At 56.6% G+C, this 57,671-nt stretch carries 47 protein-coding genes (1 of these 47 running past the window's edge); 39 read left to right on the top strand and 8 right to left on the bottom strand.

What is annotated here, in order from left to right; translation table 11 throughout:
* From AC01ZF_RS00235 to AC01ZF_RS00215, 5 genes are all read left to right on the top strand, one after another.
* Window positions 1-2,441, top strand: the 3' portion of a protein-coding gene (locus tag AC01ZF_RS00235) for a tetratricopeptide repeat protein (RefSeq protein ID WP_476575008.1). The gene continues 277 nt to the left of window position 1, outside the view; only the last 2,441 of its 2,718 coding nucleotides appear in the window; the start codon falls outside the window, past its left edge; its stop codon occupies window positions 2,439-2,441.
* A 63-nt stretch (window positions 2,442-2,504) separates the two neighbouring features.
* A complete protein-coding gene (locus AC01ZF_RS00230; RefSeq protein ID WP_015941531.1) occupies window positions 2,505-2,852 on the top strand; it encodes a roadblock/LC7 domain-containing protein in 348 nt (115 codons plus the stop codon).
* 167 nt (window positions 2,853-3,019) lie between these two features.
* The gene (gene ndk / locus AC01ZF_RS00225; protein WP_424674827.1) at window positions 3,020-3,475 is read left to right on the top strand and encodes a nucleoside-diphosphate kinase; all 456 of its coding nucleotides are present in this window, start codon (window positions 3,020-3,022) and stop codon (window positions 3,473-3,475) included.
* 85 nt (window positions 3,476-3,560) lie between these two features.
* Window positions 3,561-4,619 carry a 3-deoxy-7-phosphoheptulonate synthase gene (aroF, locus tag AC01ZF_RS00220; RefSeq protein WP_476575007.1) on the top strand — a complete coding sequence of 353 codons (1,059 nt, stop codon included), beginning with the start codon at window positions 3,561-3,563 and terminating at the stop codon, window positions 4,617-4,619.
* Window positions 4,597-5,721: an FtsW/RodA/SpoVE family cell cycle protein gene (locus AC01ZF_RS00215; protein WP_424674825.1), complete on the top strand. Its 1,125-nt coding sequence runs from the start codon at window positions 4,597-4,599 to the stop codon at window positions 5,719-5,721. Before aroF ends, AC01ZF_RS00215 begins: the two co-directional genes overlap by 23 nt.
* Here the strand turns inward: AC01ZF_RS00215 and AC01ZF_RS00210 are convergent.
* Window positions 5,718-6,605: a sugar kinase gene (locus AC01ZF_RS00210; RefSeq protein ID WP_424674824.1), complete on the bottom strand. Its 888-nt coding sequence runs from the start codon at window positions 6,603-6,605 to the stop codon at window positions 5,718-5,720. The genes AC01ZF_RS00215 and AC01ZF_RS00210 overlap by 4 nt on opposite strands.
* 121 nt (window positions 6,606-6,726) lie before the next feature.
* Between AC01ZF_RS00210 and deoC the strand changes: the two genes are divergently transcribed.
* Both deoC and sucD read left to right on the top strand, forming a co-directional pair.
* Window positions 6,727-7,515 (top strand): 2-deoxyribose-5-phosphate aldolase, encoded by a 789-nt coding sequence (gene deoC / locus AC01ZF_RS00205; RefSeq protein WP_476575006.1) that lies wholly within the window; start codon window positions 6,727-6,729, stop codon window positions 7,513-7,515.
* A gap of 144 nt (window positions 7,516-7,659) precedes the next feature.
* Window positions 7,660-8,550, top strand: a complete 891-nt coding sequence (gene sucD / locus AC01ZF_RS00200) for a succinate--CoA ligase subunit alpha (protein ID WP_476575005.1) — start codon at window positions 7,660-7,662, stop codon at window positions 8,548-8,550.
* Between the two features lie 56 nt (window positions 8,551-8,606).
* On the opposite strand, the gene AC01ZF_RS00195 is transcribed toward sucD, so the two are convergent.
* Window positions 8,607-10,244, bottom strand: a complete 1,638-nt coding sequence (locus tag AC01ZF_RS00195; RefSeq protein ID WP_424674822.1) for a GAF domain-containing sensor histidine kinase — start codon at window positions 10,242-10,244, stop codon at window positions 8,607-8,609.
* A 117-nt stretch (window positions 10,245-10,361) separates the two neighbouring features.
* On the opposite strand from AC01ZF_RS00195, the gene AC01ZF_RS00190 reads away from it, so the two are divergent.
* Together AC01ZF_RS00190 and AC01ZF_RS00185 are read left to right on the top strand one after the other, a co-directional pair.
* Window positions 10,362-10,682: a Rieske (2Fe-2S) protein gene (locus AC01ZF_RS00190; protein WP_424674821.1), complete on the top strand. Its 321-nt coding sequence runs from the start codon at window positions 10,362-10,364 to the stop codon at window positions 10,680-10,682.
* A gap of 291 nt (window positions 10,683-10,973) precedes the next feature.
* The gene (locus AC01ZF_RS00185; RefSeq protein ID WP_424674820.1) at window positions 10,974-11,267 is read left to right on the top strand and encodes a PspC domain-containing protein; all 294 of its coding nucleotides are present in this window, start codon (window positions 10,974-10,976) and stop codon (window positions 11,265-11,267) included.
* 31 nt (window positions 11,268-11,298) lie between these two features.
* On the opposite strand, the gene AC01ZF_RS00180 is transcribed toward AC01ZF_RS00185, so the two are convergent.
* Both AC01ZF_RS00180 and AC01ZF_RS00175 read right to left on the bottom strand, forming a co-directional pair.
* The gene (locus tag AC01ZF_RS00180) at window positions 11,299-12,003 is read right to left on the bottom strand and encodes a metallophosphoesterase (protein ID WP_424674819.1); all 705 of its coding nucleotides are present in this window, start codon (window positions 12,001-12,003) and stop codon (window positions 11,299-11,301) included.
* Between the two features lie 62 nt (window positions 12,004-12,065).
* Window positions 12,066-13,085 carry a hypothetical protein gene (locus AC01ZF_RS00175; RefSeq protein WP_424674818.1) on the bottom strand — a complete coding sequence of 340 codons (1,020 nt, stop codon included), beginning with the start codon at window positions 13,083-13,085 and terminating at the stop codon, window positions 12,066-12,068.
* A gap of 164 nt (window positions 13,086-13,249) precedes the next feature.
* Here AC01ZF_RS00175 and AC01ZF_RS00170 point away from each other — a divergent pair, with 164 nt between their 5' ends.
* The 6 genes from AC01ZF_RS00170 to AC01ZF_RS00145 all read left to right on the top strand — a co-directional run bounded on the left by AC01ZF_RS00170 (window position 13,250) and on the right by AC01ZF_RS00145 (window position 26,183).
* Window positions 13,250-16,078, top strand: a complete 2,829-nt coding sequence (locus tag AC01ZF_RS00170; RefSeq protein ID WP_476575004.1) for a glycosyltransferase family 39 protein — start codon at window positions 13,250-13,252, stop codon at window positions 16,076-16,078.
* 12 nt (window positions 16,079-16,090) lie between these two features.
* On the top strand, window positions 16,091-17,335 hold the full coding sequence (locus AC01ZF_RS00165) for a glycosyltransferase (protein ID WP_424674816.1): 1,245 nt from the start codon (window positions 16,091-16,093) through the stop codon (window positions 17,333-17,335).
* Window positions 17,336-17,423: 88 nt separating this feature from the next.
* A complete protein-coding gene (locus AC01ZF_RS00160) occupies window positions 17,424-19,496 on the top strand; it encodes a glycosyltransferase family 39 protein (protein WP_424674815.1) in 2,073 nt (690 codons plus the stop codon).
* A 24-nt stretch (window positions 19,497-19,520) separates the two neighbouring features.
* Window positions 19,521-21,815, top strand: coding sequence for an ArnT family glycosyltransferase (locus AC01ZF_RS00155; RefSeq protein WP_424674814.1), 2,295 nt, complete (start codon window positions 19,521-19,523; stop codon window positions 21,813-21,815).
* A 147-nt stretch (window positions 21,816-21,962) separates the two neighbouring features.
* Window positions 21,963-24,095, top strand: a complete 2,133-nt coding sequence (locus tag AC01ZF_RS00150; RefSeq protein WP_424674813.1) for a hypothetical protein — start codon at window positions 21,963-21,965, stop codon at window positions 24,093-24,095.
* Between the two features lie 45 nt (window positions 24,096-24,140).
* On the top strand, window positions 24,141-26,183 hold the full coding sequence (locus tag AC01ZF_RS00145; RefSeq protein WP_476575003.1) for a tetratricopeptide repeat protein: 2,043 nt from the start codon (window positions 24,141-24,143) through the stop codon (window positions 26,181-26,183).
* Window positions 26,184-26,415: 232 nt separating this feature from the next.
* On the opposite strand, the gene AC01ZF_RS00140 is transcribed toward AC01ZF_RS00145, so the two are convergent.
* Entirely contained in the window at window positions 26,416-29,820 is a 3,405-nt protein-coding gene (locus AC01ZF_RS00140; protein ID WP_476575002.1) for an AfsR/SARP family transcriptional regulator, read from the bottom strand.
* Window positions 29,821-30,145: 325 nt separating this feature from the next.
* Here AC01ZF_RS00140 and AC01ZF_RS00135 point away from each other — a divergent pair, with 325 nt between their 5' ends.
* Both AC01ZF_RS00135 and AC01ZF_RS00130 read left to right on the top strand, forming a co-directional pair.
* Window positions 30,146-31,363: a vWA domain-containing protein gene (locus AC01ZF_RS00135; protein WP_424674810.1), complete on the top strand. Its 1,218-nt coding sequence runs from the start codon at window positions 30,146-30,148 to the stop codon at window positions 31,361-31,363.
* Window positions 31,360-32,088 carry a tetratricopeptide repeat protein gene (locus tag AC01ZF_RS00130; RefSeq protein WP_424674809.1) on the top strand — a complete coding sequence of 243 codons (729 nt, stop codon included), beginning with the start codon at window positions 31,360-31,362 and terminating at the stop codon, window positions 32,086-32,088. The genes AC01ZF_RS00135 and AC01ZF_RS00130 overlap by 4 nt, the downstream gene beginning before the upstream one ends.
* A gap of 20 nt (window positions 32,089-32,108) precedes the next feature.
* Here AC01ZF_RS00130 and AC01ZF_RS00125 read toward each other — a convergent pair whose 3' ends face one another.
* A complete protein-coding gene (locus AC01ZF_RS00125) occupies window positions 32,109-32,996 on the bottom strand; it encodes an alpha/beta fold hydrolase (RefSeq protein ID WP_428113332.1) in 888 nt (295 codons plus the stop codon).
* Between the two features lie 113 nt (window positions 32,997-33,109).
* On the opposite strand from AC01ZF_RS00125, the gene AC01ZF_RS00120 reads away from it, so the two are divergent.
* From AC01ZF_RS00120 to AC01ZF_RS00100, 5 genes are all read left to right on the top strand, one after another.
* Window positions 33,110-34,156: a TAXI family TRAP transporter solute-binding subunit gene (locus AC01ZF_RS00120; RefSeq protein WP_424674807.1), complete on the top strand. Its 1,047-nt coding sequence runs from the start codon at window positions 33,110-33,112 to the stop codon at window positions 34,154-34,156.
* Between the two features lie 88 nt (window positions 34,157-34,244).
* Window positions 34,245-36,398 (top strand): TRAP transporter permease, encoded by a 2,154-nt coding sequence (locus AC01ZF_RS00115; RefSeq protein WP_476575001.1) that lies wholly within the window; start codon window positions 34,245-34,247, stop codon window positions 36,396-36,398.
* Window positions 36,399-36,418: 20 nt separating this feature from the next.
* Complete coding sequence (locus AC01ZF_RS00110; protein ID WP_424674805.1) at window positions 36,419-36,730, top strand: XdhC family protein; 312 nt, start codon at window positions 36,419-36,421, stop codon at window positions 36,728-36,730.
* A 38-nt stretch (window positions 36,731-36,768) separates the two neighbouring features.
* Complete coding sequence (locus tag AC01ZF_RS00105) at window positions 36,769-37,494, top strand: XdhC family protein (RefSeq protein ID WP_428113337.1); 726 nt, start codon at window positions 36,769-36,771, stop codon at window positions 37,492-37,494.
* Between the two features lie 65 nt (window positions 37,495-37,559).
* Window positions 37,560-37,823 carry a hypothetical protein gene (locus tag AC01ZF_RS00100; RefSeq protein ID WP_424674803.1) on the top strand — a complete coding sequence of 88 codons (264 nt, stop codon included), beginning with the start codon at window positions 37,560-37,562 and terminating at the stop codon, window positions 37,821-37,823.
* A 142-nt stretch (window positions 37,824-37,965) separates the two neighbouring features.
* Here the strand turns inward: AC01ZF_RS00100 and AC01ZF_RS00095 are convergent, their stop codons facing one another.
* Entirely contained in the window at window positions 37,966-38,277 is a 312-nt protein-coding gene (locus AC01ZF_RS00095; protein ID WP_424674802.1) for a hypothetical protein, read from the bottom strand.
* A gap of 131 nt (window positions 38,278-38,408) precedes the next feature.
* Window positions 38,409-38,906, bottom strand: coding sequence for a cyclic pyranopterin monophosphate synthase MoaC (gene moaC / locus AC01ZF_RS00090; RefSeq protein WP_424674801.1), 498 nt, complete (start codon window positions 38,904-38,906; stop codon window positions 38,409-38,411).
* A gap of 197 nt (window positions 38,907-39,103) precedes the next feature.
* On the opposite strand from moaC, the gene mraZ reads away from it, so the two are divergent.
* From mraZ to ftsZ, 17 genes are all read left to right on the top strand, one after another.
* Window positions 39,104-39,535, top strand: coding sequence for a division/cell wall cluster transcriptional repressor MraZ (gene mraZ / locus AC01ZF_RS00085; protein ID WP_424674800.1), 432 nt, complete (start codon window positions 39,104-39,106; stop codon window positions 39,533-39,535).
* Window positions 39,535-40,440, top strand: a complete 906-nt coding sequence (rsmH, locus tag AC01ZF_RS00080; protein ID WP_424674799.1) for a 16S rRNA (cytosine(1402)-N(4))-methyltransferase RsmH — start codon at window positions 39,535-39,537, stop codon at window positions 40,438-40,440. Before mraZ ends, rsmH begins: the two co-directional genes overlap by 1 nt.
* A gap of 28 nt (window positions 40,441-40,468) precedes the next feature.
* The gene (locus tag AC01ZF_RS00075) at window positions 40,469-40,837 is read left to right on the top strand and encodes a hypothetical protein (protein ID WP_424674798.1); all 369 of its coding nucleotides are present in this window, start codon (window positions 40,469-40,471) and stop codon (window positions 40,835-40,837) included.
* A 6-nt stretch (window positions 40,838-40,843) separates the two neighbouring features.
* Window positions 40,844-42,652: a peptidoglycan D,D-transpeptidase FtsI family protein gene (locus AC01ZF_RS00070; protein ID WP_424674797.1), complete on the top strand. Its 1,809-nt coding sequence runs from the start codon at window positions 40,844-40,846 to the stop codon at window positions 42,650-42,652.
* A gap of 136 nt (window positions 42,653-42,788) precedes the next feature.
* Window positions 42,789-44,255 carry a UDP-N-acetylmuramoyl-tripeptide--D-alanyl-D-alanine ligase gene (locus AC01ZF_RS00065; protein ID WP_424674796.1) on the top strand — a complete coding sequence of 489 codons (1,467 nt, stop codon included), beginning with the start codon at window positions 42,789-42,791 and terminating at the stop codon, window positions 44,253-44,255.
* A 69-nt stretch (window positions 44,256-44,324) separates the two neighbouring features.
* Entirely contained in the window at window positions 44,325-45,428 is a 1,104-nt protein-coding gene (gene mraY, locus AC01ZF_RS00060; RefSeq protein WP_476575000.1) for a phospho-N-acetylmuramoyl-pentapeptide-transferase, read from the top strand.
* Entirely contained in the window at window positions 45,428-46,816 is a 1,389-nt protein-coding gene (gene murD / locus AC01ZF_RS00055) for a UDP-N-acetylmuramoyl-L-alanine--D-glutamate ligase (protein WP_424674794.1), read from the top strand. The genes mraY and murD overlap by 1 nt, the downstream gene beginning before the upstream one ends.
* A gap of 3 nt (window positions 46,817-46,819) precedes the next feature.
* Entirely contained in the window at window positions 46,820-47,635 is an 816-nt protein-coding gene (locus AC01ZF_RS00050) for a rhomboid family intramembrane serine protease (protein ID WP_424674793.1), read from the top strand.
* 30 nt (window positions 47,636-47,665) lie between these two features.
* The gene (gene ftsW, locus AC01ZF_RS00045) at window positions 47,666-48,940 is read left to right on the top strand and encodes an FtsW/RodA/SpoVE family cell cycle protein (RefSeq protein WP_476574999.1); all 1,275 of its coding nucleotides are present in this window, start codon (window positions 47,666-47,668) and stop codon (window positions 48,938-48,940) included.
* Window positions 48,861-50,000: a UDP-N-acetylglucosamine--N-acetylmuramyl-(pentapeptide) pyrophosphoryl-undecaprenol N-acetylglucosamine transferase gene (locus AC01ZF_RS00040; RefSeq protein ID WP_424674791.1), complete on the top strand. Its 1,140-nt coding sequence runs from the start codon at window positions 48,861-48,863 to the stop codon at window positions 49,998-50,000. Before ftsW ends, AC01ZF_RS00040 begins: the two co-directional genes overlap by 80 nt.
* The gene (locus tag AC01ZF_RS00035; RefSeq protein WP_424674790.1) at window positions 49,997-50,641 is read left to right on the top strand and encodes a hypothetical protein; all 645 of its coding nucleotides are present in this window, start codon (window positions 49,997-49,999) and stop codon (window positions 50,639-50,641) included. The genes AC01ZF_RS00040 and AC01ZF_RS00035 overlap by 4 nt, the downstream gene beginning before the upstream one ends.
* On the top strand, window positions 50,638-52,062 hold the full coding sequence (gene murC / locus AC01ZF_RS00030) for a UDP-N-acetylmuramate--L-alanine ligase (RefSeq protein ID WP_424674789.1): 1,425 nt from the start codon (window positions 50,638-50,640) through the stop codon (window positions 52,060-52,062). Before AC01ZF_RS00035 ends, murC begins: the two co-directional genes overlap by 4 nt.
* Window positions 52,063-52,956, top strand: a complete 894-nt coding sequence (murB, locus tag AC01ZF_RS00025; RefSeq protein WP_424674788.1) for a UDP-N-acetylmuramate dehydrogenase — start codon at window positions 52,063-52,065, stop codon at window positions 52,954-52,956.
* Window positions 52,957-53,098: 142 nt separating this feature from the next.
* Window positions 53,099-54,187 (top strand): D-alanine--D-alanine ligase family protein, encoded by a 1,089-nt coding sequence (locus AC01ZF_RS00020; RefSeq protein WP_424674787.1) that lies wholly within the window; start codon window positions 53,099-53,101, stop codon window positions 54,185-54,187.
* A gap of 2 nt (window positions 54,188-54,189) precedes the next feature.
* Window positions 54,190-55,008 carry a cell division protein FtsQ/DivIB gene (locus AC01ZF_RS00015; protein ID WP_424674786.1) on the top strand — a complete coding sequence of 273 codons (819 nt, stop codon included), beginning with the start codon at window positions 54,190-54,192 and terminating at the stop codon, window positions 55,006-55,008.
* A gap of 30 nt (window positions 55,009-55,038) precedes the next feature.
* Entirely contained in the window at window positions 55,039-56,283 is a 1,245-nt protein-coding gene (ftsA, locus tag AC01ZF_RS00010) for a cell division protein FtsA (protein WP_424674785.1), read from the top strand.
* Between the two features lie 22 nt (window positions 56,284-56,305).
* A complete protein-coding gene (gene ftsZ, locus AC01ZF_RS00005; RefSeq protein WP_424674784.1) occupies window positions 56,306-57,490 on the top strand; it encodes a cell division protein FtsZ in 1,185 nt (394 codons plus the stop codon).
* Window positions 57,491-57,671 lie beyond the last annotated feature (181 nt).

Genomic DNA, 57,671 nt, shown 5'->3' with positions numbered 1-57,671 from the left:
CAATTGCTGAATTCGAGCAAGCGCTAGAAATTCGGCCTGACATGCCCGAATTACGCGCTCAGTTGGTGCGCCTCTACACCGAGGCTTGGGGTAGCGAGCACGCCGCGTTGCGCCTCAGCCGCTCTGGTTTGGCACGCCTGTATGCGCGTGGTTATATGCTGCCACAGGCGATCAATGAATTTAAGCACTTTATCGCTGAACATCCTGAACGCCTTGATGCCTGGGTTGGTTTGATCGAGGCCCTGTGGCGTCATAGTCAACTCGATGAAGCTGCCGAAACGTGTCGTAAAGCGTTGCAGCTTAGTCCTCATTTGCTGAAAGCCCATCTTGTCCTCGGTACAATCTTGCTTCAGAAGGGCGACCAAAGGGGGATCGAACATTGGCGAGCTGCGCAACGACTCGATCCCTATCAGACGGTCGCTAGTGTGTTGTTTGAGAAGTTGCCGGTCGGTGTGCCGATTCCCGATGTGTCACTACCGGCATGGGATGAAGCAGAGTGGCGGGCGAAGCGGGCTGCCGCTGCTTCGCCGGCAGCAACCGCACCGGTTGATGATTTCTTTGCTGACGAGAGTTGGCTGACACCGGCGGTACAGCCGGCTCCGGTTGCTGCCGGTGTTTCAGATGATGATTTATTGGCGATGCTACTCTTCTCACCTCCGACTACCCAGGTTGTGGAGTCGCGACCCGCGGTCGTGGGGGGAGATGAATTTGATGCTTTTAATTTGTCCGGTGCAAAGGTGACCCCTACCGGCTTGACTCTCGATGAGATTGGTGTGCAAGTTTCAGAGCCATCTGCCGAGCCAGAGCTTCAGCCGTTCTCGCTGGCGGATTTGGGGTTGTCGGCGGAGGAGATCGCGCAGTTCGAGGGGACGGCGGCGCCAAGCGCGTCCGCTGAGCCGGAACTAAAGCCGTTCTCGCTGGCGGATTTGGGGTTGTCGGCGGAGGAGATCGCGCAGTTCGAGGGGACGGCGGCGCCAAGCGCGTCCGCTGAGCCGGAACTAAAGCCGTTCTCGCTGGCGGATTTGGGGTTGTCGGCGGAGGAGATCGCGCAGCTTGAGGGGACGGCAGCGCCAAGCACAGGTGGTACATTAATTACCGATGAGTTTGGTGATCTGCAACCCTTCTCGTTGGATGATCTGGATTTTGGTGCAGGCTCAACCGGTGAAGATTTGCCACCTTCGCTCCAGCCTTTCTCGCTTGACGATTTGGCGCTCGATGAGACAGCGACTGCTCCACCACTAGCTGAGTCGATTGAACCGGGTATTTACAGTTGGCAAGCGCCGTCAGCGCGTAGTGGCGGTATCCAATTGCCGAAAGAACCGGAACCGAGTGGACCGTCGATCTTTAGCAAGTTGGTTGAGCGTGCTGCTTCATTGCCACGCGCAGAAGAGCCTTCGCTGAGTTCGGTGGAGTTAACCGAGGCCGATATCAATGCCTATTTCTCAAGCGATGATGTGTCGTTGCGGGAAGATGATGGTTCACCGGAACGGTTGACCGGTACGTTCCGTCTGCCTAAGGTGGGTCTTGATGAGAGTTTGGTGCCATCCGGTGCAGTAAGTGCGCTGACCGGTAAGGCTGAAGGGTCGGAAACTGCGGAGAGTGAAGAGTTACTGCCATTCTCGCTGGCTGAGCCGGAGCTGCAACCGTTCTCGCTGGAAGAGCTGGGGTTATCGCCGGAGGAGATTGCACAGCTTGAGGCGGCGCAGCGCAGCACACAATCCGAGCAGCCTGCTGAGACTACGGCTGAAGATGACTTGTTCGATTTCAGTATTGCGGAAACTGTTTCGGTCGCAAAGGCTGTACGTACAGCGCCACGGGTTGAGGAGCCGCAGCCAGTGCCAAAACCGGAAGATATGGGCTTTGTCCCTGAGCCACTCGATGCGCTTGACGATATTTGGCAGGCGCCACCTGAGCCGACGATGCCGGAGCCGGCACGAGTAGTGTTGCCGCCCTTAAGTGAACGTCCCAAGCCACAGCCGGTTGCACGTGCGGTGTCGGCTGAAGAGCGTCGCAGTGTTACTCCAACCCGTGATGATCTCCGCTTTGCGCGCCGTGAAGCAGCCAGTAGTGGTCGGGGACGCTCAGCGCGCGCACCACTTCGGCCCCGCGCGCCCGAAGACTTCATCCCAACGGGGAATGCAAAACTCGATGAATATTTACGGCAGTTAAGTGCGAATCCGACTAATCATGCGTTAGCCTTCACTATTGCGCGACTCTGTGCGCAGACCGGACAGGCCGAATTGATGGCAGTAGTCTATCGTCGCTTACTCAAGCAGCATACCCTGCTTGAGCGGATGGCCGAGGAGTTGGAGGATCTGATCAACACTGTTGACGATACGACCGTCCTCCGTCACCTACACCGGTTGCTTGGCGATGTCTACTCGCGGCAAGGTCGGTTGGATGAGGCAATTGCCGCGTACAGTGTAACTTTTGCTGAATAACAGGGATCCGTCTCTTTCTAGACGAAAGTAGTCTCTAAGATGGCACCACAAGAAAGGTTTAGCATGCGCCGTATCGTAGAAGATCTCATTCGGGTCGATGGGGTCATCGGTAGCCTATTGGTTGGCAAAGATGGTCTGGTTGTCGCCAGTACGCTGCTCGATGAAGAAGATGCTGAGATACTAGGCGCAATGTCGGCGGCTGTCTTCGGCGAAATCGACAAAGCGACCCGGCGGCTTGGTGTCGGTAATCTCGTCGACTCGATTATCGATGCGAAAGATGGTTCAATCTTACTGCTTGAAGCAAAAGATTTGATCCTTGTCGTGATCACGCAGCGTACCGTCAATCTCGGGTTGGTGAAGATGGAGATGCGTCGTGCAGCAAAGCGAATTAGTGAAGCAGTGCCGATCTAAATAAGTGTGAAGGCTGGATGATTTGGGGCAAAGGCAACGCTGTGCGTTGCCTTTATATTTTGCGTCTCAGGCGGCTTACGTAGTAGCGGCAATTGTTGGGAAATATCCGGCATATGGTATACTGACCAACGGAAACGGAATTCATTGTTTGATGCCATGAGGTATGCATGGAACGCGTATTACTGATTTTAAAACCTGATGCTGTCCAGCGCGGGCTGATCGGAACGATCATCAGCCGATTTGAACAGCGCGGGCTGAAGTTTCAAGGTCTCAAGCTGATGCAAGTTGATGAAGCGCTCGCTCGCCGTCACTATGCCGAGCACGAGGGCAAGAGCTTCTTTGAAGGTTTGGTGAAATACATCACGTCGGCGCCGGTGGTGGTAGCTGTTGTAGCCGGGAAGCCGGGCACAGTCGAGTTGGTGCGAACAATGGTTGGCGCAACTAATCCGGCGAAGGCAGCACCGGGTACGATCCGTGGCGATTTTGGTGTGGATATTGGTCGAAATCTGATCCATGCCTCTGATTCGCCGGAGAGTGGAGAACGAGAAACGGCCATTTTCTTTCAACCCCACGAACTCATCGGTGATTGGAACCGTACCCTTGATGGTTGGATCTACGAGTAATCGCGTTGTATACGGTGAACGGACCTTTAGGTCCGGCAATGCGGTTGGCACGGTCACGTGATTACTGCCAACCGCCAGCTTGTCTATGCTTGTCGTAATGGAAGCACACGCGACGGCGGAGCAGATCGAAGCTGTTTGCGCCGAGATTCGGGCGATGGGGTTTACGCCACACCCAATGCCCGGCCCGACCCGAACTGCCATCGGGATTACCGGTAACCAAGGCCCAATCGAGCAGGCCGGGCGGTTGCAGCGGTTGCCCGGTGTGAGTCAGTTGATACGGGTAACCGCACCCTACAAGCGCGTCAGTCGTGAGTTTAAAGAACTCGATACGGTGGTGGAGGTCAGTGGTGTACCGATCGGTGGGGCCGGTATTGCGGTAATCGCCGGTCCATGTACGGTAGAAAGTCGAGAACAGACCCTCAACGTTGCACGGGCAGTACGTGCGGCCGGTGCGATCATGCTACGCGGTGGAGCGTACAAGTCGCGCACCTCACCGTATTCTTTTCAGGGCTTAGGCGAAGCCGGCTTACGCATATTAGCCGAAGCGCGTGAACTGACCGGTCTGCCGGTGGTGACCGAGGTCATGGATACCGAGACGTTGCCGTTGGTGGTTGAATATGCCGACATGTTGCAGATCGGTGCGCGCAATATGCAAAATTATTCGCTGTTGCGGGCAGTTGGACGCACTCAGCGACCTGTCTTGCTGAAGCGTGGATTTGCCGCCACGGTGAAAGATTTGCTCTTAGCGGCAGAATACATTTTGGCCGAGGGGAATTCAAACGTCGTGCTGTGCGAGCGAGGCATTCGTACCTTCGACGACAGTTTGCGCTTTACCCTTGATTTGGGGGTCGTACCACTGATCAAACAGCTCTCGCATCTACCGGTGATCGTCGATCCATCACACGCGAGTGGGCGGGCCGATCTTGTCATTCCTATGGCGCGCGCCGCAATAGCAGCCGGCGCCGATGGATTGATCGTCGAAGTACACGATAATCCGGCCTACGCAGTCTGTGATGGGATACAGGCGCTTATACCGGACAGCTTTGCTGCGATGATGCATCAGCTTGCACGCATAGCGGCGGCGGTAGAACGTCCGCTGCTGAGTCGGGTTGAGGTGAACGGTGGACACACGACGTTGGCGTGATGTTGATTGGGCAATTATCGGTAGTGTCGTCGTCTTGCTGGTGTTCGGTGGTTTGGCTCTACATAGCGCCACCTTGAATGCCGTCGCCGGTAATGGCTTACCGTTGCGCCCTATCTTTGAACGTCAGCTCATTTACATCGTCGTCGGGTTAATCGCGATGGTCGCAATGATGGTATTCGACTATCGCCTGCTGTCGAGCCTTGCTCGTCCACTCTACATCGGCATCGTGTGCTTGCTGGCAGCAGTATTGGTCATCGGTCGGGTGAGTGAAGGTGCGCGAAGTTGGATCGCGATCGGCGAACGAACGTTTCAACCGGCAGAGCTAAGCAAATTGGTGTTGATCCTCGCGTTGGCTACCTACTGGCAACGCTACGCCGACCGCGGTGGTAGTTGGTTGGTGCAAGCCGGTGGGTTGGTGATAGCCGCTGTACCGATGGCACTGGTGTTTGTGCAGCCCGATTTGGGAACTTCCCTCGTGATGGCGAGTATTTGGTTGGCCATCGCTTGGGGTGGTGGGATGCGTCTGAGCCAACTGGGATTATTGTTTGCAGCGTTTATTCCGTTCGCATGGGTAGCCTGGCACTACGTTCTCGATGACTATCAGCAGATCCGGCTTAGCACCTTCTACTACCTGCTGACCAATCCGGCGGCGGTTGATTTTAATGCTGCCTACAACGTCATTCAAGCGCTCAATGCGATCGGCGCCGGGGGGCTAACCGGAGCTGGTCTGACACGTGGCCTCTTTAGTCAAGGCAATTATGTACCGGTACAGCATACCGACTTCATTTTTGCCGTCGTCGGTGAAGAATTAGGCTTTATCGGTGGAACTGTCTTGATCGTCTTTTTCGCCATCTTGCTTTGGCAGACGTTAACAGTCGCTGCTAAGGCACGTGATCAGTTTGGGCGTTTGATCGCCTTGGGCGTTTTTGGCATGCTCTTCAGTCATACGTTGATCAACCTCGGCATGAATATGAGTCTGCTACCGGTGACCGGTCTGCCGTTGCCGTTTGTCTCGGCTGGTGGTAGTTTTATGGTCACGACACTTGCCGCCGTCGGTTTGGTGCAAAGTATTCATATGCGTCACCGGCAAATAGCATTCTAACTTCGCACCAATGCCTCAATTTCAGCCAGGGTTGGCAAAGCGCTGCGACCACCAAGACCGCGCGTCTTGAGGGCTGCAGCCGCACTGGCAAATCGCAATGCTATCGGTAATGGATCACCGCGGAGCAGTGCAAACAGCAATGCACCGTGAAATACGTCGCCACAGCCGGTCGTATCGATCGGTTGAGTTGGAAATGCCGGCGTGTATATCACTTCACCATCGTTACACGCCCAACTGCCCGCTTCACCGGCAGTGACGACAACGAGCCGTGCGTACCGTTCGGCCAACGCGCGAGTTGCCATCTCCAAATCTGACAAACCGGTCAACGCACGAGCAAAATTGGCCGAGACAACAATATCATCACACAGCGGGAGGAGTTCGATAACGGTAGGATTAACCCGTTCGGCGTCGATCATAATGCGCCCACCGGCGGCACGCACGTGTTGGGCTGCGGTCAGGGCTGCCGGCAGATGGCTATCAACCAGTAAGGCACGGGTCTGGGTGGCAAGTTCGATGGGAAATTCAAGATTGGCGAGGACTGTCGATTCGTTGTACCACCAGACCGTGCGGCGGTCGCTACCCGGTTCGGCCAGCACAATGGCCGCGTGTGATGAGCCGTGTCGGGTCGCCATCAGTGACGTGTTAACTCCGAAGTGGTGGAGTTCGGTGCGAATGGCAGTGCCGTAATGATCATCTCCGACAGCGCTAAACAATGCTACCCGTAATCCTAGGCGGGCGAGGGTAACTAGGGCTGTAGCGACCGGACCACCTCCCATCTCGGCCCATCCGGCTAACGGTTGCTTCTGCCCGATCACCGGTGGGGTAGCCGTAACTCCAATAATATCCCAACTTGCGACACCTACCCCTATCACATCAAACTGCATATTACCCGCTCCATGGTATATGCCTATCATCGCGATTTAGCGAATACCTTGACCGGCTGTGCTACAATAGCAACGTGAATAATGCCGGATCAATGAGTTATCCGTCAAGAGGAGCCTTGTCGTGGAAGACCTGATCGCGCAGGTGCGTGCGCAAGTCGATGCACTCGTCGGCTTACCAACCGGTACGCCGTTGCCGTACCAGCCACCACCTGCTTCAGACATACCTATTGCCAGCTTCATCGATCATACACTCTTAAAGCCTGAAGCAACGGTCGATCAGATTGATCGCCTCTGTAATGAAGCCGAACGGTATCGTTTTGCCAGTGTCTGCGTTAATCCGCGTTACGTCGAACGTTGTGCGCGCGCGTTGGCAGGGTCACCGGTGCGGGTAGGTACCGTCATCGGCTTTCCGTTGGGCGCTACCACCACGAAGGTGAAAGTGTTTGAGACGGTGCAAGCAATTGGGCATGGTGCGCGCGAAGTTGATATGGTGATGGCAATCGGTGCATTACGTGGGCGGGAATATCATGTCGTAGCTGACGATATTCGGGCGGTCACCGATGCAGCTCACGCGAGTGGAGTCCTGGTTAAGGTGATCATCGAAACCGGCCTCCTTACCGATCGCGAAAAAGTGATGGCTTGTCTGTTGGCAGTACGGGCCGGGGCCGATTTCGTCAAGACCAGTACCGGCTTTGGACCGGGTGGCGCAACCGTAGCTGATATTGCGCTGATGCGGGCGACGGTAGGGCCGACGATTGGCGTCAAGGCGTCGGGAGGAGTGCGCTCGCTAGCCGCAGCACAGGCACTGATTGCTGCCGGAGCAAACCGAATCGGGACCTCAGCAGGAGTGACAATTGTCCAAGAAGCGGAAGGGACGCCCTCAGACCGCTCAGCGCAAGATGCGTACTGAAGGTTAGTGACATGGTACAATGCGCGCCATAGCGAGGCAACGTCTTTTGCGACGGTAGCGATTGTTTGCATAGTAGTGATGATATAGTTGCATAGTGACGTACATGTGACCTAGCTCGTGTTCAGCTTTACCAAGGAGGCGTGCGTGAGCATCTTGATCGATGCCAACACCCGGTTGTTGGTACAAGGCATTACCGGCAAAGAGGGCGAATTTCACACCCGTCAAATGCTTGACTACGGCACGAACGTAGTAGCCGGAGTAGTACCGGGGCGAGGCGGCCAGATGGCGATTGATGGGCGAGTGCCGGTGTTTAATACGGTGTCGGAAGCCGTTGCGGCGACCGGAGCCAACACAGCGGTGATTTACGTTCCGGCCCCGTTTGCCCCTGATGCAATTCGGGAATCGGCGGCAGCGCGGATTCCCCTCATTGTCTGCATTACCGAAGGGATACCGGCGCTTGATATGGTCAGCACCTATGCGTTTGTCCAAGAGTGTGGTGTGCGGCTGATCGGGCCGAATTGTCCTGGGCTACTCACGCCGGGCGCAGCCAAAGTTGGGATCATTCCGGGGAACATCGCAATGCCGGGGCCGGTGGGTATTGTCAGCAAATCGGGCACCTTGACATACGAGGCCGTTGATGCACTTACCCGGATTGGAATCGGTCAGAGCACTATCGTCGGTATTGGAGGTGATCCGATTATCGGAACCAACTTTATCGATGTACTGGCGATGTTTGAAGCCGATCCGCAGACCGAGGCGATTGTGCTGATCGGTGAGATTGGTGGTACGGCCGAGCAAGAGGCTGCCGCGTATATCAAAGCACACGTAACTAAGCCGGTCGTTGGCTTCATTGCCGGGCAGACGGCCCCGTCCGGGAAGCGGATGGGTCATGCCGGCGCGATTATCAGCGGTGGCGAAGGCACTGCACAAGAGAAGATTGCAGCGCTGGAAAGCGTTGGGGTACGGGTTGCCCGCATGCCCACCGATATTGCCGGCCTGGTGAAGGATGCATTAGCTACCCGCGCCGTACAATAACGCAGGAGGACAGGTTGAAAACGCGGGGCAGGTATCAAACCTGCTCCGTCGTCGTTTTACGGAGTTTGATTGAGCGGGATCCGCAGCTCTACCGTCGTTCCTTGCCCAATCTCGCTCCGAATGCGGAGATCGGCGCCGATGAGGCGAGCACGCTCTTTCATATTGAGCAGACCGAGGCTACCGCGGTTGGTATAGCCACTCTCCACTGCAGCGACGTTAAATCCGCACCCACGGTCACGCACACTCGCCACAAGATGATCCTCTTCGACATACAGATAAATCGTGATCGAATCGCTGCGCGCATGCTTGCGGGCGTTATTAATAGCTTCCTGCAAAATGATAAAGATGGCACCCTCAATTTCAGGAGGGAGCCGTGGCACGTGAGCCGGCGCTTCGAGCCGCAGTTTCGTATCGTGACCCGAGGGATCACGCCAACGTTCAACGTACTGTTGGAGGGTTACTAACAAACCTTGTGTTTCGAGGCCAAGTGGTCGCAACTCAAAGAGCAAGTTACGAATATCGTGGGTCGTCTTTTGGACTAACTCGGCGAGCGTATCGAGTTCGGCGGGGACACGTTCCGGCATTGCCTTAAACAGACGCTTAATAAACTCGATATTCATCGCAATTGCGGCAATGCTCTGAGTCGGGCCATCGTGGAGATCGCGAGCGATTGCGTGCCGTACCTCGGCTTCTTTTTGCAGTAACCGGTCACGTTCTTCCTTTAACCGTTGGTACAGGCGTGCATTTTCGATGGCAATAGCCGCTTGGGCAGCAAGTGTAGTGAGCAGTTGCAAATCCTGCTCGCTAAACGGTTGACCATTAATCTTGTTGAGCAACTGCATTGCGCCGATGATCCGATCTTTCACCCGCATCGGCACACACACGATAGAACGGGTCACAAAATCGGCTTCACGGCTGATCGCATCATACCAGCGTGGATCATGCTCAACATCGTTGACGATCTGCCCGACCCCATGGGTCACGACCCAACCGGCGATCCCGCGGTCGGCCGGCATACGATACTGGCGCTGCTCACCGGGTATTTCCAGTACCAGCTCGTTGGTCTCTTCATCGAGAATGAAAATCGAACATCGTTCGGCTCCGACCACCTTCGGCGCCCGCAGTTTGATATCGTTGAGCAGGCTGTTCAGATCAAGGTTCACGGCGAGCGACTGCCCGATCTCGTAGAGTAAATGCAGTTCCCGCAGATCTCGCTCGGCACGCCGCAACATCGCAATCTTATCGGCTTCGCCACCGATGGCGCGCACCAGCAGCACGAGGAGTTCTTCGTCGAGTGGCTGTTGGTTGCCGGATTGTTGATCGGTGCGACTTACCACGAGATGGAGCAACCCAACCCCCTGACCACCACTCTGTAATGGCAACTCGATCAGATCGCGACTATCGTCAATCGAGTACGAACCAACAATCGGTTCGCCGTTATCATCGCGTCGAGCAAACCCTTCACGTGCCTGTTCGATCAACGAATTCGTTTCGGCGTCGAGCTGACCGCGGGTGACCTTAATCGTCTCACCGTAGGGAGAGATATAGAGCAAGGCGCCGGCTTGAGCCGGCCAGAAGGCAATCAAGCGGTCGAGCGATGACTGAAGCAAATCGGCCACTTCGTGATGACCGCCGGCAATAAGGAGCTGACTCAGCGTTTCCAGTTGGCGTTGATTAATTGCAAGCGGCGGCATAGGATCACCTCGAACTGTGGCAACAGGCGAAAAGCCAAACGTGTTAATAAGGGTTATTATAGCGTGTTGTTTGTACTGTACCGGATCGAGAAGATGACTGTCAATGGAAGAATGGTTATGGAACGGTTCAAAGTTTGTCATCGCAGTGAGCTGCTCCCCGGTCAGATGCGTTACGTTGAGATCGATGGCTTACCAATTGGGTTAGCGAATGTCGCCGGGACGATTTACGCTTTTAGCGACAGTTGCCGACACGAGGGTGGGCCACTGTCGGCAGGTGTGTTGATCGGTCATACGGTCACGTGTCCATGGCACGGTTGGACATACGACGTGCGTACCGGTAAGAGTCTTGTGCCGCCGGTTGGATTGCGGATCGCCACATATCCGGTTGAAGTGATCGATGATGATGTGTTTGTCATTATTGATTGGTCGTCAACGTAAATTCAGATATGCGATCATCATACTGATATTGTAATCGATTTGTAATAATGATCAAATACTACAATTTATCGTATTACTATTGATAATTTTACTGAAAAGAACACAAAGATACCTATACATATATGTACTAAACGGCAGCTATATTGTTTGGTATACAATGGTTCTATTGATTTAGATTGCCGGAACGCCGCTCCGAGATGTTGCAGCACAGTACACCAGAAAGCCGCAACCGGCACCGTACCGCTATCGTCATATACCCAGGTCAGAGTTGATAGAATATGAGGAGGTACTATGACCACGCAAACGCAACGGCTCTTACGTGTGCGGACCGAGCGTATGGTGGCCGGAGTAGCCGGTGGGTTAGCGCGTTATTTTGGGATTGATCCGATTATTGTGCGGTTGATCTTTGTCGGGTTGGGGTTGGTGAACGGAATTGGCGTGATCATCTACCTGGTGTTGTGGTTACTGATGCCGAACGAAGATGCGGCCCCAACCGACAACAATCTCGACGTAGCCATTGGTGAAATGCGGGCTATTGTTGAGCGGTTGTTAACCGAAATCCGTGACGTGTTTCACCGCCTATAAGCTCTATCGTAACGCTGCTCGAGTGGCGGCGTTACGAATCAAGCCCGCGGACGGCTACCGGTCCAAACCCCAGATAATCACATGCCGTCAATTGATAGTACACCCCATCGACTCGGCCTTGCACCGCGTTATCCCAATCGTACCGCCGGTGCAAATGACCGTAAATGCATGTCGTCGCATCGCTGGCAGCGATCATACGGGCGAACTCGGTCGGCTGGCGATTCACAAACGGTGGGAAGTGGATCATCACGATCAGCGGCTTGCCGATGGCAAGATGGCGTCCGGCGGTGAGGGCGCGAGCTAATAGCCCCAGTTCACGCTGATAGATCGGTTGATCCTTCTCACTGAAGCCGGGAGTTTCGGGGGTAATCCAACCGCGCGTACCACAGACCACGGCCTCGCCGATATCGAGAGCATCGGCGCCGATCAGGCGCAGGCTCGGCGGTAGATGGCGGCGGATCGAGTTGACACTGCGTGGGCACCAGTAGTCGTGATTCCCGCGGATCAATACCTTTGTGCCGGGCAAGGCGTCGATCCACTGTAAATCGATCAGTGCATCCGGTAATTTCATTGCCCACGAGATGTCACCGGCAATCAGAATCCAGTCGTCGGCGGCGACCCGATTGCGCCACGCTTGGGCGATCCGTTCGGGATGATCTTTCCAACCGGGACCGAAAATGTCCATCGGCTTAGGACGGGCAAACGAAAGATGGAGGTCAGAGATTGTCCAGATCATAGCGCCTGATGATAACAGGCTTGGCGGTGCAATGCAACTGCCGATATACTGAACGGTTCACTTCAACCCGACGGAGGCGTGAGCGGGCGATGGGTCAGTTTGCCAGAACCGAGATTAAACGTGACTTGCTCGGAACTTTGAACAACATTTGCCGCAATAACGTTGCCGTTTGGCGTGGCCAGCGTATATTCAACCGTACAGCCACCGACAAAGATCAGGAAGCCTGAGTTGAAAAAGTTTTTCTTCGCGATCAGATCACAACCCGATTGTGTCACTCGTGCGGCAAGTTGGTGAAAGCGTGGCTGACCGTTTTGGGTACTGTTCAAGAGGCGTTCGGCAAGGAGAACGCGGAAGAGAAGTGATTCGGTTGAGGTGTCTGCCGGTGGTGTAGTGACCGATTGCGAAGTGATCAGGAGATTGAAGAGCTGCTTCAGAATATGAGCATCGTTCTCTTTGGAATCATCGGGTGTTGATTTGTTTAGTAGTTCTAACAAAATTTCGCGCAGTGTATGTTCAATAGGAAACTGCTGGGTATCTGCCTCAAGCGGTGGGAAGGTATAGACACGCTGCTGCTGAGCGAGGAGGCTGTGGGCGAGCGCGGCATAGAGGGTCGCTTGGTCGATGGTAGTGTTGGTCGGGTAGAGTGTGTAATCGCTGCGCAAAAGAGCGACAAGTTTGGCCGTGTTCTCGGCAACGGCAGCGAGCGCCTGAATACTATTGCTAATACTGTCAAGCATCGCTGGAACCGGACTCATCATTGCCGCGAGCGAATTAGTCCCTAGAACCGGCACGTCTGGTTGGCGGGTTACCGGTTCTCTCGATCTGGGTTGTCTTGAAACGAATTGTCGCACCGTTTCGATCAACAATCGGTCATGTTCATCGATAAGGTGATGAACCAAGACAATTTCAAAACTTTTCTGACCGATACATGTGGCAATGTCGGAGGCTACCGTTTGAACACAGCGTTGTAAAGCTCGTAACACGGCAAGCTGGGCAATATGACTCAGATGGCTTTTTTGGTCTTCCACTAGGTTGATTGTCCTAGCAGTGGTCTTTGGATCAAGTATATTCTGATCGCTCATAACTGTCTCCTGTAACAATGAATATATTGTAGCACGGACAAGTAGAAATCTGCATTCGTGTAATCGGTGCATCCCATCGGTGCATCATTTTGCTGTGAGCTATAGCTCAGCATAATTGGCGGTATAATAGCCGTCGGCATTAGGCCAACCGGGTAAGGTGTATTATGGCCGTTAGCGATCGTTCAGTTATTGAGAAGCTGCACGTAACCGGAGACCGATACGTAGTCTGGGCGACGGTGCGCGCGCTGGTGTTGATTCTGACGCTCACCCTGTTGGCCGGGGCGATGGCCTATCAAGCGCCACCACAAGGCCGCGTGGCAATCGGTTGGCTCGGTGATCGGCTCTTTTTCGGCGTGAGTCCGGGGTTGGGAGCAGCTCCGGTGCAGCGCGGTGAGTTGTTCGCCGATGAGCTAACCCCCGATTCGCCAACCGGACGGTCACGTTGGACACGCGAACGAGCGGTGTTGGTGTTGCCGAATGTTGGCGCCGGTTCACCGCTGCAAGTCACACTGACCGCACAGGGTTGGCCGGCGGAGATCGGTTGGCAACCGACGGTGACGGTCTGGATCGATGAGACGCCGGTCGGTGAGTTTACGCCGTCGGTACGTTGGGAGACGTACACGTTCACCGTGCCGGGCATTGCGCACCGCGCCGGTGATCTGACGATTACATTGCAAACCTCGGCGACGTTGGCCGATAGTCGTGATCCACGTCAGAAGGGGGTACGGCTGGCCGAGGTGCGGATTGAGCCGGCGAGCGAGCCGGCGCTATTCTTGCCGCCTGCATGGCCGGCAGTCGCCTTGCTCGGTTGGAATGCTGTGCTGCTCTACATCCTGTTAGCGCGGTTGCGGCTGAGTCCGCCGCTGGTCTATGGTGGTGCCGCGCTGGGTATCGGTGCGGCAGCAATCGGTTTGGCGTTGGCACGCATCTGGATGGCAGCGATCTTGCAGGTGGCGATGACCGGTTTGTTCGTATTGCTGGTGATTGCCTATCGTCAACCGTTAGTGTCCTTAATCCAGATGTTGGTACGGCGCTATAACCAGGGTCAGGCGCTTGGGTATGGGCTGGTCGGTGTTGCCTTGCTCTGTTTTGGCTATGTGCTCCTGCACGCCATCAATTGGTCAGCAGTGATCGGCGTGCGGTTATTCTGGCAGACCTTTCCTGATTCGCTCCTACTGGCGCTCTTGGGGACAGCATTGGTGGCGTTAGGGTTAACCTATGGCCGGGCCGGGTTGCCGCGTCTGAGCGATGCAATTGTCGATTGGTTTGCGGCCCGACGAGGTGCGTGGGTGGTGTTGGTAGGCTTTACCCTGCTCTGGTTGGGCTTTGAGGTAGTGGTCGCCGCTACGTTGCCCTACGTCGGACACGCCGATTACAGCGATAATGCCATCGTGGCCCGTAATTTAGTGCGTGGGCGGGGGTGGGTGGTCGATTACGTCAGCCAATTCTACACCGTGTACGAAGGTTTGACGCGCCCGCAAGAGACGTGGCCGTTGTTGCAGCCGGTCTGGATCGTGCCCTTCTTTGCGCTGTTCGGTCCAACGGCATGGGCGGCGAAGATTCCCAATTTTATCTTCGATCTCATCCTGGTGGGGCTGATGTACGCGGTTGGGAGCTGGCTCTGGGATCGGCGGGTCGGGGTAACGGCGGTCATTCTCGTGCTGACCAACTATCTCTTTTTTCGCCTGTCGATCTACGTGACCAACGATTTAGGCTTTGTCGTATTCAATATGGCAGCGCTGGCCGCTCTGTTGCGTAGCCATACCGATCAGGGGCGTCGGTGGCGTTGGTTGCTCATTTCAGCCGTTTCCACCGGGCTAATGATGTTGCAAAAACCGAGTGGTGCTATGTTTGCGCTGGGTATGGGTCTGTGGCAACTATCGTTGCTCACCCACGAGCTACGAACTCTCCCAACTTGGCCGCAACGCTGGCAACAGCTTCGCACACGGTTGACCCCGGTGGTGGTCTGGTCAGCGCTGGCGCTCCTTGTCCTCTCGCCCTATTTGGTGCGGAACATGATCCTGTTCGGCAAACCGGTCTACAGCACCGAAAGCCACGATGCGTGGGTGCTGGATTACCGTGGTGTGAGTGGCGATGCGTGGTCGGAAATTTACCGCGTCTTTGCCCCGGCATGGGGAGGACCGGGAGTGCCTGACCGCAGTTGGATCTTGCGCTGGGGGTTCGATGCCACGCTGACCAAGTTTATGACGCAGGTGCGCGAGTTACGGGCGTATCTGATGCCGGCGTGGCCGGGGTTGCCGGAACCGTTGGCGGTACTGTTTAGTCATGACGCGCGCAAAAATATTCTCACCCCGCTAGGTGCGTGGTTAGCGCTGGCCGGTGTGTTTGCTGCGGTGGTCTTCCGACGGCAATGGTTGAGCCTCATGCTCTTTGCCTACACACCGTACATTGCCTTCATGCTCACCTACTGGCGTACCAACGAGGAACGGTACTGGGTGATGATCATTCCGTGGCTGGCACTTTTGGCGGCGTGGATGATCTGGGCCGGTTACGACCGGTTGGCGGCAATCGGCGATCGGCGTTGGGCACCGCTGGGGCTGGTGTTGGCGTTGGTAGCGATTGGAACCATTGTGGCCGGATCGCAGGCCGATATTGACGACAAAATACGGAACGAACCGCGTATTTGGCAGCAAGACCTCGCTGCCTACGAATGGGTGCAGGCCAATACGCCGCCTGATGCGGTGATTATGACCCGCTTGCCGTGGCAGGTTAATTGGCATACCGAGCGGCCGGCAGTCATGATTCCGAATACCGATGATCGGGCTTTGTTGCTCCAGATTGCTCGTCATTACGGTGCGCGCTATTTGGTACTCGAAAATCAGATGCGGGTAAAGGGTGATGCCGGACGCTTGCTGGCACCGTTGATGGATCATAGCAACCAGCCTGGCATGGTGATTGATGGGTTTGAATTGCTCTATGCTAGCCCGACGCCCGATTTTCGCGCCTTTATCTATCGCATTCCCGATTCATAAACAGATTGTCGTATGCGTATCCTCATGTTGGCTTCTTCATTACCGAAATACCCGCGCGAGACTACCGCTCCGTTTATCGAAGAGATTGCAGCCGGTATCGTGGCTCGTGGTCATCAGGTGACGCTGATTGCGCCGTGGCATCCCGATCTGCGGCGCAATGCGCGTGAGCGGGGGATTGAGCTACGCTTTTTTCGTTATGCTCCGCATCCAGCATTGAATATCTGGGGGTATGCGCAATCGTTGCAGAGCGATACGCAGGTGCGTGAACGGGCATGGTTGGCCGCACCCTTTGCCTTGACGGCGTCGTGGTGGGCGTTGCGACGGGAATTGCGGCGAGCACAGGCTGTTGGTCAGCCGTTTGATCTGGTACAAGCGCATTGGGTGTTGCCCAACGGTCCACCGGCAGCCTTGGCAGCGCTGTCAGCCCAATTGCCGCTGGTGGTGAGCTTACACGGCAGCGACATCTATCTGGCCGAGACGCAGCCGGTGATGGGGAAGTTTGCCGGCTTGGTGTTCCGACAGGCGGCAGTGGTAACGGCGTGTAGCGCCGATCTGAGTATGCGCGGGGTACGTTTGGGGGCCAATCCCGCGCGCACGTTTGTCATTCCGTATGGTGTTGACCCCATACAGTTTCGGCCCGATCCAGCGGCCGCACAGCGTTTTCGGGATGTGTGGCACATTCCTGCCGATGCGCCGCTCGTGTTGGGTTTGGGCCGGTTGGTGGCGAAAAAGGGGTTTAGCGTTCTACTCGATGCGTGGCCGGCAGTGTTACGTATGCATCCAACAGCGCGGTTAGTGATTGCCGGTTACGGCGATCTGCGTCCGGCGCTCGAAGCACAAGCCGCTCGCTTGGGTATTGCACCGATGGTTATCTTTACCGGCCAGCTCGATCGGGCATGGGCAGCGATGGCGATGGCAGCGGCCGATGTGTTTGCGCTCCCGATTATCCGTGATGGGGTGGATGGGCTGCCCAACGTCTTGCTGGAAGCGATGGGTGCAGCGCGACCGATTGTGGCTGCGCGGGTGGCCGGTGTACCTGATGTGATCAGCGATGGGGTACATGGCTTGATCGTTCCTGAACGTGATCCGGCAGCGCTCGCCGCTGCGATTGGCCGATTGATCGCCGATCGGGCGCTGGCCGAGCGGTTAGGTGCCGCAGCACGCCAGCGGATTATCGAAGAATTGACGTGGGCGAATACCGCGGCTCGCTACGAAGCAGCCTTTGTGGCGGCAGTACGCGGTAGGAGTTGGGCATGACGATAGTACAGTTGGAGATCGATTGTCTCGCCTATCGATGCACATACGCCGACTATGCGTTGCTCCACCATCAGCAGGAGGTTGGGTAATGAGATGGAGCTGGTCGGTGTTCTTTATCCTCAGTGGTTTGGCTGCGCTAGTTCTCCGCCTCTACCGGCTTGATGCTCAGAGCCTCTGGCTTGATGAGGGCAACAGTTGGGCTATGGCGATGCAGCCGTGGTCGGTACTGTTGCTTGATTTGGTGCGACCCAATGCGGCCTATCCGCTCTACCACCTCTTACTCAAGGCGTGGATGGTTGTAGCCGGGACAAGCGAATGGGCATTACGGCTGCCCTCGGCGCTGGCCGGTGCGCTCAGTGTGCCGCTGCTGGCGTTGGCAGCACGGGCAGCGGTGCCCACCGACCGGCGGCGCGCTATTGTCACTGTGGCGGCAATGCTGATCAGTATGTGGTCGCCTTTTGCCCTATGGTACGCACAAGAGGCAAAGGTCTATGCGCTCGTTTTGTTGGTCAGCGCGGCAATGCTCTGGTTGACATTGCGTGCGGTGCAGCACGATCGGACCGCAGATTGGGGATGGCTGTTCGGATTGGCGATTGTTGCCTTCTTTATCCACCGTTTAACGGCACTATTGACCTTGAGTGCGGCACTGATATGGCTGTTCAGCCGTCCACGCCGTTACGCATGGCTTATCGCGGCCGGTCTTCTGCTCATTGGGGTGGGGATGATTGCGGCAATGGTAGCCGGGATCGGTAGTGACCGTGCTACCAGCGGTGCGTCAATTGCGGCCGATCCGCTACGAGCGTTGTGGCTGACCTTTACCCGCTTTAGCCTCGACCGTTGGCCGGGCGATGTGCCGTGGGTGTGGTTCGTTCCGTGGCTGGTGCTGATGGTCTTGGGCTTGATTGTAGTATGTACTATCTCGCATCGGACGGCACTAGTCTTGGGGATAATGGGTGGGGTACCGTTGTTGCTCTTCGCACTTCAGTTGGTACTCACCCGTCTCTACGAAGCGCGCTATCTGATGATCATCTTTCCGGTGTGGGTGGTGGTGTTGGCGCTAGGGTTGGCGCCACAGCGTGACGGTGGGTCGGGTTGGCGGTTAGCGACGGTGATCGGGTCATTGACTCTCGGCGGAGTGCTGATCACCGGTGGTTGGTCGCTCTTTCAGCCGCGGTTCGGTCTCTTCTCAGGCGACCCGGTCAAAGAACAGTACCGTGAAGCCATCACCGAATTGGCCCGTCGGCTCCATCCCGATGATGCAGTCGTCGTCCATCCCGGCTATCTACGACCGTTGTACGACTACTACATGGCGCGCTTGAGTGCCGATCCTGCCCCGTCGCCCCTAACCTTCGCCAATTTCTGGATGGGCGAAACCAGCTATAGTCAGCGTGATTGGGATGCCGAGCGACGGGTCGCGTTAGCCGGCTATACCCGCAGCTTTTTGGTGATTGCGCCAGACCATGCTCGTACTGTTGATCCGCCATTGCCCGGCGATGAGTACGGACTCGTCGGCAATTTCTGGGCTTTTAGCCGTGAGCAGCGGACATGGCCGTGCGGGATTTGGCGTTTTCAAGGCGTCCACCTCTTTTGCCAGGAAGCACCGGAAGCCTATATCACCGGTGCGGTGATTGAGCCGGCCACGCCCGTGACGGCGACATTTGGCGATGATCTGATCCTGTTGGGGTATACGCTGAAGGCCACCACACTGGCCGGGCCGGGGGTATACCGTGCCGGCGGCAACATCCCGTTGAGTCTGTTCTGGGATGTCCGCCGGCCGTTGGCGGAAGACTACAGTCTGTTCATTCATCTCTGCCGCGATTGCGAACAGCCACCGGTAGCGGGTGATGATGGGCAACCGTTAGCCGGCTACCTACCGACGAGCACATGGTTGCCGGGCAAGCCGGCTCGTGACGACCGTGCCGTTCATGTGCCGCACGATCTACCGCCGGGCGAGTATCAGCTTCTGATCGGCTGGTACCGACCGACCGATCCATCACCGGAAGGACGTTTGTCGGTGCGCGGTGATGGTGCGCTTGGGGTGGGTCGGCTTTGGTTGGCAACGATTGAGATTATCGGCGATGATGAGGGGGGACGGGGTGATACCGACGCGCTTTCCGAACTTCCCTATCGCAGCTCGGAGTTTCATCTCGGTACAAGATAGTTGCAGACGTGTGGCATCATCAACGTGCGTATCTTTCACGATAATCGCTATACTCGACACTGGCCGTTGCTGGTGGCAATCCTGATTGGTATTGCCCTCCGGGTAGCACTGTGGGGCAATCTGCCACGGCTCGGTTTGATCTCCGACGAAGCTGAGTATCTGGCTGCTGCCGATTGGCTGGCCCACGGACGTGGTTTTGCGTGGCATAGCGGCTATCTCTGGACGCGGGCACCGCTCTATCCACTGTTTTTAGCAGCACATATCGTACTGTTCGGTCGGAACCTTGCGCCGATCTTTGTCAGTCAAACCTTGCTAAGCCTCCTGAACGTGGGGTTGGTCTATGTCCTCTCCCGGAAGCTCGGCGCTACACCGCTCGTGGCCGGTGGTGCCGCGTTCTTCAGCGCAATCGCGTTACCGCTGGTGATGTACCCGCAGTTTTTATTGAGTGAGACGCTGTTTATCAGTTTGTTGCTGATAGCGTTCTCCTTCTTAGCCGATCCACAGCGTCGACAGCGTGTGCTCATTGGTGGACTATTGCTGGGCTTGGCGACCCTAACGCGCGGCCTCCTACTCGGCTTTTTGCCACTGGCTGCGCTCTGGATCGGCTGGCGTGCCGGCGGCAACTGGCGTGAACGATTCATAGGAGCGCTACTGCCACTGCTAGCAGCAAGTATCCTCATTGGGCCGTGGGCACTCTACGCCTCGCGCACGTATGGCGGCTTGATCGTGATCGATACTACCGGTGCGTACAATCTGGCACTGGGTGGACGTACCGCTTACGACGGTGGTCGGAGCGATGCGCCCACGCGCAACTTTACCTTGGCCCTGCTCGATCCGTCACTCGATGACGCAACGCGCGCCACGCTGAGCGCCGGTTCGTGTCTCGCCCAAACCGGCGATCCACGCCTCAGCGCCGCATTGGCGAGACCGGTCACCGCGATCACGCAAGCCGAACGGCAACAACTGCTCAGTGCCGAAGGGTGGTGTCTGATCCGGGCAAAGCCGGCAGCATTTGTTAGAAAGACCCTGATCGAATTAGTTGATCTGTTTCAAATCAACTTTAGTGGCGATGAACGCCTCGCCGAAGGCTTTGCGTTAGGGCGGTTACCACGCTGGTATACGCTAGCGATGCTGTTGCTCGATGACACGCTCTACATCATCACTCTGCCACTGGCAGTGTTGGGATGGGCGGTGGTACGCCGGACCAATACCGGCGGGCCATTACTGGGCTTAATCGGGCTGTGGCTACTCTATAATCTGGCTGCTGCCCCGCTGTTATTTGCAATCAACCGCTTTCGCACCCCCTTGCTCCCATTCCTCTTTATCTTGGCCGCATTCGCGTGGGCGGCGCTCCCGCAGTGGCGACAATGGTTAAAAAGCCGGCAAACGCAATTGTACGCGGTGTTAGCGCTTGTCTTGTGGTTGGTTGCCGCTACGCCGTATGCCTACCTTGAACCTCGGTTACCGGACGCACCCTCACGCTGGGCGTCGTATTTTGGCCCATACCCATCGGCGATAGCAGCGGCGCAGATCGCGTGGCAACGCCGTCCACAGTATGAAGCAGTATCCCGCTTGGAGGCAGCGGTTGCTCACAATGATCTAACGGCGTGGACGCAAGCGCTGACCGATCCGGCGGTGCCGGCGTATGCACGAGCCGTAGCCGAGCCGTTGTTGGCGGCTCGCCTTGGGCAGCCTGAGCGGGGATTGGAACTCTTAGATCGGCGTCAGCCACTCTACCCATGGCAAGCTGCGATTATACGCGGCGAGTTATTGCGCCAGATGGGTGATTTGGCCGGCGCACGGCAGTGGCTCGGCCTGACTTTGGTCGATGACTGGAACCCGACGGCGTGGGCGTGGCGCTGGTTGCATCCACCCCGCTTGCCCGGCGACCGGATCGATCTGGCCGATGATAACGATCTTGGCTACATCGATGGTTTCTTTCTAGGTGAATACGATCCGGTGCTCGGTGCAACGGTGCGGTGGGCGAGCGAGACGAGCCGATTACGCTTTCCGGCAGCGGCTACCGGTCAGCCCCGCCAACTTTGCTTACGCGCAGCGGCGAACTGGCCACTCGATCTGCCGTTACCAACCGTGCAGGTGATGATCGGTGAGATGACAGTGGGTACGTTCATACCCAATCGTTCCTTGTACGAGTATTGTCTGCCGCTACCGGCGTTGCCGGCCGGTGACGAGTACGTAATCACGCTACTCAGCCCCGGCTTTGTGCCCGATGCGCTCGATCTGGTGCGCCGGCAAGGGCCGCAAGTGGGTCAGGTGCGGATTCTAGCTTTTCAGCTTGATTGGGCCGAGGTGCGGTGAGGTGCGGTGAGGGTACATTTGCAGGCCGCGATAGATTGCTCTTGGCTGTGGACGAGCAGATAGATTGCCCGTCATCATTGCCGGCGACTATAGGCAACGTCTTCGGATGAGTCACAGCCGATTATCAAGAGAAATGGTAATCCTTGCATGGACATCGACCGACAACCTGATCGTCGCTGGTGGGTAGCGGTAGCCTCACTCACAGCGCTGGCGCTGGTGATACGCCTGTTCGTTTGGCGCTGGCGCGAATTCTACCCATTGGGCGGCGATGAAGCTGAATACCTGGCGCAGGCCATCACCTTGTTGCAAGAGCGGCGCTACGTCGAGTTGCGTCTGATGCGGCCACCACTCTACCCGCTCTTCCTCGCCGCAACGATTGTGGTCGTCGACTCGTTGGTGCAAAACTTGCGGTTAGTACAGGCGCTGATCAGTACATTGACTGTGCCCCTGATCGCGCTGCTAGCGCGGACGCTCGCTCAGCGTAGTGCGCCGCAGATGCCACCCGCGTTTGCCCGCCGGGCCGGGCTGCTGGCCGGATTGCTGGCCGCCTTCAACTATACGCTGGCGGCCAACGCCACCGAATTATTGACCGAGACCCTCTTTTTGGCCGGCTTGAGTCTCCTATTCTGGCTAGTGCTCCGGCCAGCTCTGTCTTACCGTTTGGCGCTGATCGCCGGTCTGATCCTCGGTGCGCTCTGCCTGCTTCGCTCGGTAGCGTTGCCGCTGTTGCCACTAACAATGGGCTGGTGGTTGGTCAACGCCATACGTGCCGAGCACGTGCGCCGTGGATTTGGTCAAGCAGCACTGCTTTTGCTCGGATGTGCGCTGATGATCGGGCCTTGGACGGTACGCAACACGCTGACGTATGGCGGCGTGATCCTCATCGATACCACCGGAGCAGAAAATCTGTGGCTCGATAACGACCCTGCTGGGCGTGAAGCGGTAAAAGCACAGCTCTACGCACTCGGCGAAGACCGACTACTGCGGCAGCGTCTTGCCACCGAGCGCGGGATCGCGGTCATTACCGCCGATCCAGGCCGGTTCATCGCCAAAATGAGCCGCGAGCTGCGCCTCTTCTTTGCACTCGAACAGGTTGACGACATGCGGGCGCGTCCGGCAATTTGGGTATCGCCCGGAGAGATGGTGGCGCGGTTGGTGTTGGGGGATGGAATATGGGTACTCATGCTACTGACCGGCAGCTACGGGTTGGTGCGATGCTGGCAACCTACTTCGGCCACTCCAGAGGGTTTCTGGCGCTCACTGTGGCGCATCTTCGCCGATCCGCGTTGGCTGCTGGGCACGTGGGCAGCATATGTCCTGCTCACCACCTTAATCTTTCATGTCGAACTGCGTTATCGCTTACCGCTCTATCCGGTATTGCTGGCTTACAGTGGGATGGTCGGGGCGGCGCAATGGCCGATACCGTCGCGCATGTTGCCCCGATCACAGCCGGTAGCCTTGCTGATGCCCATACTGGCGCTGGCAATCACCCTCTGGCATGCCCCCTACCCCTGGCTCGGATGGCAGTTAGCCGCCAAGCATTGGTTACTCCGACAGGCGGAACAAGCGTTAGAACGGGGTGACTCGCGGACTGCGATTGCTGCGGCGCAACAGGCACTCTATCGCGATCAGCAGTCGGTCTTGGCGAGAGTAGCCCTCGCGCGGGCCGCTCTGCTTGACGGCGACCAACCAACCGCTTTACGCTGGCTCGATGAGGCAATCGCGGTGTTACCATCCCATCCCTATCCACACTTACTCCGCGGCGATCTCTTGCGGCAACAAGGTGATCTGATCACGGCTCGTGCTGAGTTAACTGCCTTTGCCACCACTTCACGCGAGGATTTGGCGACATGGCTCTGGGAACGGAGTGTCACGCCGCCACCGACAGTCTTGAATCTTGGTGACGGGCTTGATCTCGGTTTCATCCGCGGTATGCACCAACCCGCTGCCAATGAACACGGTTGGCGCTGGACAGGCGGGTGGGCACAGGTTCGGTTGACAGTACCGACCGGCGCGGAGACCATCGCCCTGACGGTGCGCAGTGGCCGACCTGACGGCAAGCCGGTGCGGATGTGGATCACCTTCACCAACGGCGCACAATATCCGTTTGTGGTAGGAGCGGATTGGCAGACGGTCACCATACCGCTCGTTTCGCGCGATCAACCTCGCACGGTCGTGGTATCGATCACATCACCAACCTTCTGGCCGCGCACCTACGATCCGGCAAGTCCTGATGGTCGTCGGCTAGGCGTGCAGGTGCGGCAGGTTGTAGTGCGTTAGACCGCGATAAGGGACGTTCGATTATACAACCTTCTCAGTTACCCTATGAAACGTGACACTCGGTGGATTATCGGGATTCTGGTACTGGCGGCGCTGATTCGCATCGCGCTCTGGTTGCAACCACTTCACTTGCCGGCTAACGATGAGGTCGAGTATCTCACCGTGGCTCGTGATCTGTTAAGCGGGAAGGGATGGAGCTTCTACGAACGTTACCACTGGTTACGGGCACCGCTCTACCCGCTCTGGCTAGCCGGATCGCTCTGGCTGGCCGGTGGTGACGTATGGTTAGCCGCACTTCCCAACATTGCGCTAAGTGTGCTCAACGTCTACCTCGTCTACCGTCTCTCCCAGGCAATTGGTGATACCCTCAACCCAGTCGTTCATCGTCTGGCCGCTTTCATTACCGCGATCCTGCTCACGAATGCCACCTTTGCCGCGCTATACATGAGCGAAACCCTCTTCACCACTCTCTTCAGCGCAGCGCTGTGGCTCCTCTTAGCGTGGCGACAGCGTGGCGCACGGTGGCCCGACTGGCGCATCTTCGTCGCCGGTGGGCTGTGGGGTTTAGCCCTCCTGACCCGCTCAATGCCGCTCTACTTCTCACTCGTCGTCGTTGGATGGATTGGGGTAGTCGCTGCCGGGCATTGGCATACCCTATTGCGTCGCCCGGCCACCATCCTGATCGGGGTCATCTTTGCCATCACCGCCCTTACCGTGGTTGCGCCGTGGACAATCCGCAACTGCCTCAGTTACCGTAGTTGCATTCTGATCGAGACCGGTCTCTCGTACAACCTGTGGGCATTCAACGAGCCACGTGAGGATATGGCAACCATCTTTCGGGTCCTCGAACAGATTCCCGACCCATCAGAGCGGGCAGCTTATGCGACTGCGCATGGGCTTGAGCGGTTACGCGAAGACCCGGCGATTATGCTGCGTAAGCTGTGGCCGAATTGGCTGGCGATTTGGCGTGTCAAAGCTATTCAAGACCGCTTTCTGCTCACAGACTACCGCGCCGATCCACCACCATTGCTCTTCCTCACTGCCCTGATGTTCGATGATCTGCTCTACGGATGTATCGCAGTGGGGGGAGTTGCGGCGATGGTCTATGCGGCAATCCGTAAACGAGCACCGGCCATCTTGTTCGTGCTTTGGCTTAGCTATTTCATTGCGGTATCGTTGGTCACCCACGGCGAAGGAAGGTACCGCCACTTCATCTTTTGCGCGCTCATTCCCTACGCGGCACGGGCGTGGCTGGTACTGCCCAACCTGCGCCGCTTGTCCCGGCCTGCATTGGCTGGAAGCTTGGTCGTTGTCGCTATCGTTAGTCTGTCGATCCTCATCGCTTATCACTGGGAATACGCTTGGCACGGTGCCGGGCGCAGCGTATGGCGTCTCCAAGGCGATCTCGCCCGTGCCACCGGTGATCTGTCACGGGCGATTGCGGCGTACCGGCAAGCATTAGCAGTGCAACCAACCCCCGACGGCTATCTAGCTCTTGGGCATGTCTTACGTGCGCAGGGTGACAGTGATGGCGCTATCGCTGCCTATCGAGCCGCCGTGCGCAGCAACATCCTCTATCCGTTGCCCTACGTCCATCTCGGCGACATCTTGCGTGAACGGGGTGATGAGAGTGCAGCACGGCAAAGCTACCGTCCGCAATACGTCAGTGAACAAACCTTACTCGATCTCGCATGGCGCGAGACTAGCCCGGTGGCGCAACCGGTGATTGATGTCGGCGGCGGGCTGGACTTCGGCTACCTGCATGGCTTCTATCCAGCCGAATCGTTAGCCGGTTCATCAGCACGCTGGACGGGAGCGGTCGCGCGCATCCGGCTCCCGGCGACTGTGCGGATGGTGCGGCTACGGGTGGCGGCCCTACGCCCCGATGCGCCGGTGAAGGGTCACATCTGTGTCGAAGGCAACTGTCAGGTGTTTCGGCTCGGTATTGAATGGCGCTGGCTGATCGTCTCCTTGCCGCCAGTGACAATGGGCGAAGGGTTGCGCGAAATTGAGCTACGAGTAGTGCCTTGGTCGGCCCCTGATGGGCGTGCGTTGGGAATGGTGGTGGATGTGGTGGAGACACGGTAACGCAAAGGACGGTAACGCAAAGACGCAGAGGGCGCAAAGACGCAGAGGGCGCAAAGACGCAGAGGGCGCAAAGACGCAGAGGGCGCAAAGACGCAATTGCACGGCGGTGCGACCCCGAACGCATATTCCTTGATCGGTCAAGCCGGCTCATACCGATGAGTACAAACGAGCTAGATGTCAAGGCGGTGATATGTTCTGATCAGGCTGCCGTCGGATGATGTGCCGTCGCTATTTAGCCGGCAGTCATGATCAGACGGTTGAACTCAGCGTTCAAAAAGATTGTACGGTTGGTCTGATCGCTTAACCGGTTGGCCCGTTCACGCACCACGTTGCGTGCTAGCTCGAGAACAGCCTCAGCCCGCGGGTCGTGATTAGCCACGAGCGCCTGATACGCCGTCCAATAGATCCGGAGTGTCTCTTCAGCACCGTAGAGATGGCCGCCGGCCAGCAGGTGTTCGACAATCGGTGTAGCGCGGCGTAATGCCTCTGCGGCATCGTTGCGGGTTAGCGCGACACGGGTCAGACCCGCCTGCGATTCGAGCACGAGTACAGGGTAGTTGATCTGTTGGCGAATCGTTTTGGCTTGATGGTAGGCCTGCTCAGCCTCATCGAGACGGCCCAGCGCAAGTAAGGCATGGCCTTGAAAATCGTACCCGTAAGCTCGCAGATCGGGAAGATGTACGGCTTGTTCGGTGGCGCTGCGTGCGTAGGCAAGAGCTAGCTCATGGCGATGGTTGTGGTGCGCGTGCAAGCTTAAATTGGCCAGTATCACCGTGTGATGTTTGGTATTACCCACTTTGTCGCAAAGCGCCATTGCAATCTGCGTGTGGGTGAGTGCTTGTTCGTAGTGTCCCATCTGGTCGTAAGAAATACCGAGATTGATGTGCGCTACTAATTCAGCATCAAGATTACCGCATTCACGTGCCAGCACCAATTCTTGCCAATAGTAGCGTTGAGCTTGTTCATAATCGCCACGTGCATCAGCGTTTTGCGCCAGTAAATCAAGCACATTGGTTTGATGATACGTCAAACGAAGCTGCTGATAGATGGTCAGTGCCTGTTGTAGATAGTGCTCGGAGTCGGCAAAATTGCCTATCGTACTGAAGACCGCGCTGAGGGACTCGTAGCAATGAGCGATCATGACGTACTGATGAGCTTGTTCGGCCAGTTCCCGCGCCTGCTGGGCATACGCGATGGCCATCTCGTTCCGGCCAGCGTGAAGTTCAAGCCAACTCATCAGCCGCCAGTATGCGCTTTCCATCACGTACAGTTCGTTCAGCGGCATAGTAATCTGCTGATCGAGCACTTTACGGAGGCGGTCGAGTGTGGCACGACCGCTGGCGTTATATCTTCCGGTGCTCTGGAGCGTGCCAAGCCGTAAGAGTGCGTTCGCCAGGAGTTGTCGGTCGGCCAATTGCTCGGCCAGGGTAACTGCTTCCTGAAGCATCGCCTCGCTAGCCTGTCCACTGGTGCGTAAGCGTTGCAAAGTCGCTTGACCGATCAGCAATCTCACTCGTAGCCACTTGGTTTCCGGTTGGTCAGGCTGACTGACATAAGCCAGACTCTGCTGAAATCGCTCAAGACCATCAAAGAACCGTCCACTGAGGTAAAACAGAGCTTCGTAGGCGGGCACGGCAGCGCTGACTCGATCCCACGCCCCATGGGTTAACGCCCAGTACCATGCGGCTTCAATGTCCTTCGAGCTGGCGAGGAGTCGCTCACGGATGACAAAGCTATCGGCGCCTTGCATAGCGTGATATGCACCGGCCAGCCAATCCAGAAACCATTCAGCGTGGCGATGGTGGGCTATATCTGCAATGGTGGGATCAAAATTGCTCAGCAGCCGTTCGCCGGCCCATTGGCGCACATGCTCGTGGAGCCACACCGTTCCATCATCGAGCCGACGGGCCAAGGCAAGATCGAATAGTTCGACTAATGCCTCCTCGCTACCGATAATCGCTTGTGCTGCTGCCAGCGGGCATGGCGCATGCACTACACTCAACATCGCCAGTGCCTGCCGACTGGTTGCCGTCAAGGTTTGCCATGTCGAAGCCAGGATTGCAGAGAGGCTGCGGTGACGCGCCGCTGCATCGGCGAGAGGGTTGTGCAGCATCTTGATGCGCTGCTGCATTGTTTGCCGCAATTCGGGCAAATTCATGGTGTGCAGCGCAGCCGCGGCTAGCTCAATTCCCAACGGCATCCCATCGAGATCGGCGCAGATATGTTCAATATCGGCTAGCGCCAACTGACCTTCGCCGGTGACGCCGCTGCGTTGGGCTAATGCGATAAACATCTGCGCACTCAGACTCGGTTCTGCCGTAGTAGTTTTGGTAGAAAGTGGCCCGAGCTTAAGTATCTGCTCGCGGCGTAGGTGCAGCGGCTGGCGGGATGTCACCAACACGACGCAGTCGGGTGCGGCAGTGAGCAGTTCGTTGATAAATAAATTGGCAGCGGCGACGTGCTCGAAACTGTCGCAGACCAGCAGATAGGCGCGTGATTGTAATGCAGCAATGATCTGCACCGGCAGCGGATAATGGTCATTGACTTCGATATGACAGGCAGTGGCGATAGCGCGGGCCAATGACGCGGTTGCATCGTTGTTGGTCATCTCCGCACCATCCTCTGGATGCAAAAAGATATATCGTGCGCCATCGCGAAATGCATACTGCATCAGATGGGCGGCCCGCAGTGCCAGTCGGGTTTTGCCGATCCCACCGGCCCCAATAATGGTGATCAGTTGGAGACCGGCTTGATTCAGCCAGTCGATCAGGGTGGCGACCTCCCGTTCTCGTCCGATGAGTGGCAATCGATTGATAGCATCGGCTTGGTGTTGTGACGGTAGAATCGGCTCAATAAAATGAGCGAGTTGGCCGGTACGAATGGATTCCGCGAGCTGTTTGGTCTCGTCCTCTGGTTCGATGCCGAATTCGTGTTGCAAAAGATTGTAGCAGTTCTGATACTGTGCTAGCGCCGCCGTGCGCTTCCCTTGACGGGCGAGGGCAACCATCAGTTGACGATGTGCCGCTTCACACCATGGTTCAAGCTGTAATTGCCGGCCAGCGTAGTCCTGCGCAGCCCTCCAATCACCTACACGTAGGGCATATTCGGCCAGATGTCCATCCACCTCGATGGCGGCTCGATGCATCGTTTCACTTTGATGGGTTATCCATGCGAGCAACGGTTCACTTTCAGGGGGCATTCCGGCCAGTAATGCACCTCGGTAGAGCATAGCAGCTCGGTGCAGATGCGCTTGACAGATTGGGCAGCCGGCGGCAGAGCGGTGAGGATGGTTGCGAACCGTTGTGACGGTCTGGAGAAACTCTAGTGCATCAATGTGCCAGTCGCTGGAGAGGTTGAGAGTGACGGTAGCAGGATCGGTAATCAGCGTGTTTAGGGTTGAACCTATGGCCTGCCGGATGCGGCTGAGCGTAACGCGCAACGCATTTTGCGCAGCGCTCTGCGGCTTGTCTGACCAGAGCAACGTAGCGAGGGTTTCACGGCGAACGGCTTGCTTTTGGTGAAAACACAGCCACGCAAAGAGAATTCGTGCACTGTCGGTTTGGAATGCCCCATTGAGTGAGACACCATTGCGCCGAACGTCGAAACCGCCAAGAAGTTGAACGTGCCATGTTGTCATGACGGTAACGGGATAGATCTTATCAACATAGCTTGATTATACAATCTATCGGTACGTATCGCCAATAGTTCCGCCTGTGTGGATGGGTCACCACCCGCCGGCCCCACCTTGGCGCTCTTTGCGTCTTTGCGTCTTTGCGTCTTTGCGTCTTTGCGTCTTTGCGTCTTTGCGTCTTTGCGTTACAGAAACACGACAAGCACCAACGGCGCCACGCTGGGGCCGGCCCCACCTTGGTGATCTTTGCGTCTTTGCGTTAGCATCCGACGCTGTTGGGTCTGTGCTACAATTACTCACGCAGGCTATTGGCTAACCAAGAACAACGGCTATGATCCAAACGTCCTCTACCTCCGGCGGTAACCTACTCGGACACATTGTCAGCTTTGGCTATCTGCTGCGTGAAATGGGCATCCCGGTCAGCCCCGGCCAGATCGTCGAGCTAATCGAAGCTATCGAGCACGTCGGTTTGCTCCATCGCGAAGATTTGCGGGCTACAATGCGCTGCATGCTGGTGCTGCGCCGCGAAGATTTGCCGCTATTCGACGCAGCCTTCGAGTTTTTTTGGAAAAAAGCGCTCGGCATCGATCTCGAACGAGAGATGATGCAGATGCTGCTCCCGCAGGTTAAGATTCCGCGTCGTCAGCTTCGTTTACCACGCCGCCAACCCGTCGCCGATGATGCCGATGCAGCGGAGGGTCAAGAACGGGAAGAGATCGAGATCCAACTTACCTTTAGTCGGGATGAGGCGTTGCGTACCAAAGACTTTGCGCAGTGTACGTGGGAAGAGGTACAAGCCTGCAAAGAGCTGATCCGGCGAATGGAATGGCGGATTCAACCGCGCCGTACCCGGCGTCGTCGCCCAGCCCGCGCTGGTCGCTTGCTTGACATGCGCCGTACCCTGCGTCAGAGCTGGCGCTTTGGCGGTGAGCCGCTGACATTATCGTGGCATGATATTCGTACTGAGCCGCGTCCACTGGTGTTGATCTGCGACATCTCGGGCAGTATGGAACGCTACTCGCGCATTCTACTTCAGTTCGCGCATGCCATCTCGGCCGGTTTAGGCGATGTTGAAACGTTCGTGTTCGGGACACGGCTGACTCGCATTACTCGTCAGTTACGCCACAAGGATATTGATGATGCGATCGATGCGGTGAGCAAGCACGTGGTCGATTGGAGCGGTGGTACACGCATTGGCGAAGCTATTAAGGAGTTCAATTTTCGCTGGGGCCGACGGGTACTTGGACGTAGCCCGGTGGTGGTGTTGATCAGCGATGGCTGGGATCGTGGCGATCCTGAGCTGCTGGCACGTGAGATGGATCGGTTACAACGCTCGTGCCATCGGCTGATCTGGCTGAATCCACTCCTCGGGGCACCCGGCTATGAACCGTTGACGGTGGGGATGCAGGCTGCCCTCCCGTTCGTTGATGATTTTCTGCCGGTGCATAATTTGGTCAGTTTAGAGCAGCTCGGTGCGAAACTAGCGACGCTGGGTGCGCAGCGTCCACCGCGCCGACAGCGCATAACCACGACGCGAGGAGTGCAATGAGTGATCCTGATCAATTGAAGGCTGAAGCCGATGCTTTGATTGCTCGTGGCAAGGCTCTTATCGCTACCGACTTGCCACAAGCAACCGATTTGCTTAATCAGGCGGTCAGGCTCTATTGGGCGGCAGGCGAGTACTATAGTGCGGCAGCCCAGACCGGCAACTACGGTTGGGCCTTGCGGCGCATGGGTCGTCCCGATCTGGCCCGCCCCTACCTTGCGCGCGCCGCCGAGATCTTTGCCGATTTGGGATTGGCCGATTTCGCCGAGCGTCATCGTGCTGCGGCCGAAGATATCGCCGCCGATCTGACACCGGAGTTTCTTGCTAGTCTGCCCCTGGCAGTGCGCCAGGCGCTCGAGCAAGGAGATGGCGCACTGCTGCAATTTGCCATTAATACGCTGCCACCCGATCAGCAACAAATGATCATCGACCGTTTGTCTGCCATTGGCCTGATCAGTCTCGCCGAGAGTGCAGAAGATGCAACCCACGCTGTGCAACAGTTTGAACCATTGTTACAAGCAATTGTGGCGGTGGCACGCGGTGATGAGAGCGAGCGACCTGATGTCGAGCGTGCGTTGGATGATCTTGAACGTAAGGGCTGGCGCATTCGTAAAGCTGTGCGTCAGATCTGGCAGGGTGAGCGTCGCCGGCAGCGCTTGACCTATGGCCTCGATGAGGTTGATACAGCGATTGTGCACCGAATACTTGATTTGCTGAATGTTCCGTAATCGTTCGCTACTGCTGATTGCTACTCGGCCAAAAATGACTGGAGCGCGGCGAGGGTTTCTGCCGGTGCCTCTTCAGGCAGAAAATGCCCACCGGGGACACTGTGACCCTGCACATCGACGGCATATTGGCGCCATACCTCAAGCACATTGTATTTTCGATCGACAAAGCCATCGGCTCCCCAGAGCACCAACAACGGACACCTCACCTTGCGTCCGGCGCGGACATCTTCGTCATCGTGCGTGAGATCGATGCTGGCTGCCGCCCGGTAATCGGCACAACTGGCAGCGATGGTGGCCGGATTACGAAAACAGCGCAGGTATTCAGCGACAGCCGTCGCAGTGAAGGCAGTCGGTGCGCGGCCCCAGTGTGCCAGCTTACTCCGCAACCAGAACTCGGGATCGGCACCGATCAGCCGTTCGGGGAGCGGTGCAGGTTGGATGAGAAAGAACCAATGGTAGTAGGCAGTGGCAAATTCGCGGTCGGCAGTCAGGTACATATGATGCGTCGGTACAATATCGAGCACGGCAGCGCGCATAATGCGATCGGGATGATCGAGACACATCCGATGCGTTACTCGTGCCCCGCGGTCGTGACCAACGACGGCAAAGTGGAGAAAACCCAACCGTTCCATTAACTCCACCATATCCGCCGCCATCGCTCGCTTGCTGTAGGTGAGATGTGCCGGATCATCAACCGGCTTATCGCTATCGCCGTAGCCACGCAGATCGGCTGCAACGACGGTAAACGATTCTGCCAATGCCGGTGCAATCGCATGCCACATGGCATGGGTTTGTGGGTAACCGTGCAAGAGCAGCAGTGGCGGCCCACTACCGCCAATCGCACCGGCAATCGTCATACCATCGGTGATTGTTTGGCGGAACGGCGCGTGTCCCTTAATGATTGTCATACCATACCCTTTATCATTGTCAAATTCTTCCCCACAATGGTTTTCATATCAGTTATAATCCATTTTATCTGACATCAGCTCGCTCGTTGATTACAAGCAAAGGAGGAAACGACGTGGTTTCTACTATGCGCGTGATCGGACTGCTACTCGTGGTGTTGCTGGTGAGTGCGTGTGGTACCTCATCGACAACCACTGCACCAACCGCAGCGCCTATCGAGCAGACACAAGCCACTGCTGCGGCACCTGCTCCTGCACAGACTCTTCGCTATGCCTTCGGTGGCGGACCGGTAGGTGGCGTGTTTCAAGTGTATGCCGACGTACTTTCGCTGATTATTAAAGAGAAAGTGCCCGGTGTTGATATTACGGCAGAAGGCACCGGTGGTTCAGCCGAGAATTTACGCTCGGTAAATGCAGGTGATCGCCAGTTTGGGATCGTCTATTCAGGAGATGTAGCTCTCGGTGCACTTGGCCAGTTACCCGACGATCCAACTGTCTACGATAAGGTGATGCCGGTAGCACCACTGTATGGCGGTGTCGCTCATTTGGTGGTATCGGAAGCCAGTGGCATTAACTCGGTGAACGATCTCGTCGGCAAGCGGATTGCGCTCGGTAATGCCGGTTCGGGAGCCGCCTTGAGTGCTGAACGCTATTTCAAAGCGCTCGGTTTGTTCGACAAGATCAAGATCGAATACCTCGGCTATTCGCAGGCAGCCGCGGCCATGGCTGACGGCCAACTGGATGGGTTCTGGGTGCTGGCTGGCTTCCCCAACGCTTCGGTGCGTGAGGCAGCGGCAGCAACCAAGATCAAATTGATCGATATCTACACGCCGGGTGTGGAAGGTGGTTTCTTCCAGCAGTATCCCTTCTACTCGCAACGTATGCTGACCGGTGGCGCGTATGATGGTGTTCCTAATGACGTGCCGAGTTTCCAAGATACAGCGTTGTGGGTGGCCAATGCCGATGTACCGGAAGACATCGTCTATCGGGCGCTGAAAGCAGTCTATCTCGAAGGCGGGTTGGATCGGCTGCGCGAGGCGCATCCTTCGGCTAAGGAGATGGGACTGGAAATAGGTATTACCGGTATTGCCAATAAACTGCATCCCGGTGCAGTCAAGTTCTGGACCGAACAAGGGGTGCAGATTCCCGATAATCTGAAGTAAGCCAATCGACAACGGGCGAGCTGATGGAGGGCAGGAGGGAGCACCGACATGACTCCCTCCGGTACCGTCTTATGGTAAAGAGGTTGATATGGCTGAAGTAAAACGATCCGAAGATGGCATACTGCCGACCGGCGACGAGATCGATCAGGAAAAGGTTCGTCAGTACCTCGAACAAGAAGAGAAACCCACACGGATGCTAGGCCGCTTTTGGAGCGCCGTTGTGGCGCTGATTGCGGTTGGAATGGCCGGTTTCTATATTTATACCGCTGGAACTCTCCCGGCGCCGGTACAGTGGCAGCGTGGTATCTATGTCATGCTGACCTACATTCTCGTGCTACTGCTCTACCCGGCCGTCGGCAAGAAGAGTCCGTTGCAACCGTGGCTGAACCGTTTGGCTGAGCGGATGCCGGCTCCGTTACGCACGATCATCATGCCGCGTGGTGGGCCAACGATTATCGATCTCGTGCTCATCGTGGTCACAGTTTTGGTCGTTGGCTATTTCATTCTGAACTATCCGGCGCTGCAACGGCGGGCCGGCGCGTATAATCCAACCGACTTTACCGTCAGCGTGATCGGGTTGATTATCTCGCTCGAAATTGCTCGGCGTGTCCTCGGTTGGTCGATGACGCTGATTGGTCTCTTTTTCATCCTTTATCTGCGGTTTGGTTTTGTGCTCTACGATATTCCCATTTTAGACACGTTTGCCCATCGTGGTCAGCCATGGCAACGGGTGGCGACGGTGCTGTTCCTCGACCAAGAGGGTGTATTCGGCGTGATGGCCAACGTGCTGGTCAGTTACGTCATTCTGTTCATCTTTTTTGGCGCTTTTCTCAATAAAGCCGGTGCCAGTCGCTTTTTCATCGATCTGCCGCTCGCTTTAGCCGGGCGGAGTACCGGTGGACCGGCCAAGGTTGCTGTCCTTTCATCGGCGTTGTTTGGTTCAATTTCAGGGAGTGCAATTGCCAATACGGTCAGCACCGGTACCTTTACCATTCCGATGATGAAACGGGCCGGTTTCCGGCCTCACGTGGCCGGTGCGATTGAGCCGTCAGCTTCGATTGGTGGAGCGTTTATGCCCCCGGTCATGGGTGCCGGTGCGTTTTTGATGTCTGAATTGACTAATACACCCTATTCAGTGATTGTAGCGATTTCGATTGTACCGGCGATCCTCTACTTTCTCTCGGTCTTGACAATGGTGCATTTCGAGGCCAAGAAGTTCGGTCTTACCGGCATTAAAACCGAGCAGACCGCGTGGCAGATCATCCGCCACGAATGGTATCTGGCGCTGCCGTTGGTGGTCGTTATTGTGATGCTGGCTCGTGGCTTCTCGCCCGGCTATGCCGCGTTCTGGTCGATCTTGTCGTGTATTCCACTGATGTATCTGTTGCCGGAAAATGTGGCTGATTTTAAGAATCCGGCTGCTCAAGGTGGGACGCTCGTCAATGCGTTTTTGCGCAGTACGGTGCGTGTGATCAAGGCGATTAATGAGGCAATTCAAAAAGGTGTGCGCGATACGTTAGTGATCGGCGCGACGGTCGGCGTGATCGGGATGATCGTCGGGACGATTTACGCTACCGGTGTCGGTCAGCGCTTCGCTAACATTATCGTTAGTCTGAGCGGTGGCAATATTTTAGCTGCTGTGGCTTTGATCGGATTTGCCTCGTTATTGCTCGGTATGGGCGTACCGGTAACAGCATCGTACCTGATTACCGCCGTGATCGCGGTCCCGGCATTGACGAACCTCGGGGTCGCCCTGTTGGCTGCGCATATGATCGTCTACTGGTTTAGCCAAGACAGCAACATCACCCCACCGGTGTGTGTAGCAGCGTATGCTGGAGCAGCAATTGCCGGCGCCGATCCGTGGAAGACGGGATGGACATCGTTTAAGTTTGCCAAGCTGCTCTATGTCATGCCCATTCTCTTTGCCTTTACCCCGGAAATACTGATAATCGGTTCGAGTGGTCAGCCGCTCGTCGATGTAGAATGGAGTAAAGTGGCGATGTCGTGGTTCTCGGCCACGCTTGGTACCATTGCCTTCTCGGCAGTATCGATGTTCTACCTTGTGCGTAAGACGAATTGGTGGGAATGGATTGTCGCCGCGGTTGGGACATTTCTCTGCTTCTGGCCGAGCTTACTGACCGATCTGGTCGGAGTGATGCTGGTCGGTGGGGTGTGGTTGTGGCAGTGGTACGATGTGCGCCGCCAGCGCCAGGCAAAGATGCAGTCAAGTATGGCTGATTAGTTTGCGGAGGGTGATGCACAATGCACGATATTATCGACGCAATTGATCGGTGGCTGGCCCGTGGCGAACGGGTAGCGATTGCGACGGTTGTGCGCACGATGGGGTCATCGCCACGGCAAGTGGGTGCGAAGATGGCGGTCTCGTCGAGTGGTGCAATGGTCGGTTCGGTCAGTGGTGGTTGTATCGAAGGTGCGGTGTTTGAGGCCTGCCAAGAGGCAATCGCGACCGGACAAGCGCGCTTACTCCATTTCGGTGTCACTGATGAGACGGCGTGGGATGTAGGGTTAGCTTGTGGTGGTACGATTGATGTGCTGGTCGAGCCGTTGCGTTAGCGCCGCGATCTCTACGATCACTATCGGAGCGAGAAAGCATGATGGGTACTATTTACGAACTAGTGCGTGATGCGGTGCGTAACGGTCGCTCGTTGGCGACGATTACGGTGCTGGCGGGAGGGCCGGTTGGCGCGAAGATGGCCTGCACCCCGGACGGACAGACGTTCGGTGATCTCGGCGATCCTACGCTCACGGCGCAGGCGGTGCAAGCAGCGTTACCGTTGCTGGCGCAAGGCGAAACTCAAACTGTCGCATTGTCGCCTGAGGTGATGATTTTTGTCGAGAGTTTTGCCCCACCACCGACGCTGTTTATGGTCGGAGGTGTGCATATCAGCATTGCTCTAGCCGCAATGGCGAAGGTAGTCGGTTTTCGGACCGTCGTGATCGATGCCCGTGAAGCATTTGCCACCGACGAGCGGTTTGGTCATGTTGATGAATTAATCATCGCATGGCCTGATGAGGCGTTAGCCGGGCGGCTCGATGCGCGCAGCAGTGTGGCAGTGCTCACCCACGATCCCAAGCTCGACGATCCGGCGTTGCGGGTTGCTTTACGCTCGCCGGCGCGCTACATTGGCGCATTGGGCAGCCCAAAAACGCATACTCGCCGCCTCGAACGGTTGGCTGCCGAGGGATTTACCCCGGAAGAGCTGGCCCGCATTCATGGCCCAATTGGGCTACCGATTGGAGCCAAGACGCCGGAAGAGATCGCGCTAAGTATACTTGCCGAGGTCGTGCAGGTTGCCCGCCAAGGTGGACGCAGATAGGTGATGGCCGGGGCAGATACGATCTCTGTCTCACCGAACAATTGTGGCAACGTGAGGAATAAACCATGCCAACCCTTGATCGGCATCAAGCGCGCCTGTTGTACGAAGGGGCACAAGCTCTGGTACGTGGTGATAAAGCGCGCGCCCGTGAACTGTTACTCGAATTGGTCGAGCTGAACGAACAGATCCCGGAAGCGTGGCTTTGGTTGAGCGGTGCAGTTGATGATCCTGAGGATCAGCGGGTAGCTCTCGAAAACGTATTGGCACTCGACCCCGATAATCCCTACGCGCAAGAAGGTCTAGCCTATCTCGATACCCAATCGCGTTAAGAAGTAGGGGCAAGGAGAGACAGCCGGCAAGGACGTGCTGCCTGTGAAGAAGCGCACGACCGGCGGGGATGCGGACAACCGACGGAGAGGCACAGCCGGCGGGGACGCGCACAGCCGTGCGTTCTCCCCTTGACATACTAGCTCAAATCTGTCCCACCCAATACGTATGCCGACTCACCGTCACCATCCCACGCACCGTAATACCATCAACCGGTACAACTTCGGCCTCGTTCACCAACACCAACGTTGGTTCTACCCCAGGGAAGCGAGCCTTGTAAGCGTTAATCGCCGCGGCAATCTTCTGCACTACCAGGGTTTTGGGATTGTCATCGTACCACATCAAAAAAGGTGGCTGCCGACGAAACGTGAATTCGCTCGATTGAGCAGGTGTTGCCGTTGAAGAGTTGATAGCAGCAGGTGATGGAGTAGCTGGAGTTAGTGATTTGCGCGCCATAACCGATCTCTCTTTCTGATAGCATTTCGACAATGGCAAACGATAATGTCGGCGGTGGAGGCTGCTCTCAGTGACACACCTCGGCGATCTTAGCGGCCTTTGCGTTAGTATACCAGAACATATGTTCAACGTCAAGCCGACTCTTCACGCTGCCAGTCGCCGCTGCGCCCACCTCGCTTGGCAATCAGCCGAATCCCGTCGATTTGCATGGTCTTATCAACAGCCTTGCACATATCGTAGATGGTCAGTGCCGCGACACTGACCGCCGTCAGCGCTTCCATTTCCACCCCGGTTTGACCGGTGCAACGGACCGTCGCTTCGATTTCCAACGCATTGCCTGCCGGATCAGGGGTAAAGTTGACGCTAGCATGGCTAAGGTTGAGAAGATGACATAAGGGAATCAGTTCGGCGGTGCGTTTTGCCGCCATAATACCGGCGACACGCGCTACCGCCAACACATCACCTTTTGGCGTACCCCCACTCACAATCAGTTGAAGTGTCGCCGGTTGCATAACGACCCGCCCACGGGCAATGGCTTCTCGCGCTGTAACCGCTTTGTTCCCAACATCAACCATCCGAGCCCGACCCGCAGCATCCAAATGGCTAAGTTGATCAAATGATTCGCTCATATGTTCCTCACTTTCTTCTCGTATTCGTACAAATATTCTACTCGATCTTGCCTTTTAGGCAGTTTGAAACCAAACTGTCATGATTAGTAGATACTTTCATGGCTTGAAGCCATGAGGTATGTCGGCTATAATGTGGTGGTAGGTGGGGAAAAGTGGGGAAAAGTGGGAGCTTTTCCTGCAAGTGGGAAAACTGCACCGTGTTTTTAGGTACCCACGAACATGCCATCGATGAAAAAGGCCGCCTGGCCATTCCGGCACGCTTTCGGGCAGAACTGGCCGGTGGCATGGTGCTTACCCGTGGTTTCGACCGGTGTCTGCTCATCTTTCCACTGCCGTTTTGGAGCGATCTCACCCGTCGGGTCAGCTCGTTGTCGTTGGTTGATGAAGATGCGCGCATGCTGCGCCGGTTACTCTTTGCCAATGCCTCGGAGCAAGAGATGGATCGGCAGGGGCGTATCCTTTTGCCCCAGAACCTGCGCGAAATTGGCGGGTTGGCCGATCAGGCGATACTGATCGGGCTTGATGCCTTTATCGAGGTGTGGTCACCGGAACGCTGGCGTGAGGTCGAAGAGCGGTTAGTAAGCCAGGGGCCGCGCTTTGATGAACAAATGCGGAAGTTGGGGATTTGATGGCGGTGACGTTCCAGCACATACCAGTAATGGTGGCCGAAGTGGTTGCCGCACTTGCACCACGGCCCGGTGGTCGCTATATCGACGCAACAGTCGGTGGTGGTGGCCATGCACTGGCAGTGCTGCAAGCAGCTCAGCCCGGTGGTCGGTTACTTGGTATTGATGCTGATCCGGCGGCACTGGTTGCTACCGCTGACCGTTTGGCTGAGGCAGGTCTGCGCGAGCACGCGGTATTGTGTCATGGTTCGTTCGCCGATTTGGCCGTGATCGCCGGTGAGGCCGGCTTTATCAACGTTGATGGTGTCTTGTTCGATCTTGGGGTGTCGTCGTATCAGCTTGATACACCGGAACGTGGGTTTTCGTTCGCCGCCGATGGTCCGCTTGATATGCGGCTTGATCCGACCCAAGGTTCGACTGCTGCCGATTTGGTCAATACCTTGAGTGAACGAGAATTAGCCGACATCATCTTTCAATACGGCGAAGAACACGCGGCTCGGCGGATTGCCCGTGCGATTGTCGAACGTCGTCGTACTCAGTTGTTTCAGCGTACTGCCGATCTGGCAGCCGTGATCACACGGGTTGTGGGTGAGCGCCGGGGGCGGATCCACCCGGCGACACGTACCTTTCAGGCCTTGCGGATTGCCGTTAACCGTGAACTCGACCGGCTGGCAGCGGCGTTACCGCAGGCGGTTCATCTGCTTGCACCGGGTGGCCGGTTGGCTGTGATAAGCTTTCATTCGCTCGAAGATCGGATAGTGAAGCAGTTTATGCGTGCTGAAGCCGAGGGTGCAACCCCCCGCTTGGTGATCAATACCAAGAAGCCGCTCATGGCAGCCGATGATGAAGTGGCGACCAATCCCCGCGCGCGCAGTGCAAAGCTGCGGGTTGCGACGCGGATTGCATAGGGGTATTGGGTTGGCAAGAGAGGAAGGTATGGCCGTCCGAAGCGAACAAATTCCTGCCATTCTGGGGCGTGTCCGGTTACGTCGGATCGATCTCTCACGTTATCTCCGCCTCGATGGGGCACGCTACATATTGCTCCTGGTATTGATCTGCTGCCTACTCAGTCTAATCACCCTTGTGCAGTCCGGGTTGGTGGTGCGGATGAATTATGAGTTGGTCGAGTTGCGTCAACAGCAGGTGCAGCTTACCCGCGAGTATTCGCGGTTGCAAGAACAGATGGCTCGCGTGCAATCGGTTGAAGCACGGCTGAAGCGGGCCACCGAATTGGGTTTTCGTCAGCCGACCCCTGATCAGATCCGTTACGTTCGTATTCCACAGTTACCCGATCTCGATGAGTAACGACGTATGGCTGCTACGACCCGCCGTTCAACATCATCTGCGCCAACCACCACCATCACACCACCAGTTGGTCGGTTGGCTAGCTGGCGGCTGCACGTGTTACTGCTGATCTGCCTCACCATGGTGGTCGTGATCGCGGTACGGTTGGTCGATCTGCAAGTTGTGCGCAGCTATGAGTTAGCAAGCAAAGCGCGACTTGAGGTCGAAACACCGACGCTGCTCGCACCGCGACGCGGTCAGATTACTGATGCAAAGGGCATTGTGCTGGCAATGGATGTGGAACGGCAGAGCCTATTTGCCGTTCCACCGCAGGTGCCGGTGGAACGAAAAGCGGAAATTGCACTGCTCGTGGCCGGCGCGACCGGTGTTCCCGCTGAATCGATTCTGTCGGCATTGCGCTCTGATCGCCAATGGGTGCGTTTGGTCCGTTGGCTTGAACCGGAGGTGGCAGAACAGCTTGCTGCCCTGGACCTACCCGGCCTCCGCTTAGTGTACGAGCCGATGCGGTTCTATCCGCAGGGTATGACTGCGGCGTATGTGGTCGGTGCGATTAACCTAAACGGTGAAGGTATTAGCGGGATCGAGGCGTTTTATGATCAGGTGTTACGGGGTTCTGAAGGAAAAATCGAAGGTGAGTTTGATCCTGCTCGGAATCCGATTGCGACCAGTCTTTCGCGCACCTTACCGCCACAAGATGGCGCCGATCTGCAACTGACCATCGATCCGTTTATTCAGCAGGTTGCCGAACGTGAACTCAAACAGGCCATTGATGAACAGAATGCCGATGGTGGTTCGATCTTGGTGCTCGACCCGCGAACCGGTGCTATCCTTGCGATGGCGAATTGGCCATTTTTTGATCCCAATCGTTGGCAAGACTATCCACCGGAAGTCTACGGTCGCAATCCGGCAATTGGGACAGTCTATGAGCCGGGGAGTACATTTAAGATGATCACCGCCAGCGCTGCACTCAGTTCAGGGGCAGTGACGACTACGACCACCGTTGATGATCCGGGATGGGTGGTACGTTACGGCAACACATTGCGGAATTTTGATGGTGCGCCCCACGGAGCACTCACGCTTGGTGGGATGCTCTACTATTCGAGCAATGTTGCGGCATTGCAGTTTAACGAACTGACCGGGCCGGAAGTCTTCTACCGCACCCTAACCCGCTTCGGTTTCGGTCAACCAACCGGAGTTGATTTGGCCGGCGAAGAGAGCGGTATTGTCAATTTCTACGGTAGCCCCGGCTACAACCCTCTGACCTTCTTGGTCAATGCCTACGGCCAGGCGATTTCGGTGACGCCCCTCCAGTTAGTGCAGGCGGCAGCAGCCATTGCAAACGATGGAGTGATGATGCAACCCTACGTGGTACAGCGAATATGCCGTAATGGTGATTGTGTGCAGACCACACCACGGGTCGCCGGGACACCGATTGAGCCGGAGGTAGCCCGTGCTGTACGTGAGATGTTGGTTGACTCGGCCAATCACTATGCACCGGTAATCTGGGGACCGCGTACCGGTAATTGGAGTGATCAATGGTTGGTTCCCGGTTATCGGGTTGCTGCCAAAACCGGTACCGCTTCCATTCCTTTGTCCGGTGGTGGTTACGACCCGACCTACACGATTGGTTCGGTGTTGGGGATTGCGCCGGTTGATGATCCACGGTTTGTCGTGCTGGTGAAGATTGACCGGCCCAAGAAGGATACGCTCGGTGTCTTGACCGCAATTCCGGTCTACTACAACGTCGTTGATCAATTACTGCGTTACATCCATCTCCCTCCGGATCGCACCTTAGTAAGTCCGGGGCAACCCTAGGAGGATAGCATGTTGGTCAACCCACTCTCATCCTGCTATCAGGTAGGACGATGGTGGCACAGCCGAAGAGGACAGAAGGGAGATGCTATAATGGCCTCCATAATGCGTGCAGCGCACATATTGGCTGTGGGAGGGTGTGTTGATCAGGCTCGACAACTTATTGTACGCAGTACAACCACGTGCGACGCGGCAAGTAGTCCACATACCACCGTCGTGGGCCGACCGGCAGATCGGGCCGGTCGTCGTCGATTCGCGCGAGGTGAGGCCAGGCTCTCTCTTCGTGGCGCTAACCGGCGAACGTACCGATGGACATTTATACTTACCCGATGTTGTGGCACGCGGTGCGGCTGCCGCACTCGTTTCGCCGGCGAAATTGGCCGCATTAGCACCGGATTTGTCGGCGGTGGCTCGGCCATGGCGGCTGATCGAGCCGAGTGACGGTAGCGCATTGGCGACTCTGACGCCAGAAGCGTGCCTCTTCATCGCTGTAGACGACCCGCTCTGTGCATTACAGCGCGCGGCTGTCTACCATCGGCGGATGTTCACGCCAACGGTGATCGGTATCACCGGTAGTGTGGGCAAGACCTCAACGAAAGAGGTCGTCGCGGCTGTGATAAGTCAGCGGCTACGTACCTTAAAAAGTCAACGGAGCTTTAATAGTGATATAACATTGCCGGCTACCTTGCTCGGGTTGACTGCCGACCATCAAGTCGCAGTGCTCGAAATGGGGATGTGGGCGGCGGGCGAGATCCGTTTTTTAGCGGCACTGGCCCGCCCTCACATCGGGATTGTGACGAATGTTGGCCCGTCGCATTTGGAGCGATTGGGCAGTATCGAGGCGATTGCCAACGCCAAAGCCGAATTGCCCGAATCGCTCCCACCCGATGGCTGGTGTATCCTCAATGCCGATGACCCGCGCGTCGCGGCGATGGCTACGCGCACGCCGGCGCATGTGGTCACCTACGGCTTTGCACTGCACGCCGATGTGCGTGCAGTAGAGGTTATCAGCCATGGCTTGTATGGGATCGAGCTGACCGTTGAGTACCAAGGTGAGCAGCACCATCTACAGACGCCACTGATTGGCCGTCACCATGCCTACACCGCGTTGGCTGCAATTGCCGCTGCATTGGTGTTAGGACTGGACTGGGAAGCGATTGCTACCGGCTTGCGCGATCCCGGTGAACGGTTGCGCTTGCGGATTGTGAACGGGCAACAAGGGGTGACGATTATCGATGATACCTACAACGCTGCGCCGCTTTCAACCATTGCTGCTCTCGAGGTATTAGCTGAGACACCTGGCCGCCGGATTGCCGTTTTGGGTGAAATGCTGGAGCTGGGTTCGGCTGCCGAAGAGGGACACCGACAGGTTGGTGCGGCGGCGGCGCGAACGGCCGATCTGTTGGTGGCGGTTGGGCGCCAAGCCCAGACGGTAGCTGCCGCAGCACGGGCAGCCGGTATGGTAGAGGCGCAGGTTATCGTGTGTGCCGATAACGATGCGGCGATAGACCGATTGCGCTCACTCATCCAAGCTGGTGATTGCCTACTTGTTAAGGGTTCGCGCGGGGTGCAGATGGAGACGATCGTCACCGCGCTGCAAGGCTAGCCGGTTATCGTATGGCGAAGGTGTTGCATCAGGCAAGGTAGTTCATCCGATCACCACAGGAGCAGTTGTGTGAGTGTTCTTCGTGCAGTACTCGTACAAGATATGGCGCGTGCCTTGTTGCTCGCTGCCGCAGCGTTTATCTTGACCTTGATCGTCGGTGGATGGTGGGTACGCTTTGCCCGCAAACATAAGTTGGGGAAGCGGATTCGACCCGATGGTCCCCAGAGCCATCTCGTGAAGGTGGGCACTCCAACAATGGGCGGCGTGATGATCGTAAGCACTGTGGTGATCTTGACCGTCCTCTTTAATCTGGTCGATCGCTGGTCGATGCTACTACCACTAGGTGTTATGATCAGCTTCGCCGTGTTAGGCGCTATCGACGACTGGCTCTCGCTGACCGGTACCCGTTCTAAAACCCACGGTTTTACGGTACGGTTTAAGTTTTGGATAATGACGGCAGTGGCGTTTATGGCCAGTTTAGCCCTCTATCTTCCACAACCTTACGGTCTTGAGCACGAAGGTCTGGTACAGATACCCTTTGTCGGCGAGGTCAATATTGGGTTGTGGTTCATCCCAATCGCTGTCCTGATTATTGTGTTTATCTCCAATGCCGTCAATATTACCGATGGGTTGGATAGTCTGGCCGGTTGGAATCTGGCGCTTGCTTTTGGTGCCTACGGTGTGATCACCTTTCTTGCTGAGCCGCGTTTAACCAATCTCATGGCCTTCTGTTTTACCGTGGTCGGGGCGTGCGCCGCATTTCTCTGGTACAACGCTTATCCGGCGCAAGTATTTATGGGGGATTTAGGGGCGTTGTCGTTGGGGGCAACGTTGGCCGTTGTTGCGCTACAGTCGCAGCAGTGGATCCTCTTACCGGTCATTGGGATTGTCTTTGTGGTTGAAGCGCTCTCGACGCTCATCCAAACCGGTTACTTTAAATGGACAAAGTGGCGCTATGGCGAGGGTCGGCGGGTGTTTAAGATGGCGCCACTCCACCACCATTTTGAATTGCTCGGCTGGAGCCAACCACAGGTAACCCAACGTTTCGTTTTAATTGGGACGGTCGCGGCGATGGTGGGGATTTCATTGGCGTTGATCTTCGGTTCACCGCAGTCACAGACGCAGGTCGAGCTGCCGGCGATGATGGTGCAAGAGACCAATGGGGTTCGGTAATGAAAGCTGGAGCACGAGTACTGGTCATGGGCTTAGGCGTGCATGGCGGTGGGTTGGGGGTTGCTCGTTGGCTGTTGCGCCACGGAGCTGACGTAACGGTGACCGACCTCGCTTCGCCCGAGGCGCTGGCTGATTCAATTGCCCGCCTTAACGCTTTTGCCGCCGAATTGGGGAAACAGGTGCGGTATACCCTGGGTGAGCATCGGGCTGAAGACGTGTGTTCTGCCGATATGCTGGTGGTGAATCCGGCGGTACGCCCCGATTCGCCGTGGTTGGCGTTAGCACGTTCGTGCGACATCCCCATTGAAACGGAAATGACTCTCTTTTTTCGCGCATGTCCGGGTCCTATCCTCGGTGTGACCGGTACCAAAGGTAAGACGACCACTACTCTCCTGTTAGCCGAGATGATCCGACAACGCTACCCCGACACTGTTGTCGCAGGCAATTTACGGGTTTCGGCGCTTGAGACGCTCGATCAGATCGGGCCACAGACGCCGGTGGTGCTGGAACTGAGCAGTTTTCAGCTCGAACGGCTCGGTGAGGCACGATGCAGTCCATCGTATGCGCTGGTGACGAATGTGGGTGTAGATCATCTCAATTGGCACGGTTCGTTGACTGCCTATGTCAATGCCAAACGACAGATTATGGCTCATCAGGGACCGGATGGGGTGGCGGTGCTGCCGCCGGTACAGGCACGGGAGTGGGGACAGGGACGACCGGGAGTGATCAGTTATAGTCTCACCGACCCGGCTGCTGACGCGACGATGACCGACGATGGTGTGTTTCGCTATCGCGATGTCGAGTTGTTCCATCGCTCTGATCTACGGCTACCCGGCGATCATAATGCAGCGAATGCCTTGGCTGCCGCAGTACTCGCCTACCGGTTTGGGATCGATCCGGCAGCAATTGTAGCGGCACTGCACCGGGTGACCGGCGTTGAACATCGGCTCGAGCTGGTAGCGGTTATTGATGGTGTGCGATACATCAACGACACAACTGCTACCAACCCTGCGGCTACGGCTGCTGCATTGGCGACGGTACCGGGTCCGGTGGTACTCATTGCCGGCGGGGCTGATAAAGACCTCGATCTGCCGGCGTTGGCGACCACGATTGCCGAACGTGCAGCAAAAGTTGTTCTGTTGGACGGAAGTGCCACACCGCGCTTACAAACCTTGCTGAGATCGTACAAACCGACGTTACCGGTCCATGGGCCGTTTGATAATCTGAGTACAGCCGTACAGGCAGCACGCAGGTTGGCGCAACCCGGTGGTGCAGTGTTACTTTCGCCCGGATGCGCGAGTTTCGGAATGTTTCGGAACGAATTTCATCGTGGTGAAGCGTTTCGTCGTATCGTGCGCGAGTTAGCCGCCGCTCACGCCGGGGAGTAGGTTATGACCCGTCCACCTGATGAATCAGATGAGATCGAAGCCTTTTTACGCCGGGCTGAACGTGAATTTGGCCGTCGCCCCGACTTGGCGGAGAACACGCCACCACCACCGCCGCGTCCTGCGATCCCGCGACCGGTTGTCACCTACAGTCTGCTCTGGATAATCGGAATTGTCTATCTCTTGAGTTGTGTGCTCAGTGGTTCATTCTTTCAGCCTACGTTGTCGGTGCTGGTCGTTTTGGGGGCAAAGGTCAACGAACGGATCGCCACCGGTGAGGTATGGCGATTGCTGACGGCAACCGTTCTGCACGCTAACCTCATTCACATCTTTTTTAACGGCTATGCACTTTCCGTGTTGGGTCCGGAGACCGAGCGGTTTTACGGGCACGTCCGTTTTCTGGTGCTGTACTTCCTCAGTGGTGTGGGTGGTAGTATCGCATCGTATGCGTTCTCACCGGCACCGGCAGTTGGGGCAAGCGGGGCTATTTTCGGTCTGATCGGCGGCTTAGGCATGTTTTACTACCTCAACCGACAGGTATTAGGTCAGTTCGGTCAAGATCAGGTACGTGGGATTGTCGCCATTGCCGTCATCAACTTGCTGATCGGTTTTGCTGCCCAAGGCGTCATCGATAACTGGGGGCATCTGGGCGGATTGGTCAGTGGTGTGTTGGTGAGTCTTGCACTCTCTCCCCGGCTCACCATTGATTCGCGATTTTTTCCACCATTACTGATCCGTCGTTTTCCGCGGCAAGGCTGGCTCTGGGTAACGGCATTTACTTTGGGGATGATGGTGTTGGTGCGCTTGGTGCAGCCGGCCTAAGGGTGATGGTTGATCAGAGGAAGTTAGACGATGAGACCGAACCACAATGGAGCTGTTGCCAACCCATTGTTTGACCGTACCACACATTCACCGGATCGGGTGTTGTTAGCCGTAGTATGTGGTCTGACGGTGTTTGGCTTGGTGATGGTCTATAGCGCCAGTTTCGTTGAGGGAACAGTGCTGTACGCCAACCCGTTTTACTACCTCTTACGGCAAGCCACCGGGGCGATAATCGGGTTAGTTGCCATGTTGGTGGTTCAGCGGATCGATTATCGGGTCTGGCAACGCTACTCGATTCACCTCATGGCAGGAACATTGCTCTTGCTGGTATCCGTTCTTATCTTGCCGGCAAGTATGACCGAGGTGAACGGCTCGCGGTCGTGGATCCGTTTCGGTGAAGGGTGGCTTGGCATTTTTAGTGTCCAGCCCTCAGAATTTGCCAAGCTGGCGATGATCATTTACTTTGCCCACTGGCTGTCGCGGCGTAGCCATCGGCTCGGCAATGTGACGTATGGCTTGGCGCCCTTCGCCGTTATCCTTGGTTTTATCTGCGGGTTGGTTATGTTGCAGCCCGATTTAGGGACTACAATCGTGATGGTTTTGATCGGTGGTGCCATTTTCTTCGCGGCAGGAGCGAATCTGTGGCACGTTGGTGGGGCGGCGTTGCTGGCGATTACCGCGTTTTGGGGACTGATTATCACCTTCCGTAGTAGTCGATGGGAAGCCTTTCTTGATCCGTGGTCACGGGCGAGTACCGAAGGGTATCAGATCATTCATTCACTCTACGCTTTCGGCAGTGGCGGTGTCTTGGGGCAAGGTATCGGCATGAGCCGGCAAAAATACCTCTGGCTACCACAACCACACACTGATACCATTTATGCCATTATCGGTGAAGAGTTGGGATTGTGGGGAACAATCGCGGTTTTGCTGGTATTTGTCATCATTGCGGCTCGTGGGTATCGGATCGCTGCGCGCGCACCAACACCGTTCGCAGCGCTTGTCGCGGTAGGGATTACCTCGTGGTTGGTATTTCAGGCTTTTATTAATATTGCAGTGACGACCGGGTTGATTCCGTTTACTGGGTTGACATTACCGTTTCTGTCGTATGGAAGCTCGTCATTGATTAGTTGTCTGATCGCAATCGGGATCCTGTTAAACATTTCGCGCCATGTCGATCGGTCATCATCAGTTACTTCAACGGCAAAGTACCGTCAGCGTACCGAGCATGCCACGGCTTATCCTCTCGGGTGGCGGGACTGGCGGGCACGTCTATCCGGCGCTCGCAGTCGCCGAAGCCCTCGCTGAACGGGCACACGTGGTCTATGTGGGAAGTGTCGGGGGAATGGAAGAGCGGATTGTCACTCAGGAGAGTACACTTCCCTTCCGGTCATTACCGGCGGCTGCGGTTCGTGGGCGGGGCCCGGTGCAGGTCGCGCGATCGCTGCTGATCCTCATGCGTGGGATCGGAGCAGCAATCGCGTTATTACGACGTGAGCAACCGGCAGCCATTTTGGGTACCGGTGGTTATGTCTGTGTACCACTGTTCGTGGCTGCTAAGCTGCGGCGTGTGCCAACGATGATCTATTTACCCGATGTGGTGCCGGGGTTGGCCGTGAAGGTCCTAAGCCGAATCGCCGATGTCACGGCAGTCAATGTAAGTGATGCGCTGCCCCGCCTAGGGTTGTATGAAGGGCATCCCCGGGCGATTATTACCGGGTATCCGGTACGTACTGAGCTGTTTACTACCGACCGTGAAGCGGCACGAGGCGCGTTTGGGATCGCACCCGATCAACTCGTGTTGTTAGTGTACGGCGGGAGTCGGGGAGCACGGAGTGTCAATCGTGCGATTGCTGCCCTCTTGCCGTCGTTATTGCCGCTCTGCACAATCATTCATGTGTGTGGGCGCGAAGGCGATTACGTTTGGTTAGAGGCTACGGCTGCGCAGCTCGAACCGGCGCTACGGGCACGCTATCTCCTCTTCCCCTACCTTGCCGGTGGTAGTGCCCAGAGTATGACGGCGGCGTTGGTGGCGGCTGATGTGGCCGTCTGTCGGAGTGGCGCTTCGACTCTTGCCGAACTGCCGGCGGTTGGTTTACCGGCAGTTCTTGTGCCCTATCCGTATGTTCATCAAGATGAAAATGCCGATTATTTGGTGCAACGGGGGGCGGCGATGAAGGTCGCCGATCATGCGATGCTCGGGGATGGTGATCCGGCCAATGGGCCATTGGCACAAGCAATACATACTCTTCTAAGTGATGCGGTGATGCGGAAACAGATGGCAGCGCGAAGTCGCGTGCTCGCTCGTCCTGACGCGGCGCAACGATTGGCTGACGCACTGATTGATCTTGCGAGGAGTTCAGCATGATTGAGCAGTGGATAGTGCTCCCCCTTGCCCAGACTGCGATTACGGTCAATCTCAACGGTGTGGCACTCTTGCTGATTCTAATGGCGATTGGTGGTTATGCCGGTTATCAGCAAGGGATGCGTAATGTATTGACGGTGGCACTTTGGACGATCATTGCGTATGTGACGTGTGTGCAAGGTGGTACGTTTGTGGTTGATGTTATTAACCGGCTTTGGGTGAATGCACCGCGTTTTGTTGCATTTCTGATCGGGAATGACCCAACCTTGGTGCCACCGCTTGATCCTCTGATTACGCCGGGTTTTCAGGTACCGCTGTTCTTTCGGGCGATGGCGTTTATTGCCTTGATCCTATTAGGTAAGTATTTTGATAACAAAGCCGCATGGAAGGGACCGCCGAAGGAAAGGTTGGCGCGTCCGCTCGGTTTGTTCGTAGGGGCGCTGATTGCCTTACTGTGGACAAATGCAACGGTGGTGTTCTGGCGGGAATTTATCACCGGTGGCGGAACATTTGAGGGTCCAATTGCGACATTTCTTAATGTGTTGCCGGATGTTAGTCTACTGCTGCCATCGCTGATTGCAATCTTCTTTATGATTTTAGGGTTGTTGATCTTGTTTAACTTTCCAAAGGTCTGGAAGCCGTGAGTCATTATCACATTGTGGGTATTGCCGGGGCAGGGATGAGCGCGATTGCTCACCTCTTGCTCGATCAGGGGCATACGGTCAGCGGTTCGGATTTAACGACGAACCGAGCAACCACGGCACTCGCCGCACGCGGGGTACGCATTTGGCAAGGCCACGATCCGGCGTATGTCCGTGGGGCTGATGCGGTATTGGCGACCGCCGCTATTCGTGGTGAACATCCTGAACTGACAGCGGCGGCGGCGTTGGGTATTCCCCGCCTGAGCCGCGCCGATCTGTGGCAGGCATGGTCGGCCCAGCGACCGGTAATTGCCGTTGCCGGTACCCACGGGAAGACCACCACCAGCGCGATGACGGCGTTGGCGTTGCGGGGTGGTGGGGTGGCATGCGGTTTCTTGATCGGTGCCGATGTACCGGCATTGGGTGGTAGTGCGCAGTGGGGTGATCCGACGGCGCCGTTGGTGATCGAGGCCGATGAGTATGATCGGGTGTTTCTGGCGCTGACGCCGGCGATGGCAATCGTTACGAATGTCGAGTGGGATCATCCAGATATCTATCCGACGGCGGCCGACTATTCCGCCGCGTTTGCTGAGTTTGCCGGGCAGGTGCGTGATCGGCGCCGGTTGCTGCTGTGTGCCGATGATCCCGGTGCGGTGGCGCTCGATGTCGACGGTCAGGCCCGCCGGTATGGGATCGATGAGCAGCTTACCTGTGATCCGGTGTCGTGTCGGTTGGCGCCTCTCGACTGGACGGCCAGTCGTGTGACGGTAACTGCCGAGGGACAGCAATTTGATCTCTGGTATTACGACCGACAAACCTTTGCCCGTCGGTTCGCCCTGATGGTAACGCTGGCTGTGCCCGGTATCCACAATGTGCGGAATGCGACAGCGGCATTGGCGGCAGCGGCGATCTGGGGTGCCGATCTGCAAGCAGCCGGAACAGCGTTGGCTACCTATCGCGGGAGTAGCCGCCGGTTTGAGGTCTATGGCGAAGTGGCCGGAGTAACAGTGATCGATGATTATGCGCACCATCCTACGGAAGTGCAAGCAATAATCGCGGCAGCACAGCAACGCTACCCCGGTCGGCGGGTGGTTGTTTACATACAACCGCACACCTTTAGCCGCACCCGCAGTTTGTGGGAACAGTGGCCAGAGGCATGCCACGCTGCGGCAATCGTGTTGATCGGTGATGTTTATCCAGCTCGTGAACAGGGCGATCCGGCGGTGCTCGCTACCGAGTTGGTTGCCTATCTCGTGTCGCGGGGGGTGGTTGCGTACTATGGTGGGGGGATTGCCACCGCAGCAGAGCGATTGGTGGCGTTGGTCCAACCGGGTGATGTGGTGTTGACGCTCGGTGCAGGTGATAGTGATCGAGTGGCAGCGATGGTGATTGCGCAGCTTCAGCGTATGCATGCGGAGGCATAGATGAACAAATCCTTGCCAATCGCCCTCCGCCCCAATGAACCAATGTCGCGCCATACCTCGTGGCGGGTTGGTGGGCCGGCGCAGTATTATGCCGAACCAACCACGCCCGATGAGGCGATGGTGTTGGCGGCATGGGCTATGACCCACCGGTTGCCACTGATTTGGGTTGGGCGTGGTACTAATCTGTTGGTACGTGACGAAGGGTTTGCTGGAGTGATCGCTTCCTATCGCGGCCAACGTTGGGCGTTGCACGAGCACGGTGAGACGGCGGAATTGTGGGTCGAAGCCGGGACCTCGATGGCCGGTACTGCCCGTCGGTTGGCGGCGATGGGGTGGGCCGGGCTTGAGTGGGCCGAGGGTTTGCCCGGTGCGATTGGTGGTGCGATTGTGGGGAATGCGGGGTGTTATGGTGGTGATACGGCAAGTGTGCTGATCGATGCCGAGCTGTTGCTCAACGGCAGCGAGCGAGTAGTCTGGCCGGTAACCGAGCTGGGCTATGCCTATCGGGAGAGTATTCTTAAACGGCGAGGGGCTGATGGTGTCCCGCCACTCGTGTTAGCCGGGCGCTTCCGTCTGCATCGTGCCGATCCGAATGTATTGATGGCGCGGATAGGCGCGATTGCCGCCGAACGGAAACGGAAAACACCGGCAGGAAGTTCGTGTGGTAGCGTGTTCAAAAATCCGCCCGGCGATAGTGCCGGTCGCTTGATCGAGGCGGCAGGCTTGAAAGGGACACGTGTTGGTGATGCCGAGATTAGCCCGATCCATGCTAACTATATCGTTAATCGTGGTCAGGCACGGGCCGCCGATATTTTGACATTGATCGAACTCGCGCGCACGACGGTAGCCGAACGGTTTGGGGTGACGTTACAGTTGGAAGTACGTGTTATCTAGGTTTTGACAGATTAGACGGCGCAGAAAAAAGGTGTCAAAAACGATTATCACGAACAAAATAATACGAAAAATTGTTGATACAGGATCGTTTTTTAATAACGATCATTATCACGATCGCTATACGTAGGTGGAGAAGTCACCAATGAGCAAGCCAATCACGATTGCCGTCATTTTTGGTGGTCAAAGTGGCGAACACGAAGTATCGCTCGTGTCGGCGCACGCTGTGATGAGCAATCTCGATCCGGATCGCTACCAGATCGAAGCGCTTGGGATCGGTAAAGATGGCCGCTGGTGGCATGGTCCCGGTGCATTGGCGATGCTTATGGCAGCGGCCGATCCGTCCCGTTTACCGGCCAGCGCGACAATGGTTGCTCCCGGCCCGGTGCGCGAACTTGGCCGTGTAGGCGAACCGGGTTGGTTGTTACCCCCCGCTGATGTCATCTTTCCGGTGCTGCATGGTCCCTATGGTGAAGATGGGACTATCCAAGGCCTCTTTGAACTGGCCGGGCGTCCTTACGTTGGGTGTGGAGTGGCGGCGAGCGCGGTAGGGATGGATAAGGCATTGATGAAGGCTGCGTTTGCGGCTGCCGATTTGCCGATCTTACCGTGGGTGCTAGTACGTCGTCATGAATTGGCCGCTCTTGAGATGGTCTGTGAGCGGATAGAGGCAACGTTGCGCTTCCCGTTGTTTGTTAAACCGGCCAATTTGGGTAGCAGTGTGGGGGTGAGTAAAGTCCGTGATCGAGCTGAACTGATCACCGGCTTGCACGAAGCTGCCCGTTATGACCGACGGATTGTCGTTGAGCAGGGCATTCCGGCGCGCGAAATAGAGATCTCGGTATTAGGAAACGAACACGTTGACGTGAGTATTCCCGGTGAAATTATTCCTGCCGGTGAGTGGTACGACTACCACGCGAAGTATATCGCCGGTGGTTCACAGACAATAGTACCGGCGGCATTAACCGAAATGCAGATTGCACAGGTGCAAACGCTCGCCAAGCGCGCGTTTCAAGCGATCGACGGGGCTGGGCTGGCCCGAGTTGATTTTCTCCTTGACCGTGAACAAGGCACGCTCTGGTTGAACGAGGTCAATACCATGCCCGGCTTCACGCCGATCAGTATGTACGCCAAAATGTGGGCGGCTAGCGGTTTACCCTATCCACAGTTGCTCGACCGACTAGTTGAGTTGGCATTGGCCCGGTCGGCGCGTGCCGGCTACGTAAAGGGGTGACGATGGAATACAATCCGCCAAATACACGCGAACGGGTTGCTGCACGCCGGCAGCGGTTACGCCGGTCTTCGTCTGAACCGGCAATTCCCGGGTGGCGGCGACGGTTCATTGACGGCTTGCAGAGTGGGCGGATCGTCAGCGGTGCCGTGTTTATAGTTAGCTGCCTAGCACTCTTCTACGTCCTCTTTAGCAGTCAATTCCGTGTGCAAACGGTCGAGGTGGTTGGGGTTGAGTTTCTCAGCCCAGAACGCATTGTCGATGCTGTCCCGTTGCGCGGGTGGCCAATCTGGCTGATCGATGAAGAACAGGCGGTGGCCCCGTTGCTCCGCAGTCCATTTGTCGAACATGCTCGGCTCAGCCTGATCTTACCCAATCGAGCACGGATCGTGATTGTCGAGCGCCAGCCGGTGATCTATTGGCGGAGCGGTGGGGTCGATTATCTAGTAGACCGCCAGGGGTTTGTGATTGAATCGGCTACAGTCGCGCCACCGGCAGATGCTTTGGTGATTGTCGATAGCTCCAATCTGCCGGTTGAGCCGCAGATGCAGCTCGACCCTGATGCGTTAGCGTTAGCCCGCGAGCTGGCGTGGCGCTTACCAAACGAACTAGGCCTTCGTCCGGCTCAGATCGGCTGGGATTTTGGCTTGGGCGTCTTTATTCGTACCGAACAAGATCAAATGATTGTTTTTGGACGGAGCGAGCACCTTACCCGTAAATTAATGATCTTGGCGTATCTGCTCACCGACGGTACGCCGTTTACCTATTTGGATTTACGACCGATGAACCCTTTCTATCAGAACCGCACCGACGGTAGGTCGTAAGCTGCGGCTCCGGTAGGCAGTGAGGCAATTATGGCACGTACCATGGCACGAACCATTGTCGGTATAGATGTTGGCACAAGCAAAATCTGTACCATTGTCGGCCAAGCCGGCGATGGTCGGCGACTGAATATTCTCGGTGTGGGGACGGTGCCTAGCCGAGGGATTGATAAAGGTGTAGTGGTGAATATTGATGACGCAGCTTCGGCCATCGAAACGAGTGTCGAAAAGGCTGAGCGTGCGAGTGGTTTTCGGATCAACCATGCCTTTGTCGGCATTGCCGGTCGCCATATTTCATCGCTGAACAGCCGTGGGGTTGCAGCGGTGCAGAATCCCGATGGTATATCGCGGCAAGATGTGGCCCGCGCTATCGAAGCGGCGCAGGCGGTAGCATTGCCGACTCAGCGGGAAATCATTCATATCATTCCGCGCGCTTATGTCATCGATGGCAACGAAGGTATTCGCGACCCGATAGGGATGAGCGGGTTACGACTGGAAGTGGAAACACATATCATCACCGGCGAGGCAATGGCAATTCAAAACCTGATCCGCAGCGTTGAACGGGTCGGTGTGCAGATTGATGATCTTGTGTTGCAACCGTTGGCAGCAGCGGAAGCCGTGCTTAGCGATGAAGATAAAGAGCAAGGAGTTATGCTGATTGACATCGGTGGAGCGACGACCGATCTCGCGATCTTTGCCCATGGCGGGGTTTGGCATACCGGTGTGATACCGGTTGGTGGGCAGCACTTTACCAACGATATCGTCTATGTGCTGCACACACCTCCCAACACCGCCGAGTATCTCAAACTGCGCTACGGCAGTGCGCTGGCCGGCAACCCACCGGCGCCGGATGATGAAAGTGACCTGATCGACGCTGACACGCTGACGGTAGGCGAAAAACAGCGGATCAGTGCGCATTTACTCAAACAAGTGTTGCAGGCACGTGCCGAGGAATTGATCGAGCTGATCGTCGCCGAAGCGCGACGGAGTGGGTACGATGGGATGTTGCCGGCCGGGATTGTTTTGACCGGTGGCGGTGCGCAGCTCAACCGGTTTGATGAGCTACTCCGCGAAGATTTGGGTTTGCCAGTCCGAATCGGGATTCCCGGTGGTTTGGGTGGCGTTCACGACGCACTCGACTCACCGGCATATGCGACGGCAGTAGGGCTTTTGCGGTGGGGAATGCGGTATGGTGGGCGGCCACCTGAGCAAACTCCATCTGATGATATGTCATTGTACGAGCGCTTCCGCCGCTGGGTGCGCGAATTGTTGCCATAATCACCACCAAGGAGGTTCGCACATGGTTGACCGAAGCAGTAATGGCTTCTCACTCGAAGATTTTGCTCAGATCAAAGTTGTTGGTGTTGGCGGCGGCGGCAGCAATGCAGTAGATCGCATGATTGCCGCCGGGGTGCAGGGGGTTGAATTCATTACCGTTAATACCGATGTGCAGGCGTTGATGCACTCGTTAGCACCGGTGCGCATCCGGATCGGTGACAAACTAACCCGCGGTCTTGGCAGTGGTGGTAATCCGGTTATCGGTCAAAAAGCTGCGGAGGAAAATCAAGAAGACATTTACGAGCAGTTGAAGGGCGCCGATATGGTCTTTGTCGCCGCCGGTATGGGGGGCGGCACCGGCACCGGTGCCTCGCCGATTATTGCCGGTATTGCCCACGATCTTGGTGCATTGACGGTTGGTGTTGTGACCCGTCCCTTTACGTTTGAGGGGAATCATCGGCGTAAAGTGGCCGAAGCCGGGATTGAGCAGTTGCGCCCGGTGGTTGATACATTAATCGTTATTCCGAATGATCGCCTGTTGCAGACGGCCAGTAAGAATACGACGTTCCAGCAGGCTTTCATGATGGCCGATGATGTATTGCGCCAAGGCATTCAGGGCATCTCCGACCTGATCACGCAGCGTGGTCTGATTAACGTTGATTTCGCCGATGTTAAGACCATTATGGCGCAGCAGGGTTCGGCGTTGATGGCAGTTGGGTATGGGAAAGGTGATACTCGTGCGCTTGATGCGGTGAATCAGGCGATTGCCAGCCCCTTGCTCGAGGTAAGTATTGATGGTGCGAAGGGCGTTCTCTTCAACATCACCGGTGGTGAAGATTTGGGGATTATGGAGGTCTACGAGGCGGCTGATATTGTGGCGAAGCAGGTCGATCCTGATGCCAACATTATTATCGGTGCGGTGATCGATCCGAACTTTCCACCCGGCGAGATCAAGATTACGCTGATCGCCACCGGTTTTGATGTCAACCGCAATAGCAACGTGCAACGCACCCGTTCGTACCCGACGGCAGCGACGAGTACCGGCCAAGCGACGGGCCAGATCGGTGGGCCGTCGGCGCAGCGGCCCAAGCAGCCGACACCGGCACCGACGCAGCCACCGGTGCAACCGGTGCGTCCGGCTATTTCAAACGATGATCTCGATATCCCACCTTTCTTGCGTGGGCGCGACCGCAATCGGCAACGGTAAAAAATGCACGGCACGAACCGGCGTCAAGGATGGTGCATATGTCGGTCACAGGGGGTAGGGGCACGGCGTCGCCGTGCGGGTGTGTCGATGACGTAGGGGCACGGTATCCGCCGTGCGGGTGTGGGGCGATGGCGCCGGGGCACGGCGTCGCCGTGCGGGTGTGTCGATGACGTAGGGGCAC

This window comes from Chloroflexus sp. (genome assembly GCF_056331925.1).
Note: the sequence above shows the minus strand (reverse complement) of the source record. Positions and strands in the feature narration are given on the sequence as shown.

Coding starts and splice junctions, on each gene's coding strand:
- murB (WP_424674788.1), top strand. CDS start 52,063: ATGAACAAATCCTTGCCAATCGCCCTCCGCCCCAATGAACCAATGTCG.
- AC01ZF_RS00165 (WP_424674816.1), top strand. CDS start 16,091: ATGCGTATCCTCATGTTGGCTTCTTCATTACCGAAATACCCGCGCGAG.
- ftsW (WP_476574999.1), top strand. CDS start 47,666: ATGAGACCGAACCACAATGGAGCTGTTGCCAACCCATTGTTTGACCGT.
- AC01ZF_RS00180 (WP_424674819.1), bottom strand. CDS start 12,003: ATGATCTGGACAATCTCTGACCTCCATCTTTCGTTTGCCCGTCCTAAG.
- moaC (WP_424674801.1), bottom strand. CDS start 38,906: ATGAGCGAATCATTTGATCAACTTAGCCATTTGGATGCTGCGGGTCGG.
- AC01ZF_RS00175 (WP_424674818.1), bottom strand. CDS start 13,085: ATGAGCGATCAGAATATACTTGATCCAAAGACCACTGCTAGGACAATC.
- AC01ZF_RS00130 (WP_424674809.1), top strand. CDS start 31,360: ATGAGTGATCCTGATCAATTGAAGGCTGAAGCCGATGCTTTGATTGCT.
- AC01ZF_RS00230 (WP_015941531.1), top strand. CDS start 2,505: ATGCGCCGTATCGTAGAAGATCTCATTCGGGTCGATGGGGTCATCGGT.
- AC01ZF_RS00190 (WP_424674821.1), top strand. CDS start 10,362: ATGGAACGGTTCAAAGTTTGTCATCGCAGTGAGCTGCTCCCCGGTCAG.
- AC01ZF_RS00125 (WP_428113332.1), bottom strand. CDS start 32,996: ATGACAATCATTAAGGGACACGCGCCGTTCCGCCAAACAATCACCGAT.
- AC01ZF_RS00110 (WP_424674805.1), top strand. CDS start 36,419: ATGCACGATATTATCGACGCAATTGATCGGTGGCTGGCCCGTGGCGAA.
- AC01ZF_RS00210 (WP_424674824.1), bottom strand. CDS start 6,605: ATGCAGTTTGATGTGATAGGGGTAGGTGTCGCAAGTTGGGATATTATT.
- AC01ZF_RS00015 (WP_424674786.1), top strand. CDS start 54,190: ATGGAATACAATCCGCCAAATACACGCGAACGGGTTGCTGCACGCCGG.
- ndk (WP_424674827.1), top strand. CDS start 3,020: ATGGAACGCGTATTACTGATTTTAAAACCTGATGCTGTCCAGCGCGGG.
- AC01ZF_RS00020 (WP_424674787.1), top strand. CDS start 53,099: ATGAGCAAGCCAATCACGATTGCCGTCATTTTTGGTGGTCAAAGTGGC.
- AC01ZF_RS00095 (WP_424674802.1), bottom strand. CDS start 38,277: ATGGCGCGCAAATCACTAACTCCAGCTACTCCATCACCTGCTGCTATC.
- AC01ZF_RS00100 (WP_424674803.1), top strand. CDS start 37,560: ATGCCAACCCTTGATCGGCATCAAGCGCGCCTGTTGTACGAAGGGGCA.
- AC01ZF_RS00105 (WP_428113337.1), top strand. CDS start 36,769: ATGATGGGTACTATTTACGAACTAGTGCGTGATGCGGTGCGTAACGGT.
- AC01ZF_RS00140 (WP_476575002.1), bottom strand. CDS start 29,820: ATGACAACATGGCACGTTCAACTTCTTGGCGGTTTCGACGTTCGGCGC.
- rsmH (WP_424674799.1), top strand. CDS start 39,535: ATGGCGGTGACGTTCCAGCACATACCAGTAATGGTGGCCGAAGTGGTT.
- AC01ZF_RS00070 (WP_424674797.1), top strand. CDS start 40,844: ATGGCTGCTACGACCCGCCGTTCAACATCATCTGCGCCAACCACCACC.
- AC01ZF_RS00050 (WP_424674793.1), top strand. CDS start 46,820: ATGACCCGTCCACCTGATGAATCAGATGAGATCGAAGCCTTTTTACGC.
- AC01ZF_RS00150 (WP_424674813.1), top strand. CDS start 21,963: ATGGACATCGACCGACAACCTGATCGTCGCTGGTGGGTAGCGGTAGCC.
- murD (WP_424674794.1), top strand. CDS start 45,428: ATGAAAGCTGGAGCACGAGTACTGGTCATGGGCTTAGGCGTGCATGGC.
- AC01ZF_RS00160 (WP_424674815.1), top strand. CDS start 17,424: ATGAGATGGAGCTGGTCGGTGTTCTTTATCCTCAGTGGTTTGGCTGCG.
- AC01ZF_RS00170 (WP_476575004.1), top strand. CDS start 13,250: ATGGCCGTTAGCGATCGTTCAGTTATTGAGAAGCTGCACGTAACCGGA.
- AC01ZF_RS00135 (WP_424674810.1), top strand. CDS start 30,146: ATGATCCAAACGTCCTCTACCTCCGGCGGTAACCTACTCGGACACATT.
- AC01ZF_RS00035 (WP_424674790.1), top strand. CDS start 49,997: ATGATTGAGCAGTGGATAGTGCTCCCCCTTGCCCAGACTGCGATTACG.
- AC01ZF_RS00040 (WP_424674791.1), top strand. CDS start 48,861: ATGCCACGGCTTATCCTCTCGGGTGGCGGGACTGGCGGGCACGTCTAT.
- AC01ZF_RS00115 (WP_476575001.1), top strand. CDS start 34,245: ATGGCTGAAGTAAAACGATCCGAAGATGGCATACTGCCGACCGGCGAC.
- aroF (WP_476575007.1), top strand. CDS start 3,561: ATGCTTGTCGTAATGGAAGCACACGCGACGGCGGAGCAGATCGAAGCT.
- ftsZ (WP_424674784.1), top strand. CDS start 56,306: ATGGTTGACCGAAGCAGTAATGGCTTCTCACTCGAAGATTTTGCTCAG.
- AC01ZF_RS00075 (WP_424674798.1), top strand. CDS start 40,469: ATGGCCGTCCGAAGCGAACAAATTCCTGCCATTCTGGGGCGTGTCCGG.
- AC01ZF_RS00145 (WP_476575003.1), top strand. CDS start 24,141: ATGAAACGTGACACTCGGTGGATTATCGGGATTCTGGTACTGGCGGCG.
- ftsA (WP_424674785.1), top strand. CDS start 55,039: ATGGCACGTACCATGGCACGAACCATTGTCGGTATAGATGTTGGCACA.
- AC01ZF_RS00185 (WP_424674820.1), top strand. CDS start 10,974: ATGACCACGCAAACGCAACGGCTCTTACGTGTGCGGACCGAGCGTATG.
- AC01ZF_RS00195 (WP_424674822.1), bottom strand. CDS start 10,244: ATGCCGCCGCTTGCAATTAATCAACGCCAACTGGAAACGCTGAGTCAG.